Origin of the sequence: Streptomyces sp. 35G-GA-8 (assembly GCF_023534745.1) — a bacterium.
Classification (GTDB): Bacteria; Actinomycetota; Actinomycetes; order Streptomycetales; family Streptomycetaceae; genus Streptomyces.
Genome location: NZ_JAMHJQ010000006.1, coordinates 188,649 through 246,319, shown reverse-complemented (window position 1 = coordinate 246,319; position 57,671 = coordinate 188,649). Strand labels below are relative to the sequence as shown.

Sequence of the window (57,671 nt, the reverse complement as noted above, 5' to 3'; positions counted from 1 at the left end):
AGAAAGGCCCGGCCGCGGTACATCCAGGTCGCACGCTCCGGGCCCATGATCGTGGCGTAGTCGTCGCCGAAGTGGCGCAGGAAGTTGGGCTGGATCACCGCGCCGAGTCCGAGCCGGGCGAAGCGGGGCAGTTGGTCCGGCCGGATGAGCCCGGCGTGCTCGATACGGTGGCGCGCGTCGGCGCGGGGCCGCAGCGTCTGCGCCCGCTCCAGGGCGTCCAGGGCGAGATCCGCGGCGCGGTCGCCGATGGCGTGGACGGCGAGCTGCCAGCCGGCCAGGTGGCCGTCGACGATGAGGGAGGTGAGGTGTTCCGGGTCGTCCTGGAGCTGCCCCGTGTGGGTCATCCCCTCGTACGGGGCCGTGAGAGCGGCCGTACGGGCCATCATGCCGCCGTCGGTGTAGATCTTCAGAGCGCCGATGGACAGCCAGTCGTCGCCGAACCCCGTGCGCAGGCCGAGGTCGAGCGCGCGCGGGATGCCGTCGTTCTCGTGCGCGCCGAGCGGCCGCAGGGTGTCGGCGCCCGGCATGAGCTGGACCCGCAGCGGCAGCCGACCCTGGTCGCGCAGGAGTTGATAGGCGCCGAGCTCGACGGGGCTGTGGCCCAGCAGGCCGCCGCCGATACCGGCCTCGGCGCAGGCCGTGATGCCTTCGGCGAGGCAGGCGCGCGCGGCGTACTCGATGGCGTCGGCGAGTTCCCGTTGGGAGTACGGCAGGCGCAGCCGGCGTACGGCGCTCATCGCACCCTCCACGAGAACGCCGTTGTCATGGGGGACGTCGGCGGACAGCAGGTCGAGCACGGCGCTGTTGACCACACAGGCGTGACCGGAATCGTGCATCACGAACACCCGGCGGCCGTGGCTGACCGGGTCGAGATCCGCCGCGGTCAGGTGCCGCCCGAGGACTCGCTGGTCGTACCCACCGATGTGCACCCACTCACCGGGTGCGCCTGTGCGGGAGGCGGCGTCCGCCACGACGGCGAGAACATCCTCGACGCGTTCGAGGCCGGCGATGCTCGGGGAGCTCGCCTTGAGCCCCGTCCACGCCAGGTGGACATGGCTGTCGATGAACCCCGGCAGGACGGTGGCGCCCTGAAGGTCGATCACCTCGCGGGCGGGCAGTGAGGTCACGGCCTCGTCCAGGCCCACGATCCGCCCCCGCCAGATGCCCAGGTCGTGAGCGAGCGGCCGCTCCGGGTCCATGGTGAGGATGCGCGCGTTGGTCAGCCTCGTGCACAGCGTCATACGGAACCCATCCGTCTCTCGTGCCCCTCCCGGCAATGTTTGCCCCGTCGCGCCGTCCAGCACGCGCGCTCGCGGCGTTGGCCATAAGCCCAAGTAGCTCCGCTACGAGGGCTTCCGGCCGCCTTGCGATCACACGCACTGGACGCCGCTCCTTGACGGGCAAACATTGCCGGTCGCGGCACTAGGAGGTTTCGGCGAGCATGGCGTCCGCTGCCTGGTCCGGGATGCCGGCCGCGGCCGTCTCGGGCGCGTACCGCCTGGGGGCGGCCGGCACCATCAGTGGAGTGCCGGTCTCGGGGTCGCCGATGATCCGGCAGGGCAGGCCGAACACGTCCTCGACGAGCTCGGCGGTCATGACGGTGGCGGGGTCTCCCTGGGCGGCGATGATGCCGCCCGGCCGCATCACGATGAGGTGAGTGGCGTAGCGGCACGCCTGGTTGAGATCGTGCAGGACCGCGACGACGGTGTGGCCCTTGCGGGCGTGGAGTTCGGCGCACAGGTCGAGCACCTCGACCTGGTGCGCGATGTCGAGGAAGGTGGTCGGCTCGTCCAGCAGAAGGATGGAGGTCTGCTGCGCCAGCACCATGGACAGCCAGACGCGCTGGCGCTGTCCGCCGGAGAGGTCGTCCACGGGACGGTCGGCGAGTTCGAGTACGCCGGTCTGCCGCATCGCCTCGGTGACAGCCGCCTCGTCCTCGGCGGACCACTGCTTCAGCAGGCGCTGGTGCGGATACCGGCCGCGGGCCACCAGGTCGCCGGCCGTGATGCCGCCCGGCGCGCTGGAGGACTGCGGGAGCAGGCCGAGGCGGCGGGCGACCTCACGGGAGCGGTACGAGGCGATGGCGGCGCCGTCGAGGTAGACCTGCCCGGCCTTCGGCTTGAGCATCCGGGCCAGCGCCGCGAGCAGCGTCGACTTGCCGCAGGCGTTCGGCCCGATGATCACCGTGAAGGAGTGGTCGGGGATGTCGACGCTCAGGGACGTGGCCACCGTCCGCTGGTCGTAGGACAGCGTGAGGTCCTCGGCACGCAGCCGGGGCCGGGGGTGGTTCTTTCCAGTCATGCGCGGCTCTTTCGCGGTCATGCGCGGCTCTTTCGCGACTCGGTGATCAGCAGCCAGATGAGGTAGAGCCCGCCGATGGCGCCGGTCGCCGTGCCCACCGGAAGGAGCGCGGGTGCGAAGACCCGCTGCACGACGAGGTCGCTCAGGGCGAGGAGAACGGCGCCCATGAGCGCGGACGGCAGCAGCACCGGGCCGGATGACCGGGTGAGTCCCCGGACCACCTGCGGCGCGGCCAGGGCGATGAACCAGATGGGCCCGGTGACGGCGGTGGCGAACGCGGCGAGGGCGACGCTGATGATGAGGAGGATGGTGCGGGTGCGTGTCACATCGACACCGAGCGCGGTGGCGGTGGTGTCGCCCATCTCCACCATGGAGAGGCGGCGGGAGAGAAGAAAGGCCGGCGGCAGCAGCACGGCGAGGGCGAGACCGATGGCGTTGGCGTGTGTCCACAGCCGGTTTCCCAGACTGCCGATCAGCCATGCCTGGGCCTCCAGCGCTTCCTGGAAGGTCGCCCGGGTGATCAGATACGAGTTGACGGCGAGCAGCAGGGCGCTGACGCCGATCCCGATGACGACCAGCCGGAAACCCTGCAAACCGCGGCCGACCATGAGGAGGTTGACCGCGAGGGCCGTGGCGAGACCACCGACCAGCGCGCCGAACGCGATCTGGGTCATGCTGCCGTGCAGCACGATGATGACGACGAGCGCGCCCACGGCGGAGCCGTTGGTGAAGCCGATGATGTCGGGGCTGCCGAGGGAGTTGCGGGTGAGGCTCTGCAGGATCGCCCCGCTCACCGCGAGGGCCGCGCCGACGAACACCGCGGTCAGGATGCGCGGCATACGCAGGGTGTTGACGACGAAGTCGGCGGAGGCGGATCCGCTCCCGGTCAGCGCCTTGAGGACTTCCCCGACGGAGAGCGGGAGGTCACCGGTGGTCAGGGTGACACCCACGACGACGACCAGCGCGAGAAGCAACAGGACGGTCACGGCGAAGACCCGGCCCCGCACCCGCAGCGAGATCCCGCCCGGTCCGATGCGGACGACCCGGCCGCTGATGACGCGCGGGGCGGGGGTGTTGACGGATCCGGGCACGGAGGCTCCCGCCTCCTGGGCGGCGCTCACAGCATGACCAGCTTTCGACGACGGCACAGCGCGATGAACAGGGGCGCCCCGATGAACGCGGTGACGATACCGACCTGCACCTCGCCCGGCGCGCCGAGCACACGGCCCAGCACGTCCGAGCCGATGAGCAGGACCGGTGCGAGCAGCATCGAGTACGCGAACACCCAGCGCTGATCGGTCCCGGAGAGGAACCGGGCGACATGCGGAACGGCGAGCCCCACGAAGCTGATCGGCCCGACGGCCGCGGTGGCGGCGCCGCACAGCAGCATCACGGCGAGCGCCGCCAGCACACGGGTACGGCCGACGCGCACGCCCAGGGCACGCCCCAGTTGGTCACCCATCGCCAGCGCGTTGAGTGACGGGGCCAGCAGGAAGGCGATGATCGTTCCTACGGCGACGAACGGCAGGACGAGGAACACGATGTCGTAGTACCGGCCCGCGAGAGAGCCCACGGTCCAGAACCGGAACTGGTCGAACGCCTCCGGATCGAACAGCAGCACACCCCAGTTGAAGGCGTACAGCACGGCGGTCACCGCCGCTCCGGCGACGACGAGCCGGTCGGGGGTGGCCAGTTTCCGCCCGGAGGAGCCGAGCAGATGGACACCCACCGACGCCACGGCCGCCCCGGCGAGGGCGAACCACACATAGCCGAGGGGCGCGGCCACGCCCATGAACGCGATGGCCACGACGACTCCGGCGGAGGCGCCCAGGTTCACCCCGAGCAGTCCCGGGTCGGCGAGCGGATTGCGGGTCAGGGCCTGCATCAGGGCGCCGGACAGCCCGAGGGCCACTCCGACGAGGATGCCCAGGAGGGTACGGGGGATCCGGTAGTCGTGAATGATGACGGCGGCTTCCGACCCGTCAGGGCGCCACAGGAGGTCCCATGTGGCGGCGAACGGAATCCCTCTGGTGCCCACCCAGACGCTGACCAGCGAGACAAGGACGAGCGCGCCGAGCGTCACGAGCAGCCCGAGACCGCGCAGGGCCGCGGCGGCCGGACGGGCCGCGGGCACGACGGGACCACCGGTCTCGCTTCCGGACGCCGCCCGGGCTTCGACAGACAAGGACCACTCCCCCGGCGGCGTTCGCGCGCCCCGCGCACCGCACGAAGCGTTGAACATGGGTGTGCCGCACGCGATATGACATGCGAACGGTGAAACTTAGGTGAGCCTAACCGTACAGCCGTGACGGGGTCAACGCGGGGGCACGGCCTGCGTCGACGCTCGTGACGCGAGCGCCTGCCGGAGTCCCGGGCACACCCTTGGCACGGACCGTAATTAAGCTAGGCTTACCTAACTATCCCCCCTGTTCTTATGGAGGCGCCGCATGCCCGCTGGAGGACCAACGGGGGGCCATGTTCTCCGCAGAGCGCTCACCGACCAGCGCCGCCGTGTCGTCGTGGCATCGCTCCTCGGCATGGCGCACCAGGCGTGCGAGGCCCTTGTCCCGGTGGTCATCGGCCTGGTCATCGACGAGGCGGTGGCGACCGGATCCTCCGGCGCCCTCCTGCGATGGCTGCTGGTGCTCGCCGGGCTCTTCCTCGTCCTGTCCACGTGTTACCGGAACTCCGCGCGGCTCACCGAAGGCGCGGGCGAGGGCGCCGCGCACCGGATCCGGCAGGACCTCGCCGCCCGGGTGCTCGATCCCCGTGGCGGCGCCGACTCCGGACGGCTGCCCGGCGCGCTGACCGCCGTCGCGATCGGTGACGCCCGACGCGTCGGCTCGGTCGCCTCCGCGCTGACGTACGGTCTGTCCGCGATCGCCGGGCTGGTCATCAGCGCGGTGGCGCTGCTCCGTATCTCCGTGCCGCTCGGTCTGCTCGTCCTCCTCGGCGTGCCGCCCCTGCTGTGGATCGGTCATCTCATCAGCCGCCCGCTCGAACGGCGCAGCGAGACCGAGCAGGAGCAGGCGGCCCACGCGTCCGGGGTCGCCGCCGACCTGGTCGCCGGCCTGCGGGTACTGAAGGGGATCGGCGCCGAGTCGGCGGCGGTCTCCCGGTACCGGGAGACCAGCCGGAGTTCACTGTCCGCCGCCTTGCGGGCGGCCGGCAGCCGGGCCTGGCACGACGGCGCGATCCTCGCGCTGACAGGCATCTTCATCGCGGTCATCGGACTCGTCGGCGCTCATCTGGCGATGCGGGGCACCATCAGCGTGGGTGAACTGGTGGCGGCCGTCGGGCTCGCCCAGTACCTCCTCGGTCCGTTCCAGCTCCTCACCTTCGTCAACGGCGAGTTCGCCCAGGGCCGTGCCTCGGCCGACCGGATCGCCGAGATCCTCGCATCGCCTCCCGCCGTCGTGGCCGGGACGGTCACGCTTCCCGACCCGGTCGTCGGGCGGCTGCGGCTGCGGGGCGTCACCCAGGGCGCGCTGCGCGGCGTCGATCTCGACATCGCGCCCGGCTGCCTCGTCGGTGTGGTCACCCGCGACCCGGCCGCCGCGAATGATCTGCTGCTCTGCCTGGGCCGCGAACTCGACCCCGCCGAAGGCGCCGTCGAGCTCGACGGCGTACCGCTGACCGACCTCGACCCCGGCGAGGTCCGCCGCGCGATCCTGGTCGCCCACCACGACGCCGATCTGTTCGAGGACAGCCTCCTCGCCAACGTACGGGCCGGAGCGGACACCGAGGGGGCGGACATGAGCCCGGCGCTGGCCGCCTCGGCGGCGGACGACGTCGCCCGTGCCCTGCCCGAGGGAGTCGACACCGTCCTCACCGAACGGGGCCGGTCACTGTCCGGCGGCCAGCGCCAGCGGGTCGCGCTCGCCCGCGCCCTGGCCGCCGACCCGCCGGTCCTCGTCGTCCACGACCCGACCACCGCCGTCGACACGGTCACCGAGGCCCGCATCGCGGCCCGGCTGCGGGAGCTGCGCCGGGGCCGCACCACGGTCCTGGTCACCACGAGCCCCGCCCTGCTCGCCGGCACCGACGTCGTGGTCATGCTCGACGACGGCCGGGTGGCCGCGCGGGGCAGCCATCCCGAGCTGGCCGGCGCCCACGAGACGTACCGCGCGGCGGTGCTGGCATGACGAGCGCTCAGCACGGAGACCCCCGCGACCAGGACCCGCGGGACCCGCACCCTCGGCACCGAGACACGAAGGACGACGGACGGACGATGAGCGGACCCGGCACGCCCGAACGCGAACTCCTGCCCACCGCCACCGGCGCCCGGACCCTCGCCGTCGTCCGTGGACTGCTGCGCCGTCACCGGCCACTGGCCGTGGGCGCGGTGACCGTACTGGTCGTCGGCACGGGCATCGGGCTGCTGACCGCGCCGCTGCTCGGCCACGTCGTGGACCTGGTCGTGGACGAGCGCGGCGCGAGCGCGCTGACCGTACCGATGCTGCTCCTGCTGGCGGTGGCCGTCGCCAGGGCCGTCGCGACCGCCATCGGCAAGTCCCTCGTCGCCAGGCTCGGCGAGACGGTCCTCGCGGACCTGCGGGAACGGTTCATCGCACGGGCGCTGCGACTGCCGCTGGAACGGGTCGAGCAGGCCGGTTCCGGCGACCTGACCTCGCGGGTGACCGGTGATGTCACCCTCATCGCGAGGGCGGTACGGCAGGCCCTGCCCGAGTTCATCGGCGCCTTCCTCACCATCGTGCTGACGCTGGGGGGTCTCGCCGTACTCGACTGGCGTCTGCTGCTCGCGGTGCTGGTGTCCGCCCCCGTCCATGTCCTCACGGTGCGTTGGTACATCCCGCGCGCCGCGAGCGTCTACGCCGCGCACCGGGTGGCAACCGGCGCGCTCCACCACCAGCTGCTCGACAGCGTCGGCGGGGTGCGTACGGTCCGGGCGTTCCGTCTGAACGGACGTCACGCGGAGCTGCTTGAGCAGCGGTCGGGGGCGGCCGTGGACCTGGCGGCGCGGGGTATGCGCCTCGTCTCGGGCTTCTTCTCCCGTCTGAACATCGCCGAGTTCATCGGTATGACGTCGATCCTCGTCACCGGATTCCTCCTCGTCGACAACGGCTCGGTGAGCATCGGTACGGCGACCGCGGCGGCCCTCTACTTCCACGGCCTCTTCAACCCGATCAACGCCGCGCTCTTCCTCATCGACGACGCCCAGTCCGCCGGGGCGAGCCTGGCCCGTCTCGTCGGCGTGTCGGAACTCCCGGCCGAACGGGAGCCCGACGAGCGGGCCGCCGCGCCGGTGGACGGCTCGGTCGAGGTGGTGGACCTCGGCCACGCGTATGTGGACGGTCACCCGGTGCTCCACGCGGTGGACCTGGAAGTGCGGGACGGCGAACGGGTGGCCCTGGTCGGTGCCAGCGGCGCGGGCAAGACCACGCTGGCGAAGCTGATCGCGGGCGTCCACACCCCGACGGCAGGCGCGATCTCCCTGGGCGGCGTGGACTCCAAGGAGCTGGGACCGGCCGGGGTCCGGCAGTCCGTCACCCTGATCAGCCAGGAGGTCCATGTCTTCGCCGGCCCGCTCTCCGAGGACCTGCGACTGGCCCGCCCCGAGGCGACGGACGAGGAGCTGCGCGCCGCGCTCGCCCAGGTGGACGCGGTGGACTGGGTCGACGCGCTGCCCGACGGCCTGGCCACGGTCGTCGGTGAGGGCGCCCATCGCCTCACGGTGACCCAGGCCCAGCAACTCGCCCTCGCCCGCCTCGTTCTCGCCGACCCGCCCATCGCCATCCTGGACGAGGCCACCGCCGACGCCGGCAGCGCGGGCGCCCGCGTGCTGGAGACCGCCGCCCTGCGCGCGCTGGAGGGCCGTACGGGCGTGATGGTCGCCCACCGCCTCCCCCAGGCGGCGACCGCGGACCGCGTCGTCGTCCTGAACGAGGGCCGTGTCGTCGAGACGGGCACCCACGACGAACTCGTCGCGGCGGGCGGACGCTACGCCGAACTCTGGTCGGCGTGGTCCGACAGCCGTCAGGAACCGGCGGTCCCGGCGTAAGGGTCCGTCCGGTCCCGGCATAAGGTCCGTCCCCTGCGCACCTCGCGCGAAGCTCCCGCCCAGGACATCCGGGCGGGAGCTTCGCGTTGACGGAGGAGAACCGCGGAGACGGACCGCGCACCGGGACGCCGCCGCCCGTGGAGAGGGTTCTCCACCGGCGGCGGCGTCCCGGTGCGCGGGTCAGCCCTGCTGGGCGATGAGGCTCGCCGGGCGCAGGTCCGTCCAGTGCTCCTCGACGTACGCGAGGCAGGCCTCGCGTGTGTCCTCGCCGAAGGCGGTCCGCCACCCGGCGGGAACCTCCGCGAAGGACGGCCACAGCGAGTGCTGGTTCTCGTCGTTGACCAGGACCAGGAAGCGGCCCCGCGGGTCCTCGAACGGGTTGGTGGTCATGCGTTGTCACTCCTTGTGGACAGGGCGGTGAACAGCTCCGAGAGCGGCTGTTCCGGGTGGGCCACCACGGTGCGCAGCAGCCTCTGGAGTTCGTCGGCGAGCCGCCGTGCCTTGGCGGTGCCGAGCAGGTCGGTGGCGTAAATCAGGCCGCAGTGGACGGGGCCGTCGCCGCGCGGCTCGTAGAAGCTGAGGGTCAGCCGGGCCCGGGTCGAACCGGTGGGTACGGCGTCGAGGGAGCCGACCCCGCCCTCCAGCCCCGCCAGGTCCGCCTGCTCATGGTGGATCACCATCACCCCCGGGCCCTCCGGAGGCAGTCCGGTCGCCCGTACGACCTCCTCGAACGGGACGTCCTGCCGGTCGAGGGCGCTGAGCGTGGTCTCCCGCACCCGGGACAGCAGCTCCGTGAAGGTCGGGTCGCCCGCCACATCGGTGCGCAGCACCACCGTGTTGAAGAAGCAGCCCACCAGGTCCGTCAGTTGGTCGTCCGTACGGCCGGCGACCATCGTGCCGATGGGCAGGTCCGTACCCGCGCCGTGCGCGGTGAGCAGCGTCGCCAGGGCGGCGTGCAGAACCATGAACATGCTGGTGCCGGTCGCCCGGGCCAGCTCGTCCACGGCCGCGTGCGTCCGCTCGTCCAGCACGAAGCCCACCTGGCCCGCGCCGGGCGAGGACGAGCGCGCGCCGTCCGTCGGGAGAGCCGGCTCGGCCGGTACGTCCCTCAACGTCTCACGCCAGTAGGCGAGCTGCCGGCCGCCCCGGCTGTCCGGATCGTCCAGATCGCCCAGGACCTCGCGGGCCCACCGCGCGTAATCCGTGTACGAGACCGGCAGCGGCCGCCATGCGGGCGCCCGGCCTTCCTGACGCGCCGCGTACGCCGCCGTCAGGTCACGGAAGAGCGGGACGACCGACCACTCGTCCACCGCCAGGTAGTGCATGGTCAGCAGCAGCGCCTGCTGCCCGGTGGGCGCCGTGAGCAGATGGGCGCCGAGCGGTGCCCCACGGCCCGGCTCCGGCGCCCCGGCCGCCAGTTCCGCGAGGCGGGCCTCCAGGTCCTCGCACTCCTCCCGGATCAGGGCCGGGGGCTCGGCGACCCGGTGGTGCAGCGCGCCGTCCCGTTCCGTGAACGCCGTACGGAGGGGTTCGTGACGGGCGGCCACATCGGCGAGCGCGGCGGACAGCGCGTCCACGTACAGACCGTCGGACGAGCGCAGCACGAGCGCGTGATCGAAGCCCGGGTTTCGGCGATGGGCGTCCCACTGCCAGCGCTGGACCGGGGCCGCCGCCCGCGACCGCCCGGGGTCCCCCGCCGGGCGCAGTGCCGGGCGGGCCGTCGCCGCGCCCTTCAGCTTGCCTTCCAGACCGGCGATGGTCAGGGCGTCGAAGACGTCCCGGATGCTCAGCTCGACGCCGAACTCGGCGCGGATACGGGCCAAGAGCCGCATCGACGCCATGGAGTGGCCGCCGAGCGCGAAGAAGTTGTCGTGGATTCCGACCTTCTCCAGCTTGAGGATCTCGCGGAACAGCTCGGCGAGCCGGGCCTGTGTCCTGGTGGCCGGCAGCGCGCCGCCGGTCATCGCGGCCCAGTCGGGCGCGGGCAGCGCCTTGCGGTCCAGCTTGCCGTTGGGCGTCAGCGGCAGCGGGCCGTCCAGCGGCACGACGAGCGCCGGGACCATGTACTCGGGGAGCACACCGGCCAGCTGGGCGCGCAGTTCGCGCGGGTCCAGCCCCCCGGCCTCCGGCACGGCGTAGCCGACGAGCCGGACGATGTCGCCGTCGCGGTCGGGCACCACGGCGGCCTGGGCGACCGAGGGATGTCCGGCGAGGGCCGCCTCGATCTCACCGAGTTCGATACGGAAGCCACGGACCTTGACCTGGGTGTCGACCCGGCCGAGGAAGTCGAGGTTGCCGTCCGCGCGCCAGCGGGCACGGTCACCGGTGCGGTACATCCGGGCGCCGGGCGGGCCGTACGGGTCGGCCACGAACCTCTCCGAGGTCAGCCCGGCCCTGCCGAGGTAGCCGCGCGCGAGGCCGCGTCCGGAGACATACAGCTCGCCCGCGACACCCGGCGGTACCGGCCGGAGGCTGTCGTCCAGCACGTAGCAGCGGGTGTTGGGGTCGGGCCGGCCGATGGGCACCCGGCCACGGGGGCGTCCGCCGTGCTCGCGCGCCGGCCAGAGTGTGGAGTTGACCGTCGCCTCGGTGAGCCCGTACGCGCAGATCAGATGGGCCTTCTCACCGAACCGCTCGAACAGGTCCGGCGGCACCGTCTCCGTACCGACCAGGACGGTCGACCCCTCGGGCAGTTCGCAGCCCGGCGGCAGGGCCGACACGAGGGACGGCGGAAGGATCATGTGAGTGATCCGCTGGTCCGCGAGGAAGTCGGTGAGCGCCGGGCCGGCGACCCGCGCCTCGTCCGTGATGAGGACGAGCCCGCCTCCCTGGCACAGCGCCATGGACAGCTCGAAGGCGAAGACGTCGAAGCCGATCGACGCGAACTGGAGCACGCGGCTGTCGCGTTCGAGGCCCATCCGGTCGACCGCGGTGGCGACGAGGCTGGCGATGCCCTCGTGCGGGACGACCACGCCCTTGGGGCGGCCGGTCGAGCCGGACGTGTAGATGACGTACGCGGCCTGGTCGAGGCCGACCCGCCACCCGTCGAGCCCGGTCTCCGGCAGAGCGTCCAGCTCGGCGGCCACCGAAGGTTCGTTGAGCAGCACCAGCGGTACGCCCGCCACCTCCGGGATCTTCCCCGCGACCGGCTCGGTGCCGACCACGAGGGCGGCGCGCGAGTCCTCGATCATGTACGTCAGACGGTCGGCCGGGTGGACCAGATCGAGCGGCAGGAACGCGGCGCCCAGCTTCATCGTGGCGAGCACCGTGGCGACCATGTCGACCGAGCGGGGCACGGCCACACCGACCACGCTCCCGGCGCCCGCACCGCGTGCGGCCAGCAGCCGGGCCACGCGGTTGGCACGGGCGTCGAGCCGCGCGTATGTCACGGAGCGGGAGCGGTCGACGACGGCGACCGCGTCGGGGCGCTCGGCGAGCCGCCGAGCGAACAGCGCCGGGAACGACTCCTCGTCGACCTCGCGGGCCGTGGCGTTGAAGTCTTCCAGGACCGTCCGCCGCTCGTCGGCGGCGAGGATCTCCGCCCGCGATACGGGCTGCTCGGGGGCGGCGACGAGGGCGCCGACGAGCGCCCGGAGGCGATCACCGAGGCGTTCGGCGGTCTCGTGGTCGAACAGCTCCGTGGCGAATTCGAGACGGCAGCCCAGGGAGCCCGCTCCCCCGTCGGCCGAGGTGTGCTCGGTGAAGCTGAACACCAGGTCGAACTTGGCCGAGCGGATACGGAACGGCACATGGTCCGCGCGCAGACCGGGCAGTTCCAGTCCGTCGCCGGTCCTGGCGTGATAGCCGACCATCACCTGGAACAGCGGGTTCCGGGAGAGTGAGCGCGTCGGGTTGAGCTTCTCCACCACCGACTCGAACGGCACGTCCGCGTGCGAGAACGCGGCCAGGTCGGTCTCCCTGACCCTGGCCAGCAGTTCGGTGAAGCTCGGATCACCGCTCAGGTCCGTGCGCAGTACGAGCGTGTTGACGAAGAAGCCGACCAGATCGTCCAGCGCTTCGTCGCCGCGCCCCGCGATGGGTGAGCCGAGGGGGATGTCCGTACCGGCGCCCATGCGATACAGCAGGGCGGCGACGGCGGCGTGCACCACCATGAACATGCTGGCGCCGCTCTCGCGGGCGAGCCGCTTCAGCCCCTCGTGGACATCGGCGTCGAACGCGATGTCCAGTTCGGCGCCGGAGAACGTCGGCCGTGCCGGGCGCGGCCGGTCCGTGGGCAGCTCCAGTTCCTCGGGGGCGCCGTCCAGGGCCGTGCGCCAGTACTCCAGCTGCCGGGCCGCCAGGCTGCCGGCGTCCGCCGGGTCGCCGAGCAGGCGTTGCTGCCACAGCGCGTAGTCGGCGTACTGGACCGGCAGCGGCGCCCATCGCGGCGCCGCACCGCGCACGCGGGCCGCGTAGGCGGTGGCCAGGTCACGGAGGAACGGGCGGTCCGACCACTCGTCGGTGGTGATGTGGTGCAGCAGCAGGACGACGACATGGTCCTCGGGCGTCAGTTCCACGATCGTGGTGCGCAACGGCGGTTCGGCGGCGAGGTCGAACGGCCGGTTGACGGCTTCGTCGACGAGGGCGGGCACCTCGTCCTCGGTGGCGCGCAGCCGCTCCACGACCGGGCGTGCCTCCCCGGCGGGCAGCACGCTCTGGATCGCCTTTCCGTCGGGCTCCACGAACACCGTACGCAGGGCTTCATGACGGTCCGTCACATCGGCGAGTGCCGCGCTCCACGCCTCGGCGTCGAAAGCCCCGCGCAACCGCATGACCAGCGGGAAGTTGTACGCAGCGGAGGCGCACTCGATCTGCTGGATGACCCACAACCGCTGCTGGGCGTGCGAGAGCGGCAGGTGGTCGGGCCGCTCACCGGCGGTCAGCGCCGGACGGGCGGGGCCATCGGAGCGGGCCGCGCGGTCGACCAGTTCGGCGACGGTGGGTGCCTCGAACAGGTCGCGGATCGCGAGTTCGGCGTCAAGGGCGGTGCGGGCACGGCTGACCAGACGGGTGGCGAGCAGTGAGTGGCCGCCCAGCTCGAAGAAGTCGCTGTCGATGCCGACGCTGCCCGCCGGCAGGCCGAGCACTTCCGCGAAGAGGGCGCACAGCGTCTCCTCCCGCGGCGTGCGGGGGGCGCGGCTCGTGCCCGTTCCGGTGAAGTCCGGGGCGGGCAGGGCGCGTACGTCCAGCTTGCCGTTGACGGTGAGCGGCAGTGTGTCCACGGGGACGAGCGCCGAGGGGACCATGTAGTCGGGCAGCCCCTCCTTGAGGTGCTCACGCAGCCGCTGGAGCAGCTTCTCCCCCACCGCCGTGCCGTCCTCAGGGGCGAAGTAGCCGACCAGGCGCGGCGTTCCGGTGCTCTCGTTCACGACGACCGCCGCGTGGGCGACCTCGGAGTGCGCGGACAGGGCCGAGGAGATCTCGCCCAGCTCGACCCGGTAACCGCGGATCTTCACCTGGTCGTCGGTACGGCCCAGGAAGTCGAGGAGGCCGTCGGGCCGCTGCCGTACGAGGTCACCCGTGCGGTACATCCGCTCGCCCGGCTCCCCGAACGGGTCCGCGACGAACCGTTCGGCGCTCAGCGCGGGACGGTCGTGGTAGCCACGCGCCAGACCGGTGCCCGCGATGTACAGCTCGCCGGGGCCGCCCGGCGGAACGGGGCGCAGCATCGCGTCGAGAACGTAGGCGCGGGTGTTGCGGATGGGAAGGCCGACCGTGGGGGTCGCGCTGTCCGTCGTCGAGCCGCCGAGGGTGTTGATGGTGTACTCGGTCGGCCCGTACAGGTTGTAGCCGTAGGTGCCCTCGGTGCGGCGCAGCTTGGACCACACGGTGTCGGAGACGGCCTCGCCGCCGAGGAGGACCAGCGCCGGACGGTGTTTCCCGGCTGTTTCGTCCCGGTCGAGCAGCCCTTCCTCGATGAGGAGCTGGGCGTAGGTGGGGGTCACATTGACCACATCGACCTGGTGCCGGTCGCAGTAGGCGACCAGCGCCTCGGCGTCGCGGCGCAGTTCCTCGTCGCAGACGTGGACCTCATGGCCCTCGACGAGCCAGAGGAGTTCTTCCCAGGACATGTCGAAGGCGAAGGACACGGTGTGGGCGATGCGCAGCCGGCGCCCGCCGGCCGAGGCGATGGCCGGGTCGAAGATCTCCTTCTGGTGGTTGAGCTGCATATTGGTCAGCCCCCGGTAGGGCGTGACGACGCCCTTGGGGCGGCCGGTCGAGCCGGAGGTGTAGATGACGTACGCCGGGTACTCCAGCCGGTCCGGGACGTCGTGGGCGAACGCGGACCGCTCGGAGTCCGCGATCTCCCCACCGGGCAGGGCGGCCAGCTCGGCGACCACGGCCTCGTCGTCCAGGAGGAGTTCGGGCGCCACCGCACCGGCGTCCCCGCGGAGGGCCGGGGCGACGGCCTCGGTGGACACGAGGCACAGGGGTCCGGTGTCCTCGGCCATCAGCCGCAGCCGGTCGGCCGGATGGTCCAGGTCGAGCGGCAGATACGCGGCGCCCGTCCGCAGGACGGCGAACAGCGCGGCCACCATGTCGATGGACCGGGGCAGCGCCAGTGCCACGACCTTCTCCGGTCCCGCGCCCCGGGCGAGGAGCAGGCGGGCGATCCGGTTGACGCGCGCGTCCAGTCCGGCGTACGTGAGGGACCGCTCGCCGAAGACCAGGGCGACCGCGTCCGGGGTGCGGGCGACCTGCGCCGTCAGCATGTCCGCGATGGTCTCGTTCGGCACGGGCTCCCGACTGGCGGCCCACGCGGCAGCCAGCGCGGCGCGCTCCGGCGGCAGCAGCAGATCCACACCGACGGTACGGGCGGAGGCGGCGTCCGGGGCGGCGAGGGCCTCCCCGAGCCTTTCGAGGACGGTGGTGAACCGGCCGAGGATCGTGGTGGCGGCCCCCGCGCCGAACAGGTCGGGCCGGGCCGCCAGGGTCACCCGCAACCGGGTCTCGGGCGTGACGATCAGAGTGAGCGGGAAGTGGGTACCGTCCACGTTCGACACATCGGTGATGCCGTAGCGCTGCCGGAGCGCCGCCGCCCGGTCCTCGCCGTCGGCGGAGCGGAGCACGAAGAGCGTGTCGAACAGCCGGCGGTGGCCGGTCTCCCGCTGGAGCGTGCCGAGTCCGACGTACTCGTACGGCATGACCGCGGCCCGCTCGGCCTGCATGCCCCGGAGCAGGTCGAGCAGCGGCTCGTCCGGGGTGAACCCGACGCGTGCCGGGACGGTGTTGAGGAACATACCGATGATGCCGGCGACGTTCGGCACCTCCGCGGGCCGTCCGGCGACCGCCGTGCCGAAGACGACGTCGTCGCGGCCGGTCATCGCGGAGAGAACCAGGCCCCAGGCGGCGTTGAGCACCGTGTTCAGGGTGAGACCGTGCCGCCTGGCCAGGGCGCGCAGCCGGTCGCTGGTCTCCCGCGTCAGCACCGCGTCGAAGTCGGCCGGGATGACCGGGCCCGCGTCGCGGCCCGCCGGCGCGACGAGGGTCGGCTCGTCGAGACCGGCGAGCGCGCCGCGCCACGCGCCGAGGGCCTGGGCCGTGTCCTGCTCGTCCAGCCACGCCAGGTAGTCGCGGTACGAGCCCGGGGCGGGCAGACCCGCGGGGTCGCCGTCCCGCTCGTACAGCGTGAACAACTCCTCCAGGAACAGCCACGCGGACCAGCCGTCCCACAGGATGAGGTGGTGGGTGACGACGAGCCGGTCGCGGCCGTCCCCGAGCCGGATCAGCCGGAGGCGGCACAGGGGCGGCGCCGACAGGTCGAAGCGCTCGCGGCGGTCGGCGGCCAACAGCTCGTCCACGCGGGCGCGTTGGTCCTCCGTGGCCTGCCCGGACAGATCGGTCTCCACCAGGGGGACCTCGGCACCGTCCACGACGAACTGCACGGGCCTGGGCAGGCCGTCGCTGGTGAATCCGGCGCGCAGGCCGGCGTTGCGCTCCAGGAGCGTCCGGCAGGCGGCGCGCAGCCGGGCCGCGTCCAGCCGGTGGTCGAAGTCCAGGGTCTCCTGCGACAGATAGACGTCGAGCGCGTCCCCCGCGTCGTAGGTGGCGTGGAAGTACATGCCCTCCTGGAGCGGGGAGAGCGGCCAGATGTCGGCGAGCGGCAGCCCGGCGACGGCCTCGACGCGGGCGTTCTCCTCCGGGGACAGCTCCAGTCCGCCCAGCGGGGCGGGGGTCGGCGGATCCGCCGGCCCGGCTGCGGTCAGCTGGTCGAGCAGCGCCTTCAGGGCCGGGTCGACCGCGGCCCCGGACCGCTGCTGCTGGGCGAGCACGGCCTGGAGTGCCGCGGCGGCCTGCCCGGCTTCGGCGGCGGACACGGTCACACCGTCAGTGGGCGCCTCGGGGCCGCTCGGGCCGGTCTCGGCGGGATCGGCAGGATCGGCGGGCGCGCTCGCGGCAGCGGCGGCGAGCGCGGCGGGGGTGCGGCGCTCGAACACATCGCGCGGGCTGATGGTCAGTCCCCTTTCACGGGCGCGGGTGGCGACGGCGATCGAGGTGAGGGAGTCACCGCCGAGCATGAAGAAGTCGTCGTCGGCGCCGATCCCGGCCAGGCCGAGTACCTCGGTGAAGATCTCGCACAGGGCGCGTTCCCGCTCGTCGCGGGGTGCCCGGCCACCGGCGCCGGGGGTGAGGGACGGCGAGGGCAGGGCGTTCTGGTCGAGCTTGCCGCTGGGTGTCAGCGGCAGCTCGTCGACGGCCATGACAGCCGTCGGCACCATCGCCGCGGGCAATGCCCCGGCGAGCGCCCGGTGGAGGGCTTCGGCGTCCGGGTTCGCGCCGGGAGCGGGAACGGCGTAGCCCAGGAGCGTCCCGTCGCGGACGATCACGGCGGAGCGCGCGACACCCGGCAGGGCGACGAGCGCGGCCTCGATCTCGCCCGGCTCGACGCGATTGCCGCGGATCTTGACCTGCCGGTCCGTGCGGCCCAGGTACTCGACGGCGCCGTCGGCGCGGCGCAGGACCAGGTCCCCGGTCCGGTACATGCGCGTGCCGGGTCCGCCGAACGGGTCGGCGACGAACCGCTCGGCGGTCAGGCCGTACCTGTCGTGGTAGCCACGGGCCAACTGGACCCCGGCCAGATACAGTTCGCCGGGCACACCGTCCGGGACGGGGCGCAGGAAGGCGTCGAGCACGTACAACCGGGTGTTCCACACGGGGCGGCCGATGGGAACGGCGAGTTCGGCGCCGCCCTCGTACGGGAAGTACGTCACGTCGACGGCCGCCTCGGTGGGGCCGTACAGGTTGTGCAGCGGTACGGGGCCCCGGCCGTGCCGGGATGTCAGCTCCCCCCAGCGGCGGGCGTCCGGGCCGGTCAGGGCCTCGCCGCTGCAGAACACCCGGCGCAGGCTCGCCGTCCAGTCCGGGGCGTCGGCGGCGGCGTCCATCGCCCGGACGAACGCGGCCAGCATGGACGGCACGAAGTGCGTCGTCGTGATCCGCCGGGTGTGGATCAGCTCGGCCAGATAGGCCGGATCGCGATGGCCGTCGGGCCGGGCGAGGACGACGGTCGCGCCCTCGACCAGGGCCCAGAAGAACTCCCAGACGGACACGTCGAAGCTGGACGGGGTCTTCTGCAGCACCCGGTCGTCGGCGGTGAGGCCGTACTCCCCCTGCATCCAGGCGAGGCGGTTGACGATCGCGCGGTGGGTGACGGCGACGCCCTTGGGGCGCCCGGTGGAGCCGGAGGTGTAGATCAGGTACGCGGGGTGATCGGGTCCCGCGTGCGCGCCGGGCGTCTCGGGGACCTCCTCGTCGTGGTCCACGACGATGTGTTCGAGACCCGGTACGCCGGGCAGTCGCCGGGCCGAGTCGCCGGTGGTCACGACGGTACGGGCCCCCGAGTCGGCGAGCATGAACGCCACCCGGTCGGCGGGGTAGTCGAGGTCCACGGGCAGGTAGGCGGCGCCCGCCTTGTGCACGCCGAGCAGGGCGACCATCAGCTCCGCGGAACGGGGCACCGCGACCGCGACGAACCGCTCCGGGCCGGCGCCGCGTGCCCGTAGCCGCCGGGCCAGCGCCTCCGCGCGCCGGTCCAGTTCGGCGTAGGTCAGGGTGGTGTCCTCGAAGACGACCGCGGGGGCGTGCGGGGTCCGTGCCGCCCGCGCGGCGAAGAGCGAGGCGAGCGTGGCGTCGGCGTCGGGCAGCGCGTGCGCGGTGGCGTTCAGCGCGGTCAGCCGCTCCCGCTCCCGGTCGGACAGCATCCCGGTCCGGGCGACCGGGCGGCCGGGGTCGGCGGGAAGAGTCCGCAGCAGCGTCTCGAACCGGCAGGCGATCACCGCCACGGACAACGGGTCGAGCCGGACCGCGTCGTAGGTGAAGCGCAGCGACAGCTGGGCGCCGCCGGGCTCGACGATCAGCGCGAGCGGGTAGTGCACGGCGTCGAACACCTCGGCGCCGCTGACGCGCAACGCCTCGTGGTCCTCTCCGGTGGACTGGTCACCGGACGGGAAGTTCTCGAACACGACGAGCGTGTCGAAGAGTTCACCGCCGCCCGCGATCCGCTGGATCTCGGCGAGCCCGAGGTGCTGGTGGTCCAGCAGGGCGGCATGCTCGTCCTGGACGCGCCGCAGCAGGTCGGCGAGCGACTCGCCCGCGTGCAGGGTGACCCGGGCGGGCACCGTGTTGATGAACAGGCCCACGGCCCTGTCCAGGCCCTCCACCTCGGTGGTGCGTCCGGAGACGGTGGTGCCGAACACCACGTCCTGACTGCCGGTCAGACCACCGAGAAGCAGGGCCCAGGCACCGTGCACGACGGTGCTGAGGGTGAGACCGTGACCGCGGGCGAAGGCGGTCAGGTCGGTGGTGAGCGACTCGGGCAGCCTGACGTCCACGTGCTCGGGCATGGCGGCCGGTGCGTTCTGGTCGACGCCGGTCGCGAAGGCGGAGGCGGGCAGCCGGGTGGGGCCGTCCAGACCGGCCAGGGCCCGCTGCCACGCGTCGCGAGCGGCGTCGCTGTCCCGGCAGGCCAGCCAGGAGAGATACGGCTCCGGGGCGGGCGGCTCGGGCAGGTCCGCCCCTGCGTGCGCGGCGGTGAGTTCGCGCAGCAGCACGGAGACCGACCAGCCGTCGGCGATGATGTGGTGCAGGGTGAGCAGGAGTCGCCGACGCTGCCCGTCCCGGATCAGGGTGGCGCGCAGCAACGGCGGCCGGGCGAGATCGAACCGCTCGGCGCGGTCCTGCCGCAGCAGTTCCTCCAGCGGGGTGCCCGAGGTGTCGGCCTCGCGCCAGGGAAGGGGCGCGTGGTCGGAAATCCGCTGGACGACCTCGCCGCCCGGGAGCTGGCGGAACGAGGCGCGCAGCAGCGGGTGCCGGTCGAGCAGCAGTTGGAGCGACTGACGCAGCCGGTCCGGGTCGACGGTGCCTTCGAGGTCGAGGAGTTCCTGGACGACGTAGAGGTCACCGGCCTCCGGGTCGAACTCCGCGTGGAAGAAGAATCCTTCCTGGAGCGGGGAGACGGGCAGGGCGTCCTGGTCGAGGCGCGCCGCCCGTGCGGCCGTCCGGTCCGCCGCCGGCGCCTCGCCCGCGCCGGCCCGGCCCGCCGTCCTGGCGAGCGCGGCCACGGTCCGCTGCCGGAACACGTCGCGGGGGGTGATCACGAGCCCGGCGTCGCGGACGCGGTTGACCAGCTGGATCGCGACGATGCTGTCACCGCCCAGCTCGAAGAAGTCGCTGTCGACGCCGACGCCGGCCGACGGCAGGCCGAGCACGTCCGCGAACAGCCCGGCGAGCGCGGTCTCGTCGGGGGTGGTGGGCGCGTCGCCGCCGGCCGTCGCGGTCCACCGGGGCTCGGGCAGGGCCCGGCCGTCGAGCTTGCCGTTGGGCGTCAGCGGCAGGGGTCCGTCCAGGCGTACGACGGCGGAAGGGACCATGTGGTCGGGCAGCGCTTCGGCGATCCGGGCGCGCGCCCGCGCCACGGAGGCGTCCGGGTCCGTACCGGCCTCGGCCACCAGATAGGCGACGAGCCGCTTGGCGCCGCGGTGGTCCTCACGGACCAGGACGGCGGCCTGGGCGATGCCCGGGCAGGCCATGAAGGCGCTCTCGATCTCGCCGGGTTCGATGCGGTGGCCGCGTATCTTGAGCTGGCCGTCCGCGCGTCCCAGGAACTCCAGGTTGCCGTCGGCGGCCCAGCGGACGCGGTCGCCCGTCCGGTACATCCGCGCGCCCGGTTCGGCCGCGTACGGGTCGGCGACAAAGCGTTCGGAGGTGAGCCCGGACCTGCCCAGGTAGCCGCGGGCGAGGCCGCGTCCGGCGACATACAGCTCGCCCACGGCACCGACCGGCACACAGCGCAGCGCGGAGTCGAGCACATAGGCACGGGTGTTGGGGTCGGGCTCGCCGATGGGAGCGGGTCCCGGCCTGTCCGGGGCGGCGATCCACAGGGTGGAGTTGACGGTGGCCTCGGTGAGGCCGTACGCGACGACCACCTGGAGCCGGCCGGACCAGCGGGCGATCAGCTCACCGGGCACGGCCTCGGTGCCGACGATCAGCACGGCGCCGTCGGGCAGGTCGCAGTCCTGCGGCAGGGCCGAGACGAGGGACGGCGGCAGGATCATATGGGTGGCGCGATGGCGCGCGATGTACTCCGTGAGGGCGGGCCCGGCGACGCGCCGCTCGGTGGGGACGACGATGACACGGCCGCCGACGCACAGCGACATGATCAGATCCCAGACCGTCACGTCGAAGCCGGCGGAGGCGAACTGGACGACGCGGCTGTCGGACGTGATGCCGATACGGTCGGTGGCGGTGGCGATGAGGCCCCCGACGCCGTCGTGGGAGACGACGACGCCCTTGGGCCGGCCGGTGGAGCCCGAGGTGTAGATGACATAGGCGGCCTGGCCCAAGGTGACGGGCACACCCGGGTCCGAGGCGTCGAGGGCGGCGTACTCGCAGGCCACGGAGGGGTCGTCGAGGAGCAGCTGACCGACGCCGGTGGCCTTCGGGAGGACGTCGGACAACTCCCGGGTGGTGATGACGGTGCGCGCCCCGGCGTCATCGAGCATGTAGAGGAGCCGGTCCCGCGGGTGGTCGACGTCCAGCGGCAGATAGGCGGCCCCTGCCTTCATGACCGCGAGCAGGGACACCACGAGTTCGGGGGAACGCGGCACGGCCACGGCGACGACGTCCTCGGCGCCCACGCCGCGGGCGGCGAGGAGGCGGGCCAGCCGGTTGGCCGCCGCGTTCAGTTCGGCGTAGGTGAGCTCCCGCTCCTCGCAGACGAGGGCGACGGAGTCCGGGGTACGGCGGACCTGCCGCTCGAACGCGGCGGGCCAGGAGAGTTCGGCGGTCTCGCGCGGTGACACGCCGAACTCGTCGAGGAGTTGGCCCCGCTCCGCTCCGGAGGTCAGCTCGATGCGGCCGACGGGGCGGTTCAGATCGTCGGCCAGGTCGGCCAGCAGGGCCAGGAAGCGGCGCTCGTGGGCGCGCAGGGTCTCCTCGTCGCACATATCCGCGTCGGCGTCGATATGGACGCGGATGCCGAGCCCTCCGTGGGTCTCGACGAAACTGAGCGCCAGGTCGCTGACCGGGCCGAGCCAGACCGGTTCGAGTGTGCTCTCGTGGTCCGAGAACAGCGGGTCGTCGGAGCGGGGCAGGATGTTGACGGTCGGGCCGACGAGTTCGGATACGCCGTCGGCCAGGCCGAGTTCTCTGGCCAGGTCCTCGGCTCGATAGCGCCCGTGGTCGACCGCCTCGGTGACCGCGTCACGAACCTCGGCCAGCAGTTCGGCGCCGGTCGTACCCGGGCGGACGGACAGCCGCAGCGGGACGATATTGGACACCATGCCGGGGATGCCGGCCGACTCGGTGTCCTGGCGGGCGGCGATCGGCAGGCCGAGGACGAGGTCCTGCTCACCGCTGACCCGGTGCAGGTAGCCGGCCACGGCCGAGAGCAGCAGGCGGGAGACCCTGGTGCCGGCCCGCTCCGCTGCGGCGTACAGGGGCTGGGCGTCCACCGGGGACAGCTCCGACGTGCGTCGCAGCCGCCGCGTCATGAGCGCCGGGGCGCGTTCCACCAGGCGTACGGGCTCGGGACGGTCGGCCATCCGGGCCAGCCAGTAGACGCGGTCCTCCTGGTGGCGATCCGAGGCGCGGTAGGCCAGATCGGCCTCGACCAGGCGGGAGATCCGCCAGTCGTGGGGGGCGGGAGGGCGGTCGCCCGCGGTGTAGATCTCCCCGGCCCGGCGCGTGATGAGCGCGACGCCCATGCCGTCGGTGACGAGGTGGTGATAGCGCTGGTACCACGCGACGTGGTCGTCCGCCAGACGCAGCAGGGCCTGGGCGAAGAGGGGGCCCCGGGCCGGATCTGCCGGGCGATCGCGCTCGGCGTCCATCCAGTCGGCGGCGGCCCGTTCGGGATCGGAGGCGTTTCGCAGGTCGACGACGGGGACGTCGAAGGCGACGGGTGCGGGCGTCTGCCGTGGTCCGCCGTCTCCGGGGCCGACTCGCACATGCAGGCTCTCGGCTTCCCCGACGGCCCCCCGCACGGCGGCGGCCAGGCGGTCGAGGTCGAGGTCGCCGCGCAGGTCCAGAGCGAACACGATGTTGTAGGCGGTGCTGTCCGGGTCGATCTGCTGGGCAAGCCAGATACCGGATTGCCCACCCGTGACGGGTATGCCGGAAGCGGACGTCCGGTCAGACTCGACGTCAAACATCGTTCGAAAGGGCCTTTCCCTGGTGGTACGTCGGTGAGGTGTGTGCCGCGGAACCCGCCCGTCCGCCCGCGACACTGCCCGCGGACGGACGGGACGCCGTTGGACCGGCGCTTACTTGATGGCCGCGATCAGCGGCTCGACCTCGTCGATGGCGTACGGAATCGAAAGAACGGTGTTGAAGGAGAAGGCCGCGCCGATGTCCGGGTCCTGGTACGGCACGAACAGGTCACGCTTCTCCTGGTGGACCTTCAGCTTCTTGTAGAGCGGCTCCGCCTTGATGCGGTCGTTGGCCTCGGTGCTGGAGGTGACCCAGACCAGGCGGTCGACGTCGAGCACGTTCAGCTTCTCCGCGCTCAGTTCGGCGACGTTCCAGCCCGGCTTCGCGAGCGTGTCGATCTCGGGCTTCAGCTTGAAACCGAGCTCGGAGAAGAAGATCGCCTTCGGGTCGGTCTTGGTGAAGCCCGAGTACTTGCCCGCCTCGAAGCTGTCGGCGACGGCGAGGGTCTTCTCGGCGAACTCCGGGTGCTTGTCACGCACGGCCTCGAAGCGCGCGTCGATGCCGGAGATCAGCTTCTCCGTCTCCGCCTCCTTGCCGAGGGACTTGCCGATCTGCCGGGTCATCACCTGCCAGGACGCCCCGTAGTCGGGCAGGCCCTTGGGCTGGGCGACGACCTTGGTGAACTTCGAGAGCGTGTCGTACTGCTCCTTCTTCATCCCCGAGTACTGCGCGATGACCAGGTCCGGCTTCAGCGCCACGATCTTCTCGATGTTGTACTCGTCGCGCTCACCGACGATCTCCGGCTTCGTGGATCCCCACTTGTCCTTCGTCCAGGGCCACTTGCCGTACGGCTGCTCCTTGAACCAGTCCACCGCCCCGACCGGCTTGACGCCGAGCGCCAGCACCGCGTCCTGGTCCGACAGGCCCAGGGTGACAACCTTCTTCGGCTCGGCCTCGATCGTCGTACTGCCGTACTTGTGCTCCACCGTCACCGGGAAGGCGGCCGACGTGGTGCTCGCCTCACCCGAGGGCGTGGACTCGGCCTTGTCGGTACCGCCCCCACAGGCGGACAGAGCGAGTGCGGCGGCGGTGGCGACGGCCACACGGGGGATGCATCTGACGAAACGCGTCAGAATGGGGGGCGTACCAGTGGACACGGTTGTTCCTTTCACGGGGATTGCACGGTGCGTGCCACGCCTGTCGCGCACGACGGCGCTCCGGGCGAGCGTGGCGATGGGGAGGCTTTGCCCTCGGGCGCGCTCTCGGGCACGGGGGTCCTCAGCGGACGGAGCCGATGCCGTCGGCAACCGGCCGGGACTCGCCCCGGGCGCGCTCAGGACCGCGGTCGAGAATCGAGTCCAGGATCTCGCCGACCCTGATCGCGGTGTTGGACAGCAGGGACGACGTGATGCCGTGTGTGTGCTCGGTGCCGCCCTGGAGGTAGATGCCGCAGCGCAGTTCGGGGTCCGTCGTGACGCGGTAGTCCCGCTCGACCCGGACCCGGCCCTGGTCGTCGCGGCGGCAGCTGTCCGCGACCTCGCCGAGAAGACCGAGGGGGTCCGCCTGGCTGTAGCCGGTGGCGAGCACCACGACGTCGGCGTCCAGCACCTCCTCCTCACCGGTCACCAGGGAGGTGACGGTCGCGCGGACCTGGTTCCCGATCTCCTCGACGGCGGTCAGCCGGGAGATATTGAGGAAGCGCAGCCGCTCGTTGCCCAGGACTTTCTCCTGGTACGACTGCCGGTACAGGTCGTCGATCAGATCGATGTCCACGACGGAGTAGTTGGTGTTGCCGTGGTAGTCCATCAGCTTGCGCTTGATGTCGTCGGGGGCCGTGAAGTACTCGTCGACCGCCTCGGGGTCGAAGATGCGGTTGGCGAAGCTGCTGTCGTCGGCGGGGCTGTAGCCGTACCGGGAGAAAACGGCACAGACCTCGGCGCCCGGGAAGCGGCGGTGCAGATACGCCACGTTCTCGGCGGCGCTCTGACCGGCGCCGACCACGATGAAACGGGTGGGCTCGGCGCCCTCCAGACCGTCCACCTTCGCCAGGAGGTCGGAGTTGTGCCAGACGCGGTCGGTCCGCTCGACGCCCTCCGGCAGAAGGGGGCGCAGACCTGTGCCGATGACGAGGTTGCGGGCGCGGTGGACCACTGTCTCCGTCCCCGAACGGGCCGTGACGTCGAGATACTCCACCACTCCGTCGCGCACGACGGGGGCGACGGCGATGACCTCGTGGCCGTAGGAGACCATGTCGTCCACCTTCGCCGCGGCCCACTCGAAGTAGTCGTGGAACTCGACGCGGAGCGGGAAGAGGTTCTTGTGGTTGACGAAGTCGATCAGCCGGCCCTTGCTCTGCAGGTACCGCAGGAATGTGTACTCGCTGGACGGGTTGCGCAGCGTCACCAGGTCCTTGAGGAAAGACACTTGCATCGTCGCGTCGTCGATCAGCATGCCGCGGTGCCAGCCGAAGCTGGGCTGTGACTCGAAGAAGTGGGCGGTGACCGCTTCCTGCCTTCCGACACTCGCGTTGTGCTCGCTCAGCGCGATCGCCATGGCCACATTGGACGGGCCGAAGCCGATCCCTATGAGGTCATGGATCAAAGGTGTGTCGCCAGGAAGAACCTGTGACATGTCACTCCCATCGTGCGGGACAGCCGCCTGTCGGACGTGGATGAAAAGAAACGAGACGCCGAGCCCGCCGTGCACTCCGGCCAGTCGAACTTAGGTAAAGCTAACCTGACCTGGGCCGAGCTGTCGACTGGACGAATCGGGCAGGCGGCGGGCCCCGGCACCTAACGGGCCTCAATCCGGGGCCCGTTGCATCCTTAGGTAAGGCTTGCTTTACTTGCTGCGATCATTCGCTCTTCTGAGGAGGAACCCCATGCGGGTCGTCATGTTCGGTTACCAGACCTGGGGGCACCGCACCCTGCGAGCACTCCTGGACTCCGAGCACGACGTGGTGATGGTCGTGACCCACCCCAAGAGCGAGCACGCCTACGAGAAGATCTGGAGCGACTCGGTCGCCGACCTGGCCGAGGAGCACGGCGTCCCCGTCATCATCCGCAACAGGCCGGACGACGAGGAGCTGCTCCAGCGGCTCAAGGAGGCCGACCCGGACATCATCGTGGCCAACAACTGGCGCACATGGATCCCGCCGCGGATCTACGGCCTTCCCCGTTTCGGCACGCTGAACATCCATGACTCGCTCCTGCCGAAGTTCGCCGGCTTCTCACCGCTGATCTGGGCCCTCATCAACGGGGAGCGAGAGGTCGGCGTCACGGCGCACATGATGGACGAGGTGCTCGACGCGGGCGACATCGTGGACCAGCGCGCGGTGACGGTGGGGCCCACGGACACCGCCACCGACCTGTTCCACAAGACCGTCGACCTCATCGCCCCCGTCACGGTCGGCGCCCTGGATCTGATCGCCTCCGGTCGGACCGAGTTCACCAAGCAGGATCGCTCTCAGGCCAGCTTCTTCCACAAGCGGTCGGAGGAGGACATCCGGATCAACTGGGACTGGCCCGCCGATGCCCTGGAGCGTCTGATCCGCGCTCAGTCCGCGCCGTATCCGAGCGCCTTCACCTTCCACAAGGGCAGGCGTCTGGAGGTCCTGACCGCGGTCGTCTCGGAGGGTCGCTACGGAGGCACACCCGGCCGCGTCTTCTACCGCGAAGGCGACGGCGTGGTGATCGTCGCCGGAGCGGACGCGCGGACCGGCCGCAACCATGGCCTGGCCATCACTCGCGTACGGACGGAGGACGGCCAGGAACTGCCCGCGGCCGAGTACTTCACCTCGATGGGCGGCTACCTCACCGGCCGTCCCTGACGAACGGGCACGGCGCAGCGGCCGTCGGCGTCGCTCGGCCCACACGCACGGCGGGGGCCAGGAAGTGGTGCGGCGCGTCGTCGTAACAGGCCGGCCGCCGGCCGGCCGTCGCCGGCGCGGCCCGCGGATTGGTCCCGCCCGGAGCGGTCACCCGGGCCCATGCGGCCAGCGCCGGGGCGGGTTCAGGAAGGTGGTTGACCAGTCCCGCGCGGTGCCGCACCCCAGGTCGAGAACCGTCCGCCCCTCGCCGAGCCCCATCCGCGCGACGGCGTCCGCGTAGCTCGGTCCGTCGGCCGCGAAGCGCTCCTCGCAGGTCTCGGCCATCGGCGTGTGGAACGTACGGGTCGACGCGTGGCCGGTCCGACCGGCCGCCGGCGCGGCGAACCGCCCCAGCACCCGGTCCCGGTACGGCGCGAGCACCGCCGGCACCACCGGCGCCTCGGCCCCGGACAGGTCCTCCGGAAGGGGGTCGCCGGCCCATATCCGGCACACCCGGGGCCCGAGCCCGGCCGCCGCCAACATCACATCGTATTCACGGACAGGAACCGACCATCAGGGTCGCGTGTGCGGAGGAGGGAAACCGTTCAACCGGTAGGTGTCGGTGAGACATCGCGGCGGCGCGGCCCGCCGCCGGGCGGTCATTCCCGCCAGGCTCCCGCCGCCGCGGTCCGCGCGACGTACTCCTCGAAGGTCCGGGGCGCCCGCCCCAGGAGGGTGGCGAGGTCATCCGTCGTCGCGGCGATCAGCCCGCGTTCCATCAGCACGAACATCTCGGCGACATGGTGGGCGTCCTCCTCGCTCAAGCCCTCTTCGACCAGCGCCGCCGCGTACTCGGCGGGCGAGATCCGCCGGTAGGCGAGGGACCGCCCGGACGCCCGGGAGATCAGCTCCACGGCCTCGCCGAAGGTGAGCGCACGCGGTCCGGTCAGCTCGTAGGCCCGTCCCGCGTGGCGGCCGGCCTCGGTCAGCACCGCGGTCGCGGCGTCGGCGACATCGTCCACGTCGATGAACGGCTCGGGAACCGCGTCGGCCGGGAGCGCCAGTTCCCCGGCGACCAGCGGGGCGTGGAAAACGTCCTCGTCGAAGTTCTGGGCGAAATTCGACGGCCGCAGGATGGTCCACTCCAGCGCCGAGCCGCGTACGGCTTCCTCGGCCGAGCGCATGTCCAGCCCGAAGGTGGAATCCCCCCAGGTGTCGGCGCCGCGCCCGGAGAGCAGGACCAGCCGGCGCACTCCGGCGGCCTCGGCCCGGGCGACGAACTCGTGCACCGGGCCCGGCACGCGCGGGGCCACCACATAGGCGACGGAGATACCCCGCAGGGCCGCGTCCCAGCCGTCGGGGTCGGACCAGTCGAACCGGGTCCGGCTCGATCGGGAGGCCACACGGACCGGAATGCCGTGCAGCCGCAGTCGGGGGATGATCCGCCGACCGGTCTTGCCGGTCGCGCCGAGGACGAGAGTGGTGTCGTTGCTCATGACACCGATTGAACAGGGCCGACTTGGACGAACCCATGGGCAAGAAGCCGGATCGCCTGCGTATTCGTCCAGCTTCGCCGTCGTCTAACCTGGCTGAGGTGGACGTGTTCAGTGATCTGATCCGTGGTGTGCGAGCCCACGGCTCGTTGTTCGCCAGCTCGACCCTGTCCCCGCCCTGGGCACTGCGCTTCGTGGACGGCGCGCCGCTGACCCTGTGCACCGTCCTCACCGGGGCGGGCTGGATCGTGCCGGAGCATGGTCCGCCCGAGCCGCTGCGCGCCCGCGAGACGATCGTCGTGCGCGGCCCCGCGACGTTCACCTTCGTCGACGAGGTCGGTACCCGGGCCGAACCGATCGCCTGCGGCGAGTTCTGCGCGACACCCGAGCAGGGCGGGACCCGGCACCGGCTCGGTTGGCGCGACTGCGGCGCGGACGCCGGTGACGTCCGTGGTGCGACGACCCTGATCGTCGGTGCCTATCCGGTGCGCGGGGAGATCAGCCGCCGACTGCTCGACGCGCTGCCCGCCGTGCTGCGTGTGGACGGCGGAGGCACGTCCGACCCGGTGCTCGATCATCTCGCCGCCGAGGTCGCCGTCGACACCCCGGGCCAACAGGTGGTGCTCGACCGGCTGTTGGACTGGATGCTGGTCTGCACGCTGCGCGAGTGGTTCGACCGGCCCGGCGGCGAGCCGCCTGCCTGGTGGGCCGCCCAGCGGGACCCGGTGGTCGGCGACGCGCTGCGGCTGCTGCACGCCGAACCGGCGGCGCCGTGGACGGTCACCGCGCTGGCCGAGCGCACCGGGGTGTCGCGTTCGACGCTGGCCAAGCGGTTCGCCGACCTGGTCGGCGAACCGCCGCTGACCTATCTCACCCGCTGGCGCATGACGCTCGCGGCGGACCTCCTGGTCGAGCAGGAGGCCGCGACCGTCGCGGAGATCGCCCGCGCCGTGGGTTACTCCGACCCGTTTGGGTTCAGCGCGGCGTTCAAGCGGGTCCGGGGCGCCAACCCGAGCGAGTTCCGGCGCACCGCGATCACTCCCTTCCCGGCGGCCACCACCACCACGGCAGCCCGCACCGCCCCGGCCGGCTCGCACGCCTGAACTCGGCTCCCGGCACACCGCGGCGTGAGCCGGCGGGTCGGATACGCCGCGGTCACGGTGTCCGTGCGCATGCCGCGGCCAGGCTCAGGCTCCGCTCGACCGCCTGAGGGATGTCGAGGACCGGGAACAGCACATGGCGTACGGTCCGCTCCGCGTCGATGACGAGGATCAGCCGTTTGTGCCGCAGCCGCCCCACACCGCGGAACGTCGGCAGCCGCAGGGCCGCCGCCAATTGATGCCGCGCGTCGGAGAGCAAGGGGTACGGGACCGACTCGGCACGGGCGAACTCGGCCTGTTCCCGGGGCAGTTGCGTACTCGTCCCGCGCAGCTCCACGCCTGCCTCCTGGAACCGGGGCCAGGCGTCGCCGAACAGGCGGTTCTCCAGCACGCAGCCGACGGCGCCCGGGACCGGCTCGTCCCACTCGACGCCCGTGCCGGGGTAGGCGAACAGCACGGTCGCCCCCTCCGGGCTCACCACGTCCCGGTCGGTGCCGTCGGTGGCGGGCAGGACGAGCCCGTCGGGCACGCGGGTGCCCGCCAGCGCGTGCGCGCGAGCGTGCTCCGCGCCGCCCTCGGCCGCCGTGGCGGCAGGGGAGCCGTCGCCGAGGACCCAGCGGTCGCCCCAGTCCTGCATGGCCACCAGCACCGGCAGCAGCGCCTGCCCGGAGTGCGTCAGCAGATACTCGTAGCGGACCGGACGTCGCTGGTAGAGGACACGGCGCAGCACTCCCAGGGCGACGAGCCTCCCGAGCCGTTCGGTGAGGACCTTGCGGGAGAGGCCGATCTCGGTGGCCAGCGCGTCGAACCGGACATGGCCGCGCGCGATCTCCCGTAGGACCAGGACGTTCCACCAGTCCCCCAGGACGACGGCCGCCTGGGCGATCCCGCAGGTCTCGTCAGCGTTGTGCATTCTCATCCGCCCATAGTAAGTTCCCTTTCGGGACTCACTTTGTTTCCCGACGGAACTTACTTCCGTCGTCATACGGCCGCACGTGAGGAGCAGCAGGGTGACCGTTATCAGCCGGGTCGCAGGACGAGAGATCCTCGACAGCCGGGGAAACCCCACCATCGAGGTCGACGTAGAACTGTCGGACGGGTCGCTCGGCCGTGCGGCCGTACCGTCCGGAGCCTCCACCGGCGCGCGCGAGGCGGTGGAGCTGCGCGACGGCGATCCCGCCCGCTTCCACGGCAAGGGAGTGCGGCGCGCCGTCGACGCCGTCAACGACCGCATCACGGATGCCGTCGTCGGGCTCCATGCCGAGGATCAGGCAACGGTCGACGCGACGCTCATCGAACTGGACGGCACGGCCGACAAGTCGGTGCTCGGCGCGAACGCGGTCCTCGGTGTCTCCCTGGCCACCGCGAAGGCCGCCGCGGCCGCCCACCGCCTGCCGCTGTACCGCTACGTGGGAGGGGTCGACGCCCGCCTGCTCCCGGTGCCGATGATGAACATCGTCAACGGCGGCGCCCACGCCGACAATCCGCTCGACTTCCAGGAGTTCATGATCGCCCCGGTCGGCGCGGCCACCTTCGCCGAGGCCGTCCGGATGGGCTCGGAGGTCTTCCACACCCTGCGCGGTGACCTCCTCGCCTCCGGCCACAGCGTGAACGTGGGCGACGAGGGCGGTTTCGCCCCCGATCTGCGCACCGCCGACGAGGCGCTGGACTTCGTCGTACGAGCTGTCGAGCGCACCGGCTACAAAGCCGGCACCGACATCACCATCGTCATGGACCCGGCCTCCTCGGAGTTCTACCGCGACGGCGTCTACGACTACTCGGGGGAAGGTGTCCGCCGGAGCGCCGACGAGCACGCCGACTATCTCGCCGCACTGGTCGACCGCTACCCCATCGTCTCCATCGAGGACCCGATGGCCGAGGACGATCACGACGGCTGGCGCCTGCTCACGACGCGGCTCGGCGACCGCTGCCAGCTCACCGGCGACGATGTCTTCTGCACCAACGAGGCACTGCTGCGGGCCGGGATCCGCGACGGCATCGCCAACTCGGTTCTGGTGAAGGTCAACCAGATCGGCACCCTCACGGAGACCCTGGCCACCGTCGCCACCGCCCACCGCGCCGGCTACACCGTCGTGATGTCCCACCGCTCGGGCGAGACCGAGGACACCACCATCGCCGACCTCGCCGTGGCCACCGGCTGCGGCCAGATCAAGACGGGTTCGCTCTCCCGCGCCGACCGCACCGCCAAGTACAACCAACTCGTGCGCATCGAGGAGGAACTGGGTCCCCGGGCCCGGTACGCGGGGCGGGAGGCCCTGGGACGGGACCGTCGGGACAACTGAGGCGACCGAACGCGCGCCCTCGCCCGCCGAGGCTAGTGCCCCTCCCGGCACTAGGGCGTGTCCGTGTCCTCGAAGTAGCGCCGTCCGCCCGGCTCGCGGGCGAGGTCCCCGAGCAGTTGGTAGGCGGCCTGGACGAATCGGCTGTGCGGGCCGGGTGCGGTGTTCGTGAGGGCCACGACGGCGACCGCCGGTTCCTGGCTGAAGCCGATGAAGGCGGTGAAGCCGCGGGTGGCACCGGAGTGGAAGTAAAGAGCGGGCGCGTGGCCCGGCCGCACGCGTCTGGTCCAGCCGAGGCACAGTTCCGGGCCGTCGGGGGCGCGGCGGCGGGCGCGGGCCACCTCGTGCAGGGCGAGATTCAGCGGGTCCCCGGGCGGTGTGGTGGTGTGCGGAGCGATGAGGCCACGCAGATAGCGCAGCAGGTCCCGGGCGCTGGAGCGCAGGGCGCCGGCGGCGGGCATCGCGGGGATGAGGAAGGGCGGTCGCGGGCGGCCGTGCCAGTGGCCGGTGGCCTGGGGTTCCGCGGCGTCGGCGGTGGTGTCGGTCAGGGCCAGCGGCTCCAGCACATGTGCGCGAAGCAGCGCGCCGTAGCCGGTGGCGGCCTGTTCGGTGAGCAGGCGGCCGAGCAGCCCGACGCCGAAGTTGGAGTACCGCACCCGGGTGCCGGGGGTATGCCGCGGTCGGCTGCGGGCGAGGGAGTCCAGCAGCGCGTCCGGCGGATATGCCTGGTACGGGTTCGTGGTCCATGAGGGCAGTGCGGTCCGCAGCAGCCCCGGAGGGAGCCGCGGCAGGCCGGAGGTGTGGGTCGCCAGATGTTCCAGGGTGATGTCCGCGGCTACGGGGCTCCGCGGCAGCGACCGGACCGGGATCCGGGCGCTGAGCGGGTCGTCGAGCCGTACGGTGCCCCGTACCGCCAGGTCGGCGAGGAGCAGCGAGGTGAACGTCTTGGTGACCGACCCGAGTTCGAAGCGGGTCCGGTCGGTGACGGGGACCGTTCCGGTGCGGTCGGTGAATCCCCGGCAGAGCGTGGCCGTTTCGCCCGCCGTGTACGCCGCGACCACCAGGCCCGCCCGGTCGCCCAGCACGTTGGCGACCGGTTCCAGACGCCCGGTCAGCAGCCGGGCGGGGTCAGGCGCGGGCGGCATCGTCGTAGCGGGACGACGCCAGGGTCCCGGCGACGGTCACCACAACAGCCGTGTGGCGATGATCCCGGAACGCCTTGTCCGGGTCCTCGTCCACCGGCTGTCCGTCACGGGGCAGCAGACCGTCCGGACGCTGGGCCGCGGCGAGCCGCTCCCAGACCCCTGGCACCTGTCCCGGCCGAGGGAGGCAGCCGTCGACGATGAGCAGTTCGGCGACGAGGTCCCACTCCTGGATCTCCAGCCAGATATCCATCCAGACCGGCAGCCACGCGGCCAGATAGTCGCCGATCCGGGGCGGCAGACCCTCCGGTCGCGCTCCCCAGTCGGTGACATGGAAGACGGTGTGCGTCATGCAGTAGGCCGTCATCCAGTCGATCATCCACGGCTCGGGGGTGTGCCCCAGCCACGTGGCGTCGAGCAGCGCGGACCAGTCGGCACGGCGGCCCACCCCGGAGATCCTGGCCGCGTTCGCCACCGCCAGCCGACGGTTGGGCAGCAGCTCCGCGCCTCGCTGCGACACGAGGCCGCCGAGGTGCGCGATCAGCCTCTCCAGCCGCTCGTGCCGGTGCCCACCGCGCGCGAAGTGGGTGTACAGCTCCATCGGATCCGTCAGCATCGGATACCGCAGTTGCCGCTCATAGAGGAGATCGCCGGAGCGCAACTGCCGCCACGAGAAGTCCAGCAGGTCCCTGGCCGCCTGCCGGCCGCCCGACGAGGCCATGCCTTCGCGCAGCACCAGAGAGGCGGCCAGCGCCGATTCGCCGAGGGGTTTGTAGACGCTGTCGGGATCGGCGAGTTCGGCCGTGGTGTCCGGCGGCACCGCGGCGCGGCCGAGGTTGTCGTGCAGCCATCCCAGTGCGCGAGCGGCCATCAGGTGCGCGACCTGCCGGGCCGGCGGCGGCGCTCCGGTCGACGTCGTACTCATGTGCCGTGCTCCTTACGCTCCTGGTGCCCGGCGATGAGCAGCCGTGCGATCGCCGTGTTCATCACGGTCCTGACACCGGTCGCTCCGCACAGCTCCAGGTGTGTCACCACGGCGGCGATGTCCATGCCCGGCGCGGTGACCGCGCTCGGGACCAGCGCGACCCAACGGGCGAGCCGCGCGGCCGTGGGGTAGTCGCGGCGCAGCATCGAGCGGGTGAGCCCCCGGCTCAGGTCGAGCGTACGGCGGGCCGCCTGCTCGGACACCCCATCCGCCGGACCGGGCAGCGCGAGCGGTGACAGCCGCGCCATCCACAGCGCCCAGGCACGCCAGTCGCCTTCGGTCTCCACCGGGCCGGACCCTCCCGCCGGATCCGGCAGGGCCACGATCCCGCCCCGCGCGGCGGCGCCCGTGCCGTCGTACCGGGCGAGCAGGGTGGCCGTCGCCCGGCCGAGACCGATGACCTCCGGCGGATCGCCGGAGGACGGCGGAAAGACGCGCAGCGCCTCGGCCACCACCTCCCGGTCCGCCGGCCCGAAGGGTATTCCGGTGAGCAGTGCGGGTGCGAAGACATCGGGTCCCAGCACCCGCACCGCGGCCAACGCCGCTTGCGTGTCCGCCGCTCGCGCGACATGAACAGCCAGGCCCGGCGGGTTCTTCACGTTCCGCAAAGCGTCCAGAACGTGTCCGGCCAGACTGTCCACGGCCGCCGCATAGTCAGCCGGCGGGGCGAAGCCCGCGTGCGACATCGGCAACCCACCTTTCTCTGCGAACCGTCGGAGATGCTTCCGTCACCCAGGGCCTACTTCTCGCGAGGCTCCTTCGGCTCCTTGGGCGACAGCAGAACCAGGGCGAGGAGGATCCCACCGGCCTCCGGCGCGAACACCGGCGCGCCACTGACCGATGCCTCCGCTTCGGCGATCAGCGAGTTCACCGCGGCACGCTCCGCCGATCCGGCGAGCGCCCCTCGGGTGCGAGTGACGGTCTGTACGGACATGTTTCCTCCAACCTGACGGCCGCCCAATCCCGGTCGGCCTCAGCGACGTTGCGCGGCGACTACCGCCAACGAACGGACTGCCACGCACAACGCGCGCCCGTTACAGCTCAGTTGCCCAGATACATTCGCCTTCACGACAGACCTCACCCTTTTCACTCCTTTCAGCGAGCGCGCGGAGGCGGTGGGGTTCGCACGGAGGGACGTCAGGACGGCGCCGCGTCCCACGCGCGCCCGCACCCGGCGCGCGATCCTCGACGACGGCCCGGCCCCGGAGGCCCTGGACCGGCTGTGCCCGGAGTACTTCGAACTCGCCGACCGGCTGATGCCGCTGGACGACGTACCCAGTTCTGGGCCTGGTCCGGCTTGGACGAGGAAGAAGAAGCCCTGTCCGACCGCGCCCTGCTCGCCCTCATCCAGCGCGGCCTGAGCCCCGACCGCCCGGGATCCGGAGCGGGCCCGTTCCCTCCGACGGGCGGGTGCGGCGACCGGTCGGCGGATGGTGGCGGCGGTCAGAGGACGATGGCGCCGCGGATGTAGCTGATGGCGGCGCCGCCGACCCAGACCGTGCCGTCCTCATCGGCGGTGATCTCGATCGTCCCCGCCCGGCCCAGGCGCGTGCCCTGAGAGACCCGGTAGGTGGAGGGAGCGCCGCCGGTGGAGGTGAGCCACTGCCCGACGGAGGCGTTCATACTGCCGCACACGGGGTCCTCGGCCACTCCGGCGCCGGGGGCGAAGGTACGCATCTCGAAGGCGTGCTCGGCTCCTTCGGGACAGGCACCGATCACGCCGACCATCGCGGTCGGGACGAGGGAGAGGTCGGGTTCGAGGGCAATGACCTCCTCGGCCGTGGGCAGTTGGACAACGGCCCAGCCGGGGCCGTTGTCGACCCACTGGTGGGCAAGGACACGATCACGCTTGATGCCGAACGCGGCGACGATCCGGTCGAGATACTCCTCGTCGAGGGCGCCGTCGCGGACGAGCGGCGGCGCGGCGAAGGACAGGTTGCCATCGCCGCAGCGCACGCCGACCAGGCCCGCGGCGCATTCCTGCACGATGTGGTCACTGTTGCGTGGTGTGCCGCCGTTGTCCAGCCACGCGCGGGCGGACCCGAGAGTGGGGTGCCCGGCGAAGGGCAGTTCGCCTCCAGGGGTGAAGATCCGCAGCCGGTAGTCCGCCTCCGTGGCGGTGGGGGGCAGGACGAACGTGGTCTCGGACAGATTCGTCCAGCGGGCCAGACGTCGCATCTCCTCGTCGCTCAGGTCCGTCCCGTCGAGGACGACGGCAACCGGATTGCCGAGAAGGGGACGTGGGGAGAAGACGTCGACCTGCGCGAACGTGCGTGGGCGCGGCACGGTCATCAAGGACCTTTCGGTAGCGGTCGGAGGCAGTTCCCGTCCCGCCGTATGGCGGCGGAGACATGTCCATCCCAGCGGATCCCCACCCTGCGGAACATGGCCAATCACGACAAAGTGGATCGATCCTTCACGAGGAGCAGCCGCCCCCACGCGCCGCTTGGCTCGGCAGCGGCGGATCTTCGCGCGGACCCTTGACAGAAACGGTGGCGGATTGAAACCTATGGCAACGTTGTCAGGCGGGCCGGAGCAGGCCGCCTGTTCTTGAGGGCTCGCCTGGAATGGATCACGTCACTCATGTCTGACCAGTCATCTCACCCTTCCCGCCGGTCCGTTGTCGCGACCGGTTCGACCCTGCTCGCGAGCCTGGGGCTCGGGGGCGTGTTCTCCGGAACGAGTCACGCCGCGGGGTCCCCGGTCACCGCGGTCGAGGCCGGGTCCCGGGGCGAGCTCGCGGCGTACCGGCCCGTGGAGGTGTCGTCCGTCGACTACGCCCCCACACCGGGCGAGTTCGTGGTGGACAGGCTCAAGTCCACCGGCGTGCGGGGCAGTGGGTGGCGGGCCGCGGGCGGTGATCCGCAGTGGATCTCCATCGATCTCCAGGCGGAGTGCGAGGTCGATTCCGTACGGCTCACCTTCGAGGCGACCGAGGACGACCCGGTCTTCACGCCGTCGACCAGCGGTAATCCGCGGGACAACACCACCGGCCAGGAAATCCTGTCCAGCTGCGCGGTGGCCTTCACCATCGAGACGTCCCGGGACCGGCGCGCGTGGACCACCGTGTACCGCACCGTCTCCGGTGTCGGTGGGGTGGCGGAGATCGAGCTGACCGAACCGGTCAAGGCGCGCTGGGTGCGGATGACCGTGACGAAGCGGTCGAACGCCAACCCGCTGGGCCTCAACGGCTTCGAGGTCTTCGGCACGGCCGGGGGCCGCAGGCCCGCGGTCAGTGGGTGGACGGACTGGGGCAGCCACGACCACCGCCCGCCCGCGTTGGAGGTCTCCGACGACGGAACGGTCCCGCTGGAGTCGGGCTGGACGCTGACGATGGATGACTGGGCCGGTGCCGAGGGGGCCGAGCTGTCCCGGCCCTCGGTCGACACCAGCCGCTGGCTGCCCGCGACCGTGCCGGGCACGATCCTCGGTTCGCTGGTGGACCAGGGCCATCTGCCCGACCCGGTCGCCGGGATGAACAACCTCCACATCCCCGAGGCCCTTTCGCGCCACGCGTGGTGGTACCGGCGCGGCTTCCGTCTGCCGCGCGAGCTGCGCACCGGCCCCGGCCGCCATGTCTGGCTGGAGTTCGACGGCGTCAACCACCAGGCCGACATCTGGCTCAACGGCACGCGGGTGGGCGGGCTGACGTATCCGTTCGCGCGCTCCGCCCACGATGTGACACAACTGCTGGCCTCCGGCGGCGAGCAGGCGCTCGCCGTACGGATCACGCCCATGCCCTTCCCCGGGAGCCCCGGGGACAAGAGTGAGGCGGGCCTGGCCTTCGTGGACGCCGGGGCCACCATGATGAACCGCAACTCCCCCACGTATCTGGCCGCTTCCGGCTGGGACTGGATGCCGGCCGTACGCGACCGGGTCTCGGGGATCTGGAACCATGTGCGACTACGCTCGACGGGGCACGCGGTCATCGGTGACCCGCGCGTGGACACCACACTGCCGGGGCTGCCCGACACCGGCACGGCCGAGGTGACGATCGTGGTGCCGGTACGCAACGCGGACTCCGCCGAACGCCGTGTGACCGTGACCGCGTCGTTCGACGACGTACGGGTCTCCAGGACCGTCACCGTGCCGGGCGGCGCGAGCACGGACGTGGTCTTCACGCCCGCCGAGCACGCGCCGCTACGCGTGCGCGACCCGAAGCTGTGGTGGCCCAACGGCTACGGCGAGCCCGCCCTGCACGATCTGACGCTCGTCGTGACCGTCGACGGCGCGGAGAGCGACCGGCGCACCACTCGCTTCGGCATCCGCCAGTTCGGCTACGAGTACGCGGTGCCTCTCCCGTTCGGTGGCGGCACCGACACGTATACGCAGTCGGTCGACGTGGGCGCCAGGACGGCCCGATACGTACGCGTCAGGTGCCTGACGCGCGCGACCGACTGGGGCTCGTCGCTGTGGGGCCTCTCGGTCATCGACAGCGCCGCGCCCGGCACCGACCTGGCCCTGCACAGGACCGCCACCGCGTCGTCCGTCGACGAAGCGGGCCATGAGGCCGAGCACGTCACGGACGGGGACGGGAGAACACGCTGGGCGTCGGCGTTCGAGGACGACCAGTGGATCCAGGTGGACCTGGGCGAGCCCGTGTCCTTCGACCGGGTGGAGCTGCGGTGGGAGCGGGCGTACGCCAAGACGTACGTGGTGCAGGTCTCGGACAACGGCGACACCTGGACCGACGCGGAATCGGTCGACAACTCGGCGGTTCCGCTGCCGTTCGGGAACGCCAACGCGAGTCTCCAGAGTGTCGACATCGGCGCCCGCCAGGCCCGGTATGTGCGGCTGAACGGCGGTGAGCGGGCCACCAGCTGGGGCTCCTCGCTGTGGAGCCTGTCGGTGGTCGACAGCGCCGCGCCCGGCACCGACCTCGCCCTGCACAAGACCGCCACCGCCTCCACGGAGGACGGCGGCAACAAGGCGGCCAACGCCACCGACGGCAAGGCCGACACCCGCTGGTCCTCCGCGTACGAGGACAACCAGTGGATCCGGGTGGACCTCGGCGAAAGCGTGTCCTTCGACCGCGTCGTCGTCGTGTGGGAGCCGGCCTACCCCAAGACGTATGTCATCCAGGTGTCCGACGACGGTGACACCTGGACGGATGTGAAGGCCGTCGACAACACCCCCGAGCCGCTGAAGATCAGTGTCAACGGCGTGCGGGTCTTCTGCCGGGGCGGCAACTGGGGGTGGGACGAACTGCTGCGCAGGATGCCCGCCGAGCGGATGGACACGGCGGTGCGGATGCACCGGGACATGAACTTCACGATGATCCGCAACTGGCTCGGCAGCAGCAACCGGGAGGAGTTCTTCGCCAGTTGCGACGAGTACGGGCTGCTCGTGTGGAACGACTTCCCGAACGCGTGGGCCATGGACCCGCCGGATCACGACGCGTTCAACAGCCTGGCGCGGGACACCGTGCTCCGCTACCGCGTCCACCCCAGTGTCGTCGTCTGGTGCGGTGCCAACGAGGGCAACCCGCCCGCCGCGATCGACACCGGCATGCGCGAGGCCGTCCAGTCGCAGGCACCGGGCATCCTGTACCAGAACAACTCGGCGGGCGGCATCATCTCCGGCGGCGGCCCGTACGGCTGGATCGATCCGGAACGTTATTTCTCCCGGTCCACCTACGGCGGCGGCCACTTCGGCTTCCACACCGAGATCGGCATGCCCGTGGTGTCGACGGCCGAGAGCATGCGCAGTCTCGTCGGCGACGAGCCGGAATGGCCGATCGGCGATGCCTGGTACTACCACGACTGGAGCACCCGGGGAAACCAGGCTCCGCAGAACTACCGTGCCGCCATCGAGGCCCGTCTCGACACGGCGAAGGACCTGGACGACTTCGCCCGCAAGGCGCAGTTCGTCAACTACGAGAACGCCAGGGCCATGTTCGAGGCATGGAACGCCAACCTGTGGCAGGACGCCAGCGGGCTGATGCTCTGGATGTCCCACCCGGCCTGGCACAGCACCGTATGGCAGACATACGACTACGACTTCGATGTCAACGGCACCTACTACGGGGCGCGCAAGGCCTGCGAGCCCGTCCATGTACAGGCCGACCCGGAGAAATGGGAGGTCACGGCCGTGAACCACACCGCCCGTGACCTGACGGGTGTGACCGTCCGAGCCCGCCTCCACGATCTGTCCGGGCGCCCGCTCGGGACGGAGCGCCGTGCGAAGCTCGATGTCGCCGCGTCGACCACGGCGACCGCGTTCGCCGCGGCTTTCGGACCGGACCTGCCCGACCTGCATCTGCTGCGGGTGAGCCTGGAGGACAGCAAGGGCAGGCCGCTGTCCCGGAACACGTACTGGCGCTACCGCGAGCCGGCCGACATGCGGGCGCTGAACACGTCCAGGACGGTCAGGATCACGGCCGACCTGGGTCATGTCTCCCGCTCCGGGACGCGACGCGGCATGACCGTGACCGTGCGCAACCGGGGCGCCGTCGTCGCGTCGATGGTGCGGCTGTCGCTGCTCGACGCCCACGACGGCCGACGGGTGCTGCCGACGCTGTACAGCGACAACTACCTGTGGCTCCTGCCCGGTGAGTCCCAGACGGTGACGCTGTCCTGGCCCGCGGACGCCCTTCGCTCCGGACGGCCCGCCCTTCGGACGGAGGGATACAACAGCGCGCGGACGCTGACGCGCGCGTAGCTTCCGGCGCGGACCGGCCGCCGGGGGCCGTGCCACGGACGTCGCCCGGAACAGACCACGACGTCATTTGTCCCACGTGCCCGCCTGTGGAAGGCTGACCGCCCGTGACAACGCGAGCGGAAACAACCCAGGGGCCGGGCGACGAGCGGCTGTTGTACGGATGCATGGGGCTCGGCGGAAGCTGGGACACCACACCGTACGGCGCGGCGGACATCGCCGAGGCCGAGGCCGCGGTCGAGGCGGCACTCGACAGTGGGATCACCGTGTTCGACCTGGCCGACATCTATCGGCACGGAAAGTCGGAGGCGGTGTTCGGTGAGGTTCTCACCCGGGCACCCGGGCTGCGCGAGCGCATCGTGGTGCAGACCAAGTGTGGAATCCGGTTGGCCGACGGCGACCGGCCGGGCATGTACGACCTGCGGGGTGAGTCCATCGTCGGCCGGGTGGAGGAGAGCCTCGGCCGGCTGCGGACGGACGTCATCGACGTGCTGCTGCTGCACCGGCCGGACCCGCTGGCCGATCCCGAGGACATCGCCCGCGCGCTGACCTCGCTGCGCCGGCAGAAGCTGGTGCGCGCGTTCGGAGTGTCCAATATGAGCGCCGCGCAGATCTCGCTGCTCCAGGCGCATCTGGACTTTCCGCTGGTGGCCAACCAGTTGGAGATGAGCCTGCACCGCAGGGACTGGCTGGAGGGCGGTGTGCTGGTGAACACGCCGGAGGAGGTGTCCGTCGGCTTCCCCCAGGGGACGTTGGAGCACTGCCGGGCCAACGGGATCCGTCTCCAGGCCTGGGGCGCTCTCGCGCGGGGCCGCTTCACCGGTCTCCAGGAGACCCCCACGGAGCAGGCTACGGCGCGGCACGTCGCCGCACTCGCCGAGTCGAAGGGCACCACACCGGAAACGATTCTGCTGTGGTGGCTGCGGAGGCACCCGGCCCGTATCGCTCCCGTCGTCGGCAGCGCCAGGCCCGAGCGCATCCGCGCGTGCGGCGACGCGGCGCGGCGGGAGCCCGAACTCACTCACGAGGAGTGGTACGAGCTCTGGATCACCGCGCGCGGCGCCGCACTGCCGTAATCGGCCGGACAGACGCACGACGCATCGTCCGCCCATCGCCGGGGACGATCCCGCTCGTTCGAGCGTCACCCGGACGACCCCGACCGCTGCCGTTGATCAAGTCGGTCATGCCGACGGGCCGGTGCGTCGCACCGGCCCGTCGGGGTTTCGGATGTCAGCGGTGCCTGGCGCGCCGCTTTCGGCTGATGAGGACGGCCGCCGCTCCCGCACCGAGGAGCAGGGTCACCAGGGCGAGCATCTCTCCCAGGTCGGACGTGCCGGTGTTGGCGAGGGATCCCGGTGGCCGGCCGGCCGGTGCCGGGGTGTTGGGCGCCGGGCCTGTCGGCGGCGCCTGTGTCGGAGTCGGTGTCGGAGTCGGAGTCGGTGTCGGGGATGGGGACGGAGATTCGGGCGGCGTGGGCGACGGCGATTCCGGCTGCGGGATGTACACGCCGGCGTCGATCGTGTGATCAACCCCTCCCGGCTTGGCCGGTGCGGTGACCGGGGCGTACCCATTGCACAATCGGCCGGTGGTCGGCGGGGTCACATTGGAGTCATGTACCCGGTCCTCACCGACCCGCGGCAAGGTGAACCGCAGTTCGGTGGCGGCCGGTTGGCCCGGCACCTCGGTGGTGTCCGCGGTGCACACATCGAACTGGACGGTGTACTTGGCGCCCGGTGTCAGCTCGTACTCCGCGCCGACGCCACCGAAGTAGTACTCGCCGGCGGCATCGGTCGTGGTCGTGGCGACCTGCTTGCCATCGGCGTCCAGCAGGTTGATCGTCGCATCCGGCAGCAGCACCTGCCCGGGGTCCTGGACGCCGTTGTGGTCGCCGTCGTACCACACCACGTTGCCGATCTGGATCGGCGCGTTCGCCGCGGCGTACGCGATGTCACCGAGACCACCGGCCTTGCCGAACCCGTTCTGACCGACGAACTCGTAGGCGTTGGCGGCCGGGGCGTTGCCGGGGCCGAGGCCGGTGGCGATGTCGTAGTAGCCGGTTCCGCTGGTGCCGACCCGGCCGGTCGGGTCCATCTGCGTGCTGACGACCCACTGCTGCTGCGGGATGTAGGCGACCGATCCCAGCGCGGACTCCTGGTGCGGTCCGGGCTGGGTCGCGGAGCCGCCGTTCGGGAAGAAGTCACCCGGGAAGTACTCGACGACGCCAGGGGGCTGGACCCCGTCAACAGTCGGGTCCGTGGCGTGGTCGGGGCAGCTTCCGGTGCCTTCCCACTCGTACTCACCGGTGGGCGTGGCGCATGCCATATTGATGTCGCCGCCGGCCATGCCGTTCTGCGGGGTGTTGTTGCCGGGCCTCGGGTCCAGCCCGCCCCAGCTCACCACGTCCATGAACCGGTCGCGGAAGCCGAGGATCATCGAGCCGTCGCGGGCGAAGGCCGTGGTGGCCAACTCCGGCTGCGGATTGATCATCGCGCCGGTCACGAGAAAGCTGTCCCAGTCGTCCAGGTCGGTGTTCCACGGGTTCCAGTGGTTGACCTGGTCGCGGCCGGAGTTGGTGGTGAAGACGCTCCCTCGCTCGAAGTCCAGGGGCTGGGACAGGACGGTGGTGAACTCCTCGCCGTCGTAGGTGGCGACGACGGCCTTCAGGTCCGAGCGTTGCTGGGTGCTCTCCGCGCTGCACACGCCCCCGACATACAGGGTGTTGTTGTGGGCGGCCAGGCTGAACGGACGCCAGTCCTCGTCCGACGCGCAGCCCGGGTCGGGGATCGGTACGGTCGCCTCGGGCGCCGAGGCCGTGGGCTCGGTCGCGTCGAAGCTGACCAGGCTGCGGGTGAGCAGGTTCACGGCGTACAGGGTCGAGCCGTCTTCCGACAGGGCCAGGCCGCCGATGCTCTCCTTGCCCGGTGCGTCGGTGAACCCGGCGTCCTTGATCAGGTTGTCGGTGTCATGCGGTGTCTCCGTGGCGCCCGGCACCTTCGCGAACAGCTTCGGCGCGCCCCCGCCGTCGGTCGGCACGGTGTAGATCGCGCCACCGCCGTCCGGCCCGTACTCGGTGTAGCGCCGCGCGAACGCCGACTGGAACAGCTGGTCGCGGTACTTGTCGTAGGCCAGCCCGAAGGTCGTGCCCACCTGGTCCTGGGTGTTGAGCACCTCGGGGCATGCCTGCGGGTCGGGACAGTTGCCCCGGGTGTCCGTCCCGAACGCCACCAGCGCCCGGGTGTCCGTCCCGCCTGCACCGTTCTGGACCGGCACGAAGTAGCGGGAGTCGGGCAGTGTGTAGTCGGCCGGGTTCCAGACCCCGGTGATCACCGAGTCGTCCTTGCCGTCCGAGACGTCCACGAACGTGGTGAAGCTGTCGAAGTGGTTCGGCGCGGTCGAGGCGGGCGCCGCCCGCAGATAGTCGCTGTACGGTGCCGGGACGGTGACATCGACCCGGTACCGGCCGCCGGTGAGCTCGTTCGACGGCGGCACGATGACCTTTCCGGTGGCATCCGTGACACCGGTGACGTGATGGCCGGCGGAGTCGGCGACTTCGACCTTCATTCCCCGCTGCGGCACGTCCATGGTCGAGTTGACCACTCCGGTGCCGAAGAAGTCCCGCAGCACCTGCACGGTCAGGGTGCCGTCAGAAGCCGCCGCGCCTGCCTGTCCGGCGCCGGTCAGGATCGCGCCTGTGCCGCCCCCCACCAGTAAGAGGCCTGACAGCCCTAACCGCACCACTCCACGTAATGGCATGGCATTCCTTTACCTCGTCCTACGCTGATGTTAACTCGGCAGAATCCAGCGCGAGTTTACAAGTGACGATACGTCATGTCCGGTAAACGCAGAGTTTGCTGGTCTCCCGGCGAAGACCTGTTACAGTCGCGCCGCGTGCGGAGCATAAGAGCGCGGAGCAGCGACAGCAAGCAGGGTCTCCAGGGACACGAGCCGGACCGACGCCGACGGTGGCCGAGGCGACGACGGCGGGCGGCCGCCGTCATCGGCATCACGGCTGCCGCCATGGCCGCCGTCGCCGCCTTCGTCCTCCTCGGCGACAGCGGTGGCCCCGCCTCCCCGCGGGCGCTGACCTCGGACGAGGTGAACCGGCTGGCGGTCACGCGGTTCCTCAACTACCAGGCGGGGGGCCGTGCGGTGACGATCACCGTGCCGAACGCCACCGGCGGGCTGGTGATCACCGGATCCATCGATTACCGCACCCACACCGGTTACGGGGTGGTGCGCGGGACCGGGCGCGACACGTCCAGCGACGGGCTGATCCAGTGGACGGCCACTACCGTCCTTGTCCACCCCATGAAGGACCCCCCGGCAACCGCACCGGAGTCGCCGCCCACGTCCGGTTGGTACAGCCGTCAGCTGCGGACATCCGGTATGTCCCTGGACAGCTCGCTGGCCATCGCGCTCCGCCTCGGCAACGACCGGCCGGACAACGCCGCACTGCTGCCGCAGAACGGCGCCGCATGGGTCGGGCGGGACACGGTGCACGGCCATCGGACGGACATCATGAACGGGCCGGACGCCGATACCAAGGCGGGTTCGGCGGAGACCGTGCGCTACTGGATCGGCTCGGACGGCACCATGTACCGGGTGCAGGTCGATATCGCCTCCGAGTCGCAGCCGGCGGTCTTCGACTTCGACCCCCGGACGTACGTTCCCGTCAAGCCGGTCCCCGGAATCACACCGGCGCCGGGGCAGTCGTAGCCGCCCCTCACGAGTTCCCCACCCGCGCTCGGGCGGCGAGCAGCGACGCCGACGGCAGCGCGATGTCCGCGATGTCCGGCAGCGCCGGAACGTCCGGCACGGCGGTGGCGCCTGTGGTGGTGGCCCCCGGGAACTCCGGCTGCGGGCCCGGCGCGGCCACGTCGGTGAACGGGATGCCCGCGGGCGCCGTCGGACTCGCCCAACTGCCCGAGGGCGTGCGTGAGGTGGCGGGAACCGGGCAGGGCGCGGTGTCTTCGAGCCCGGCCGGTACGGTCCTGCGAAGCACGTTCCCCCGCAGGCAGTTGCCCTGTCCGCCGGTGGCGGTGGGAAACGTCCAGCCGATGTCGACGCCGTTGGCGGTGAAGGTGTTGCCCACGATCTGGTTGCGGTCCGCCGTCAGATCGGCGGTCGCGGTGATCATGAGCCCGGCGTTGGTGTTGCCGGTGATCCGGTTGCGGATGAACTGGTTGTCGCTGCCGCCGTCGACGCCGATACCGAGGCCCCAGCCGCCGTCGGCCTGTTCGGGGGTCCGCGACTGCTGGTTGTCCGCGATCAGGTTCCCGGCGATGACGGCGTCGCGCTGCGGCAGCAGTTTCTCCTGGTGGTCGGAGTTGGTGGTCAGTCCGACGCGATTGCCGACCAGACGGTTGCCGACCACATACATGTCGCCGCCGGCGTTGGTGCCTTCGTAACCGACCGCGTTGAGTTCGGCGACATTGTCCCGCACCACGATCCGACACGGCTTGCACTGGCCGACATAGATCCCCGAGTCCGCGCCGCCCGACGCGTAGGAGTGCTCGATGACACCGTTCTGCGCGGAGAACGCGTAGATGCCGTAGAGACCGTTGCGGGTCGCGGTCACATGCGAGACCTGGAACGACTTCAGGAGGCGGACGGGTTCGTCGCCGGTGTCGTAACCGCCGCTCCCCGGCAGGCCGTTGACCGCCGCCGCCGAACCGGTGACCAGCACCCCGTTCTGCGTGTTCTTCTGCACGGTCAAGTTCTGCACGGCCACCCCGGGCGCGGTGACGACCACCCCGTTCGGCCGCCGCAGCTGCCCGTCGATGACCACCTTGTGCCGGGACTCGCCCCGCAGCGTGATACGAGCCGTGTCGATCCTCACCGACTCGCGGTACACGCCCGGGGCCACCAGCACCAGATCACCGGGGTGGGCCAGGGACACCGCGTCCGAGATCGTCGGGGCGTCGCCGGGCACACGGATCGTCACCCGCGCACCCTCCGGCCGTTGGCCCTTGCCCGATCCGTCGTCGCCGCCACCGCCCCCGCCACCGCTGCAACCGGCCACCAGTGTCAGTGCGCCCAGTAAGGCCGCCATCACGCGAAGAGCTGATCGAGACATGATCCCAGTCTGGCACGGCGGCGAATTCCCCGCCGGAATAGAGAAGTTGAACGGCGGACGCGAGGTGGGTATGGCAATCTGCACCTCATGAACCGCGCCGATCGCCACCCGTCACGCCGCGCGTTCCTCGATGTCACCGGCGCCACGGTGGCCGCCGGTCTCATCGCGGGATGCTCATCGGACTCCGCCCGGCCGGGCCCGCCCGCCCCTTCCGCGGCGGCCACGCCCACGACGGTTCCGGCGACGGGCCGGCATCAGGCGGGCGTCACGCTTCCCCGCTCCGCCCAGCGCAACCTGCTGGCCGTGGTGGCCGACCTCGACACCTCGGGGGCGCCCGGCCCGTTGCTGGCGGAACTCGGCGAGGCCGTCCTCGCCCTCACCGCCGGGTCCGACCCACGGCTGCTGGGCCTGTCCCCGGGCGACCTGACCGTGACCGTCGGCGTGGGTCCGCGGCTGGTACGGTCGGCCGGTGCCGCACTGCCCGGCGCGGTCGACCTCCCGCGGTTCTCCCGCGAGCGCATCGCCTCGCGGGCACGCGGCGGTGACTTGCTGATACAGATCTGCGCCGACGACGCGCTGCTCCTGCCGGTCGTCGCCGCCGCGCTCCTGGACCAGGCCGGCGACCGCGTCCGCGAACGCTGGCGGCAGAGCGGGCGCCGCGGTGCGAACGTGCCCGTCGCCGAGGGCGTCACCGCGCCGCGCAATCTGCTCGGTTTCATCGACGGCATCGTGGGCCCGCACACGGCGGCCGAGCAGGAGCGTGACCTGTGGCTGGCCGGGCCCCCCGCCGTCGCCGGGGGCACCCTGGCCGTACTGCGGCGCATGGAACTCGACCTGACACGGTTCGCCGCCCTGTCCGTCGCCGAGCAGGAGGCGGTCTTCGGGCGGCGCCGGGCCAGCGGCGTACCCCTCTCCGGCGGCACCGTCGCCTCGGGCCCGGAACTCGGCGCCAAGACGCCCGACGGGCGCTATCTCGTCCCCGTGGACGCCCACGTCCGCAGGGCGAACCCCACCGTGGTCGGGGTGGGGCACATGCTCCGCCGTTCCTACAGCACCGACGAGCCCGCCCCCGGCCTGCTCTTCATCAGCTTCCAGAACGATCTGCGGACCTTCACGGCCACGCTCAGCCGCATGGACGCCTCCGACGCGCTGCTGCCCTTCACGACCACGACCGCCGGCGCGACCTTCCTGATCCTCCCCGGCTTCGACCAGCGGGATCCGCTCGGTTCCGGCCTGTTCGGCTGACCCCGCCGTTCCGGGCTCGACACGTCACAGCGGACGACGACCGCTCGGCCGCGCGTCAGCGCACCCGTCCACGGGGTTTCAGCGCCACCGGCGGGAGTTCGGGGGCGGGCAGCCGGTCGCCGTCGTAGCCGTACACCTCGCCGAAGCGGGAGCCCTCCATCCAGTTCCTGCGCGCCTCCTCGATCTCCTCGTGCGAACGCCCGATGAAGTTCCACCACATGACGATCTCCTCCTCGAAGGGCTCGCCGCCGAGGAGCATCAGTCCGGCGTCGGACTCGGCGCGCAGGGGGAGTTCCGTGCGGCCGCAGCCGAGGTAGAGCATCGATCCGGGCAGTACGGGTACGCCGTCGACCTCGGCCTCGCCGGACATGGCCAGTACGGCGTATTCGAAGTCGGGGTCGAGCGGCAGCCGGGTTTCGGCGCCGTGGGCGAGGGCCAGGTCGGCGCCGACCAGGGGGCTGTAGGTGGTGCCCGGCGAGACGGCGCCGTCGAGGGCGCCGAGGATGACGGTGGCGATCAGGCCCGGGGCGGTGACGACGGGCAGGTCCGCGTGGTGCTGGAAGTGCGGGGTGACCTGGCGGTGGGCGTCCGGGAGGGCGACCCAGAGCTGGGCGCCGTGCAGGAAGCGGGCGTGTGAGCGCGGGCTCTCCTCCGAGTGGGAGATGGCCCGGCCGGAGGTCATCAGGCCCAGTTCGCGCGGGCGTACGGTCTGGAGGCTGCCCAGGCTGTCGCGGTGCAGCACCTCGCCGTCGTGCAGCCAGCTGACGGTCTGGAGCCCCATGTGCGGGTGGGGCGGCACCTGCATACCGGACGCGTCGGCGATGTCATCGGGCCCGTAGTGATCGACAAAGGCCCAGGCACCCACCATGCGGCGGCCCAGATTGGGCAGCAGCCTGCGGACCTCCGTGGACTCCCCCAGCTGGACCCGGCGCGGGCTCAGCAACTCACGTACCGGTTCGGCGACGACAAAACCGCGACCGCCGCAGACGCTGACGGATGCCTGACGATCAAGATTACTCATGGCGGACAACCTATTCCCGTGGTGCCCGGTCGGGCAGTACCCACACGAAATCGATAGTGGAATGTTCAACCATCTTAGGGTGTTCAGGGTGTACGAAGACGATGAAGGAGGGCACGTGGAAACCACGTACTACGAGTACGGAACGGCCGCCGAGCGCTGGGACCGCGCGCGGCTGTTCTTCGACGCCAAGGAGTACGTCACGGCCGCCCGTATCCTCACCGGGCTGGTGGACGAGGTCCCGGAGCAGGTCGCGCCGCGGCTGCTGCTCGCCCGCGCCTACTACCACTCGGCGCGGCTGGCGAAGGCCGAGACCGAGCTGCGGGCCGTGCTGGAGCGCGACCCGGTGGAGCACTACGCCCGGCTGATGCTGGGCCGGACGCTGGAGCGGCAGGGCAGGGCGGCGGAGGCCGCGCCGCATCTGCGCATGGCCGCCGCGCTGACCGGTGAGTTCACGCCGTAAGGCCGTAAGGCCGTAAGCCGTAGGTCGTGTATCGAAAGTGGCGCGCACACGGCGGCTCGGGTCCGGCTCCGCCGTCCGGTGGAGCCGGGCTCAGCCCGTCCAGGTCCAGTCGGCGACCTCGGGCAGGTCCGTGCCGTGCCGGCGGATCCAGGCGTGGTGGCGGGTACGGGCGTCCGCCATGGTCTGGCGTACGGTGACCGCCCGTACCCCCAGCCCCGGCACTCTGTCGATCACATCCATGACCAGCCGGTACCGGTCGAGGTCATTGCGGACGACCATGTCGAACGGGGTCGTGGTCGTCCCCCGCTCCTTGTAGCCGCGGACATGGAGATTGTCATGGCCCCTGCGGCGGTAGGCGAGCCGGTGGATCAGCCAGGGATAGCCGTGGTACGCGAAGATCACCGGCTTGTCGGCGGTGAACAGGGCGTCGTACTCGGAGTCCGGCATCCCGTGCGGATGTTCGTCGTGGGGCAGCAGTCGCGCCATGTCGACGATGTTGATCACGCGTACGGCCAGTTGGGGCAGATACCGCCGCAACAGGTCGGCGGCGGCCAGTGTCTCCAGGGTGGGCACGTCCCCGGCACAGGCCAGGACGGCGTCCGGCTCCCGGTAGCTGGTCTTCGAGGCGCTTTCCGTACCGGCCCACGACCAGACCCCCGCACCCCGGGCGGCGTGGGCGCGGGCCTCGTCGAGCGTGAGCCAGTCGAAGCTCGGCTGCTTGCCCGCGACGATCACATTGACGTAGTCGCGGCTGCGCAGCACATGGTCGGCCACGGAGAGCAGCGTGTTGGCGTCCGGCGGCAGATAGACCCGTACGACCTCGGGGCTCTTGTTCAGGATGTGGTCGACGAAGCCGGGGTCCTGGTGGGAGAAGCCGTTGTGGTCCTGGCGCCAGACGTGGGACGTCAGCAGATAGTTGAGGGAGGCGATGGGGCGGCGCCAGTGCAGCCGCCGCGAGGTCCGCAGCCACTTGATGTGCTGGTTGACCATGGAGTCGACGATATGGGCGAACGCCTCGTAGCTGGAGAAGAGACCATGCCGGCCGGTGAGGAGATAGCCCTCCAGCCATCCCTGGCACAGATGCTCGGAGAGCACTTCCATCACCCGGCCGTCGGGCGCGAGATGCTCGTCCGTACCGAGCGTCGCGGCCTCCCATGCCTTCGCCGTGGCCTCGTAGAGCGCGTCCAGCCGGTTGGACGCCGTCTCATCGGCGCCGAAGACCCGGAAGTCGCGCCGTCCCGAGGACGCTTCCATGACGGATTCCAGCAGGGAGCCGAGCACCCGGGTGGGTTCGTGCAGGGCCGTGCCCGGCCGGTCCACGCGGACCGCGTGCCGCTCCAGTGGCGGGACCGGCAGATCTCGCAGCAGCAGACCCCCGTTGGCGTGCGGATTGGCGCCCAGCCTGCGCGTTCCCGCCGGTACGCAGTCGAGTACGGAGGGATGGGGCGTGCCCGTCGCGTCGAACAGTTCCTCGGGACGGTAGGAGCGCAGCCATGCCTGGAGCATCCGCAGATGGTCGGGGTCCTCCCGGACACGGCTCAGCGGGACCTGATGCGCGCGCCAGGTCCCCTCGACGGGCAGCCCGTCGACCTCACGGGGGCCGGTCCAGCCCTTGGGCGTACGCAGCACGATCATGGGCCAGTTCGGCCGGTCGGTGGTCCGGCCCTCGCGGGCGTCCCGCTGGATCTGGGCGATACGGTCCAGGGCGCGGTCCATGGTCGCGGCCATGGCGCGGTGGACGGCCATGGGCTCGTCGCCGCTGACATGAAGGGGCTCATGGCCGTAGCCGCGCAGCAGGGAGTCGAGTTCGTCCTCGGGCAGCCGGGCGAGCACGGTCGGGTTGGCGATCTTGTAGCCATTGAGATGCAGGATCGGCAGGACCGCGCCGCCGTGGATCGGGTCGTGGAACTTGTTCGAGTGCCAGGACGCGGCGAGCGGCCCCGTCTCCGCCTCACCGTCACCGATCACACAGGCGACCAGCAGCCCGGGGTTGTCCAGCGCGGCTCCGTAGGCGTGCGCGAGGGAGTAGCCGAGTTCGCCGCCCTCGTGGATCGAGCCCGGTGTCTCGGGAGCGACATGGCTGGGGACCCCGCCGGGGAAGGAGAACTGCCGGAAAAGCCGCTCCATGCCCGCCCGGTCCCGGCTGACATCCGGATAGGTCTCCGAGTACGTGCCGTCCAGCCAGGAGTTGGCGAGTACGGCCGGGCCCCCGTGTCCCGGCCCCCAGACGCAGAGCGCGTCGAGATCCCGGGCCTTGATCACCCGGTTGAGATGGGTGTGCACGAGATTCAGACCGGGTGAGGTCCCCCAGTGGCCGAGGAGACGGGGTTTGATGTGTTCCGGCGCCAGGGGCTCCTGGAGCAGCGGGTTGGCCATCAGATAGATCTGGCCGACGGCGAGATAGTTGGCGGCACGCCAGTGGGCGTCGAGGGCGGCGAGCTCTGCCTCGGTGAGCCCGGCCGACGCGCCCGCGGTGGTCGTGGTCGCCTTGCGCATACCCGTCTCCCTAGTGGGTGTCGTCCGGTTCCGCGCCGTGCCATACCGTGGTGATGTCGCAGAACTCCCGGATGCCGTGCGCCGACAGCTCACGCCCGTAACCGGAGCGCTTCGCACCGCCGAAGGGAAGGGCGGGATGCGAGGCCGTCATCCCGTTGAAGAAGATCCCGCCCGCCTCCAGATCCCGTACGAAGCGGCGCACGTCCCCCTCGTCCCGCGTCCAGACGTTCGAACTCAGCCCGAAGGGCGTGTCGTTGGCGAGCGCCACCGCCTCGTCCAGGCCGGAGACCCGGTAGAGCGTGGCGACCGGCCCGAACGTCTCCTCGCGGTGGATCCGCATGGCGGAGGTGATCCCGGCGAGCACCGTCGGGGCGTAGTACCAGCCCCGCTCGTGCCCCTTGGGCCGCCGGCCGCCGCACAGCGCGGTCGCGCCCCGGCTCAGCGCGTCGTCGACCAGTCTCTCCAGATCGGCCCGGCCCCGCTCGGTGGAGAGCGGCCCCACATCGGTGGACTCGTCCATCGGGTCGCCGACCGTCAGATCACGCATCCCCGCGGTGAACCGCTCGGCGAAGGCGTCGTAGACGTCCTCGTGCACGATGAAGCGTTTGGCGGCGATACAGGACTGGCCGTTGTTCTGCACGCGGGCCGTGACCGCCGTACGCGCCGCCCGTTCGATCTCGGCCGAGGGCATGACGACATACGGATCGCTGCCGCCCAGCTCCAGAACGGTCTTCTTGACTTCGTCGGACGCGATCGCCGCCACCGACCGGCCGGCCGGCTCGCTGCCGGTGAGTGTCGCGGCGGCCACCCGGGGGTCGCGCAGGATGTTCTCGACCGCGCTGGAACCCACCAGCAGCGTCTGGAAGCAGCCGGCCGGGAATCCGGCCCTGGCGAACAGGTCTTCCAGGTAGAGGGCGGTCTGCGGAACGTTCGAGGCGTGCTTGAGGAGCCCCACATTGCCGGCCATCAGCGCGGGCGCGGCGAACCGTACGACCTGCCAGAGGGGGAAGTTCCACGGCATCACCGCGAGGACCACGCCCAGCGGCCGGTAGTGGACGCTCGCCCTGGACGCGCCCGCGTCCCGTACGTCGGCGTCCGAGGGGTGCTCGTCCGCGAGCAGTTCCTCGGCGCGCTCCGCGAACCAGCGCATCGCCTTCACGCACTTCAGCGCCTCGGCGCGGGCCGCCGCGAGCGGCTTGCCCATCTCGGTGGTCATGGTCCGGGCGATCTCCGGCGCGTCCTTCTCCAGCAGGTCGGCCGCGCGGTTCAGCAGCCGCGCGCGTTCGTCGAATCCGGTGAGCCGGTAGTGCCGGAACGCCTGGGCGGCGGAAGCGATCCGGCTCTCGATCTCCTCGGCTCCCAGCGCGTCGAAGGTCTTGAGCGTCTCTCCGCTGGCTGGATTCACCGTCGCGATGGGCATGGGGGCGATTCCTCCTCGATTCGCCTCGATTCGGCAGTCCGACCCTCCCGTGCCGCGACCGGCCCCGCAACACGGGACGCGGGCGCGTGGGCCCCGATCGCGCGGAGCGTGGGAGACGAGACGGGGAGACGAGCGTGGGAGGCGGCGGAACGGTCAGGGGCGCCGTTGCCGACCCGGCGCGGCGGACCGGCGGGGTCGCGCCGGGGGTCCGTCCGGGGCGCCGCGCCGCCCGGCGCGGCGCCGTAGCCGTCGGCGCTCCTCCTCGTCCGTACCGCCCCAGACTCCGGAGGTACGGCCGGTGGCCAGCGCCCATTCGAGGCACTGGCTCTCCACCGGGCAGCCGTGGCACACCTTCTTCGCGCGCTCCGCCTGCTCGACGGCCGGTCCCGAGTCCCCCACGGGGAAGAACAGCTCCGGGTCGACACCGGTGCAGGCCGCGTGCCGCAGCCACTCCCAGGCGTTCGCGTCCCGGCCCCCTTCCACGTCCAGGCCGGCAGTCAGTCGGGCCGTGGTCATCCGCACAGTCATTCAGTCCTCTCCACGCACTACGTTCCACTCCTGATCGGCCGTCCCCTGTCGCTCATGGCCGGCTCTGGCCCGGCGTTCGCGCGGGGTGACCCGCGCCGGAACGCAGGTGCGTATCCGCCCCTCGCGCTCGGTCGGCCGGTGTGTCGCGGCCGGTGCGGGCCACGGGCCTGGATGGGTGCTCATACCGTCTTCCCTCTCTCCGTCCTCTTCGCCGTGTGTCCGGGTCCTGCTGTCCAGGGCTCCCGGTGCTGGGCCCCCGCTGGGCTCCCGCCGTCAGCGGAGGGTCTGTTCCACCAGCAGCCGCAGCCCCGCCGCGATCGAGTCCGCGTCGATGCCCGCCGCCCTGAGCTGCTCAGCCGGAGTCGCCGAGCCCGGCATGTTCCCCACCGCGAGCCGTATGAGCCGCTTCGGCGCGGGACGGCCGTCCGAGAACACCGAGGCCACCGCGTCCCCGATGCCGCCCTCCGGGTGATGGTCCTCGACCGTGACCAGGCAGCCAGTCTCGTCGGCCGCCGCCTGGAGCGTGTGTTCGTCGACGGGCTTGACCGAGTACAGGTCGACGACCCGTACGGGGAAGCCCTCCCCGGCCAGCAGATCCGCCGCCTTCAGGCACTCATGGACCGTGACTCCGATGCCGATCAGCGTCACCCGGTCCGCGTCCGAACGGCGCAGCACCTTGCTGCCGCCGATCGGGAATCGCTCGCCCGGGCCGTAGATGACCGGTGTCGCGCCCCGGAGCGTACGCAGGTAGCAGACGCCGGGCAGTTCATGCATCGCCGCCACGAGCCGCGCCGTCTGGTTGGCGTCGCAGGGGTGGAGCACCGTACTGCCGTGTATGGAGCGGAACATCGCCAGGTCCTCCAGGCCCATCTGGGACGGACCGTCCTGGCCGATCGAGACGCCCGCGTGCGAGCCGACGACATTGATCGAGGCACGGCTGACGGCCGCCATCCGCAGGAAGTCGAACGCACGGGTCAGGAAGGCCGCGAAGGTCGACGCGTACGGGACATGGCCCAGCGCCTGCATGCCGACCGCGGCGGCGATCATCTGCTGCTCGGCGATGTAGCACTCGAAGAACCGCTCGGGGTGTTCCTTGGCGAAGAACTCCGAGCGGGTGGAGTCGCTGACCTCGCCGTCCAGTACGACGACGTCCTCGCGGGCCGTGCCGAGTGCCGCGAGGGCTCGGCCGTAGGCGTCACGGGTGGCGACGGAGTCGCCGAGGTCGTAGCGCGGCAGCTTGATGGTGGCGCGCCGGCCGGCGGCGCGGGCGTGGGTCTCGGGCTCGGTGGGCTTCGCGACGGACACCCGGATGGAGCGCCGCCCGCCCAGTTCCTCGATGGCGCTCTCCGCGTCGGGCAGCGGCTTGCCGTGCATGCCCTCACGATCCTCGACGGAGGCCACGCCACGTCCCTTGCGGGTGCCCGCGATGATCGCGGTGGGCTTGCGGAAGGTCGACCGGGCCTCGGTGAACGCGGCGTCGACGACATCGAGGTCATGGCCGTCGATCTCGATGGTGTGCCAGTCGAAGGCGCGCAGCCTGCGGCCGTACGCGTCCAGATCCCGCTGATGACGGGTGGGTCCGCGCTGGCCGAGGCGGTTGACGTCGATGACGAGGGTCAGCGAGTCGAGATGCTGGTCCCCGGCCTCCTCGATCGCCTCCCATACGGAGCCCTCGGCCATCTCGCTGTCTCCGGACAACACCCAGACGTGGTACGGAGTGTGGCTGAGCCGCTGGCCCGCGAGCGCCATGCCGACGCCGACGGGCAGGCCCTGGCCCAGCGAGCCGGTGGCGACATCGACCCAGGGCAGCCGCGGGGTGGGATGGCCTTCGAGCCGGCTGCCGAGGGTGCGGTAGGTGAGGAACTCCTTCTCGTCCACCGCGCCGGCCGCCAGATACATGGAGTACAGCAGTGGCGAGGCATGTCCCTTGGAGAAGATCAGCCGGTCGTTGCCCGGATCGTCCGGCCGGTCGAAGTCGTAGCGCAGATGGTTGGCGAGCAGAGACGCCATGAGGTCGGCGGCGGACATCGAGGAGGTGGGATGGCCCGATCCGGCCGCGTCGGCGACCCGTACCGAGTCGACCCTCAACTGCTGGCCCAGTTCGGTGAGTTGTTCGCTGTTCAGCTGGTGGTGCCGGCTCTTCGAGCGCTTGCTGTCCGTACGTTGGCTGTTCATGTCACTCCTTACGGGGCGCGCCGGGAACCCTCGCCAGTTCGGGCGAGGACGATTCGAGCGGCACCGTCCACGAGCGGACCAGTCCGAGCTGGACGGACTGCCTCGGCAGGACCGCGTCGAGCATCCAGTCGGCGGCGACCCGCACCCGGTTTCCCGGCATGGCCGCCAGGTGGTAGCCGCGTGTGACGGCCCCCGCGAGCGGTCCCGACAGCGGCACACCGAGCGGGTTGGCCGCCGCCTTGACTCCGCCGAGGTCCACGACGAACCCCAAGTCGTTGTGTTTGTAGGTCTGGCGCTCCCCGTATCCCAGGGAGGCGGCCACATTGCGGCCCGCCACCCTGCCCTGCCGAGTGGCGTGCTGAGCCGTCATCGGGGTGAAGCGTCCCGGCCTGGTGAGATCCGGTACGGCCGCGGCGTCACCGCAGGCGAACACCTCGGGGTGGCCCGGGACATTGAGCTGCGGGTCCACCACCACCCGGCCGCGCTCGACGGACACCCCGAGATCGGAGACCAGCGGGTCGGGCCGTACGCCCACACACCAGACCAGGGTGTGGGTCTCGATGAACTCGCCGTCGTCCAGCGTGATCCCGGTCTGTCGCGCCTCCTTGACGGAGGTGCCCGTACGGACGTCCACACCGCGTTCGCGCAGCACCCGCTGTGCGGTGTCCGACAGCCGGTGGTCCAGCTCCGGCAGGACACGCGGGGCGATGTCGAGGAGCAGCCAGCGGGGTTTGTCCGTGCGGCGCCACGCGGGCTGCTTACGGACCAGCGCGTCGGTGAAGAGCTTGCCCTGGGCGGCCACTTCGGTGCCGGTGTAACCGGCGCCGACCACGACGAAGGTGCCGCGCGCGGCGGCCTCCGCCCGGTCGTCCGTGACGGCCGCCAGCTCTATCTGACGGGTGATGTGATCACGCAGATAGAGCGCTTCCGGCAGTCCCCGGAAGCCGTGCGCGTACTCCGCCACCCCCGGGACGGGGAGCAGTTTGTTGACACTGCCCACGGCGAGGACGAGCCGGTCGTACCGCAGCTCGCCGCGTTCGCCCTCCGGTCCGGTGTAGCCGATGCTCCGCGACTCCAGGTCGATGTTGTTGGCCTCGCCGAGCACGAGCCGTACGCGTGGCAGTGTGCTCGGGATGGAGACGGTCACCCGGCGCGGCTCCAGAATGCCCGCCGCGACCTGGGGCAGGAGCGGAAGGTAGAGGAAGTAATCGGTGGGGTTCAGCAGCACGATCTCGGCCGCGCCCCTGACCCGGTGGCAGAGGGTGCGGGCGGCCTGATAGCCGGCGAACCCGGCTCCGACGATGACTATGCGTTCTCGGCTCACGTTCGACTCCGGAGGGTTACATTTCGGGTCGTACGGGTCGTTTGGTCACGTGCCCGACGACAGCGCCGACAAACACGGAGGATCGCGTCGAGGAGGTCCGCGCACCCCGTCGCAGGGGCGCTCACCTGCCGTTTGACACGGCCGTGATTGGTGGGAAGGTGGACGTGGTGGATCAGCCGCTCCCGGGCAGGACGTCCGAACGGAACCGCCCCGGCCACACGCGTGCTCCTGACGGCCTCACCGGCTGTGGACGGTCCCACCGGCCGTGCTGGGCCGGCCGGGCGCATGGAGGCGAGGAGAGGAACGTGAGCGGCGACAACGGCGAGTCGATGGGCGACGAGGTGTACCAGCCCGACGGCGCCGAGATCGGCGAGGACGAGGGCATCCTCGATCCCGAGGACACCCTCATCGACCGCGGCTCGGACCCGTTCGACGAGGGCTGGTCACCTCCCGAACGCCCGCTCGGTGT

At 71.4% G+C, this 57,671-nt stretch carries 36 protein-coding genes (2 of these 36 cut by a window edge); 12 read left to right on the top strand and 24 right to left on the bottom strand.

From position 1 onward, the window contains the following. The 4 genes from M1203_RS15295 to M1203_RS15280 all read right to left on the bottom strand — a co-directional run. Positions 1-1,241, bottom strand: partial view of an amidohydrolase gene (locus M1203_RS15295; RefSeq protein ID WP_249950230.1) — the 5' portion only. It extends 343 nt beyond the left edge of the window; the window shows 1,241 of its 1,584 coding nt (coding positions 1-1,241); it begins with the start codon at positions 1,239-1,241; the stop codon falls past the left edge of the window. Positions 1,242-1,422: 181 nt separating this feature from the next. Beyond that, positions 1,423-2,301, bottom strand: a complete 879-nt coding sequence (locus M1203_RS15290; protein WP_249950229.1) for an ABC transporter ATP-binding protein — start codon at positions 2,299-2,301, stop codon at positions 1,423-1,425. A gap of 17 nt (positions 2,302-2,318) precedes the next feature. After that, positions 2,319-3,422 carry an iron chelate uptake ABC transporter family permease subunit gene (locus M1203_RS15285; protein ID WP_249950228.1) on the bottom strand — a complete coding sequence of 368 codons (1,104 nt, stop codon included), beginning with the start codon at positions 3,420-3,422 and terminating at the stop codon, positions 2,319-2,321. Beyond that, positions 3,419-4,486: an iron ABC transporter permease gene (locus M1203_RS15280; protein WP_249950227.1), complete on the bottom strand. Its 1,068-nt coding sequence runs from the start codon at positions 4,484-4,486 to the stop codon at positions 3,419-3,421. The genes M1203_RS15285 and M1203_RS15280 overlap by 4 nt, the downstream gene beginning before the upstream one ends. Positions 4,487-4,748: 262 nt before the next feature. Here M1203_RS15280 and M1203_RS15275 point away from each other — a divergent pair, with 262 nt between their 5' ends. Together M1203_RS15275 and M1203_RS15270 are read left to right on the top strand one after the other, a co-directional pair. Then, positions 4,749-6,446: an ABC transporter ATP-binding protein gene (locus M1203_RS15275; protein WP_249950226.1), complete on the top strand. Its 1,698-nt coding sequence runs from the start codon at positions 4,749-4,751 to the stop codon at positions 6,444-6,446. 86 nt (positions 6,447-6,532) lie between these two features. Continuing rightward, positions 6,533-8,323, top strand: coding sequence for an ABC transporter ATP-binding protein (locus M1203_RS15270; RefSeq protein WP_249950225.1), 1,791 nt, complete (start codon positions 6,533-6,535; stop codon positions 8,321-8,323). Between the two features lie 180 nt (positions 8,324-8,503). Here M1203_RS15270 and M1203_RS15265 read toward each other — a convergent pair whose 3' ends face one another. The 4 genes from M1203_RS15265 to M1203_RS15250 all read right to left on the bottom strand — a co-directional run bounded on the left by M1203_RS15265 (position 8,504) and on the right by M1203_RS15250 (position 25,603). Further along, entirely contained in the window at positions 8,504-8,713 is a 210-nt protein-coding gene (locus M1203_RS15265) for an MbtH family protein (RefSeq protein ID WP_249950224.1), read from the bottom strand. After that, complete coding sequence (locus M1203_RS15260; protein WP_249950223.1) at positions 8,710-22,974, bottom strand: non-ribosomal peptide synthetase; 14,265 nt, start codon at positions 22,972-22,974, stop codon at positions 8,710-8,712. Before M1203_RS15260 ends, M1203_RS15265 begins: the two co-directional genes overlap by 4 nt. A gap of 111 nt (positions 22,975-23,085) precedes the next feature. Continuing rightward, complete coding sequence (locus tag M1203_RS15255) at positions 23,086-24,129, bottom strand: iron-siderophore ABC transporter substrate-binding protein (protein WP_249950222.1); 1,044 nt, start codon at positions 24,127-24,129, stop codon at positions 23,086-23,088. A 121-nt stretch (positions 24,130-24,250) separates the two neighbouring features. After that, a complete protein-coding gene (locus M1203_RS15250; RefSeq protein WP_249950221.1) occupies positions 24,251-25,603 on the bottom strand; it encodes a lysine N(6)-hydroxylase/L-ornithine N(5)-oxygenase family protein in 1,353 nt (450 codons plus the stop codon). A 250-nt stretch (positions 25,604-25,853) separates the two neighbouring features. Between M1203_RS15250 and M1203_RS15245 the strand changes: the two genes are divergently transcribed. After that, positions 25,854-26,801 carry a methionyl-tRNA formyltransferase gene (locus M1203_RS15245; RefSeq protein ID WP_249950220.1) on the top strand — a complete coding sequence of 316 codons (948 nt, stop codon included), beginning with the start codon at positions 25,854-25,856 and terminating at the stop codon, positions 26,799-26,801. 147 nt (positions 26,802-26,948) lie between these two features. Here the strand turns inward: M1203_RS15245 and M1203_RS15240 are convergent, their stop codons facing one another. Together M1203_RS15240 and M1203_RS15235 are read right to left on the bottom strand one after the other, a co-directional pair. Continuing rightward, the gene (locus M1203_RS15240) at positions 26,949-27,320 is read right to left on the bottom strand and encodes a hypothetical protein (RefSeq protein WP_249950219.1); all 372 of its coding nucleotides are present in this window, start codon (positions 27,318-27,320) and stop codon (positions 26,949-26,951) included. A gap of 119 nt (positions 27,321-27,439) precedes the next feature. Beyond that, positions 27,440-28,276 (bottom strand): NAD(P)H-binding protein, encoded by an 837-nt coding sequence (locus tag M1203_RS15235; RefSeq protein WP_249950218.1) that lies wholly within the window; start codon positions 28,274-28,276, stop codon positions 27,440-27,442. A 98-nt stretch (positions 28,277-28,374) separates the two neighbouring features. Between M1203_RS15235 and M1203_RS15230 the strand changes: the two genes are divergently transcribed. Further along, complete coding sequence (locus tag M1203_RS15230; RefSeq protein WP_249950217.1) at positions 28,375-29,376, top strand: AraC family transcriptional regulator; 1,002 nt, start codon at positions 28,375-28,377, stop codon at positions 29,374-29,376. 52 nt (positions 29,377-29,428) lie between these two features. Here the strand turns inward: M1203_RS15230 and M1203_RS15225 are convergent, their stop codons facing one another. Continuing rightward, positions 29,429-30,292 (bottom strand): winged helix-turn-helix transcriptional regulator, encoded by an 864-nt coding sequence (locus M1203_RS15225; RefSeq protein ID WP_249950216.1) that lies wholly within the window; start codon positions 30,290-30,292, stop codon positions 29,429-29,431. Positions 30,293-30,383: 91 nt separating this feature from the next. Here M1203_RS15225 and eno point away from each other — a divergent pair, with 91 nt between their 5' ends. Further along, positions 30,384-31,676, top strand: coding sequence for a phosphopyruvate hydratase (eno, locus tag M1203_RS15220; RefSeq protein WP_249950215.1), 1,293 nt, complete (start codon positions 30,384-30,386; stop codon positions 31,674-31,676). 50 nt (positions 31,677-31,726) lie between these two features. Here the strand turns inward: eno and M1203_RS15215 are convergent, their stop codons facing one another. Genes M1203_RS15215 through M1203_RS15200 form a run of 4 tightly spaced genes read right to left on the bottom strand, consistent with a single transcriptional unit; the run spans position 31,727 to position 34,734 of the window. Further along, positions 31,727-32,818 (bottom strand): serine hydrolase, encoded by a 1,092-nt coding sequence (locus M1203_RS15215; protein ID WP_249950214.1) that lies wholly within the window; start codon positions 32,816-32,818, stop codon positions 31,727-31,729. Further along, on the bottom strand, positions 32,802-33,740 hold the full coding sequence (locus M1203_RS15210; protein ID WP_249950213.1) for a hypothetical protein: 939 nt from the start codon (positions 33,738-33,740) through the stop codon (positions 32,802-32,804). Before M1203_RS15210 ends, M1203_RS15215 begins: the two co-directional genes overlap by 17 nt. Beyond that, entirely contained in the window at positions 33,737-34,486 is a 750-nt protein-coding gene (locus M1203_RS15205) for a hypothetical protein (RefSeq protein WP_249950212.1), read from the bottom strand. Before M1203_RS15205 ends, M1203_RS15210 begins: the two co-directional genes overlap by 4 nt. A 53-nt stretch (positions 34,487-34,539) precedes the next feature. Further along, the gene (locus M1203_RS15200) at positions 34,540-34,734 is read right to left on the bottom strand and encodes a hypothetical protein (protein WP_249950211.1); all 195 of its coding nucleotides are present in this window, start codon (positions 34,732-34,734) and stop codon (positions 34,540-34,542) included. Between the two features lie 181 nt (positions 34,735-34,915). Between M1203_RS15200 and M1203_RS15195 the strand changes: the two genes are divergently transcribed. Continuing rightward, positions 34,916-35,161 carry a hypothetical protein gene (locus M1203_RS15195; RefSeq protein WP_249950210.1) on the top strand — a complete coding sequence of 82 codons (246 nt, stop codon included), beginning with the start codon at positions 34,916-34,918 and terminating at the stop codon, positions 35,159-35,161. 82 nt (positions 35,162-35,243) lie between these two features. Here M1203_RS15195 and M1203_RS15190 read toward each other — a convergent pair whose 3' ends face one another. Further along, positions 35,244-36,092, bottom strand: coding sequence for a PhzF family phenazine biosynthesis protein (locus tag M1203_RS15190; RefSeq protein ID WP_249950209.1), 849 nt, complete (start codon positions 36,090-36,092; stop codon positions 35,244-35,246). 291 nt (positions 36,093-36,383) lie between these two features. On the opposite strand from M1203_RS15190, the gene M1203_RS15185 reads away from it, so the two are divergent. Together M1203_RS15185 and M1203_RS15180 are read left to right on the top strand one after the other, a co-directional pair. Then, entirely contained in the window at positions 36,384-40,460 is a 4,077-nt protein-coding gene (locus M1203_RS15185; RefSeq protein ID WP_249950208.1) for a discoidin domain-containing protein, read from the top strand. A 104-nt stretch (positions 40,461-40,564) separates the two neighbouring features. Beyond that, positions 40,565-41,533, top strand: coding sequence for an aldo/keto reductase family oxidoreductase (locus M1203_RS15180; RefSeq protein ID WP_249950207.1), 969 nt, complete (start codon positions 40,565-40,567; stop codon positions 41,531-41,533). A gap of 154 nt (positions 41,534-41,687) precedes the next feature. Here the strand turns inward: M1203_RS15180 and M1203_RS15175 are convergent, their stop codons facing one another. Further along, positions 41,688-44,210: an SdrD B-like domain-containing protein gene (locus M1203_RS15175; protein ID WP_249950206.1), complete on the bottom strand. Its 2,523-nt coding sequence runs from the start codon at positions 44,208-44,210 to the stop codon at positions 41,688-41,690. Positions 44,211-44,474: 264 nt separating this feature from the next. Here M1203_RS15175 and M1203_RS15170 point away from each other — a divergent pair, with 264 nt between their 5' ends. After that, the gene (locus M1203_RS15170; RefSeq protein WP_249950517.1) at positions 44,475-45,173 is read left to right on the top strand and encodes a hypothetical protein; all 699 of its coding nucleotides are present in this window, start codon (positions 44,475-44,477) and stop codon (positions 45,171-45,173) included. Positions 45,174-45,180: 7 nt separating this feature from the next. On the opposite strand, the gene M1203_RS15165 is transcribed toward M1203_RS15170, so the two are convergent. Further along, complete coding sequence (locus tag M1203_RS15165) at positions 45,181-46,533, bottom strand: nitrous oxide reductase family maturation protein NosD (RefSeq protein ID WP_249950205.1); 1,353 nt, start codon at positions 46,531-46,533, stop codon at positions 45,181-45,183. An 87-nt stretch (positions 46,534-46,620) separates the two neighbouring features. Between M1203_RS15165 and M1203_RS15160 the strand changes: the two genes are divergently transcribed. Then, positions 46,621-47,778, top strand: coding sequence for a Dyp-type peroxidase (locus tag M1203_RS15160; RefSeq protein WP_249950204.1), 1,158 nt, complete (start codon positions 46,621-46,623; stop codon positions 47,776-47,778). Between the two features lie 55 nt (positions 47,779-47,833). Here M1203_RS15160 and M1203_RS15155 read toward each other — a convergent pair whose 3' ends face one another. After that, positions 47,834-48,799, bottom strand: a complete 966-nt coding sequence (locus tag M1203_RS15155) for a pirin family protein (RefSeq protein ID WP_249950203.1) — start codon at positions 48,797-48,799, stop codon at positions 47,834-47,836. A 115-nt stretch (positions 48,800-48,914) separates the two neighbouring features. On the opposite strand from M1203_RS15155, the gene M1203_RS15150 reads away from it, so the two are divergent. Beyond that, positions 48,915-49,259 (top strand): tetratricopeptide repeat protein, encoded by a 345-nt coding sequence (locus tag M1203_RS15150; protein WP_249950202.1) that lies wholly within the window; start codon positions 48,915-48,917, stop codon positions 49,257-49,259. A 90-nt stretch (positions 49,260-49,349) separates the two neighbouring features. Here M1203_RS15150 and M1203_RS15145 read toward each other — a convergent pair whose 3' ends face one another. From M1203_RS15145 to M1203_RS15125, 5 genes are all read right to left on the bottom strand, one after another. Then, on the bottom strand, positions 49,350-51,755 hold the full coding sequence (locus tag M1203_RS15145; protein WP_249950201.1) for a phosphoketolase: 2,406 nt from the start codon (positions 51,753-51,755) through the stop codon (positions 49,350-49,352). Positions 51,756-51,765: 10 nt separating this feature from the next. Then, entirely contained in the window at positions 51,766-53,175 is a 1,410-nt protein-coding gene (locus M1203_RS15140; protein WP_249950200.1) for an NADP-dependent succinic semialdehyde dehydrogenase, read from the bottom strand. Positions 53,176-53,328: 153 nt separating this feature from the next. Continuing rightward, positions 53,329-53,658, bottom strand: coding sequence for a WhiB family transcriptional regulator (locus tag M1203_RS15135; RefSeq protein WP_374403158.1), 330 nt, complete (start codon positions 53,656-53,658; stop codon positions 53,329-53,331). Positions 53,659-53,976: 318 nt separating this feature from the next. Next, on the bottom strand, positions 53,977-55,827 hold the full coding sequence (locus M1203_RS15130) for a transketolase (protein WP_249950515.1): 1,851 nt from the start codon (positions 55,825-55,827) through the stop codon (positions 53,977-53,979). 52 nt (positions 55,828-55,879) lie between these two features. Next, complete coding sequence (locus M1203_RS15125) at positions 55,880-57,202, bottom strand: NAD(P)/FAD-dependent oxidoreductase (protein WP_249950199.1); 1,323 nt, start codon at positions 57,200-57,202, stop codon at positions 55,880-55,882. A 329-nt stretch (positions 57,203-57,531) separates the two neighbouring features. Between M1203_RS15125 and M1203_RS15120 the strand changes: the two genes are divergently transcribed. Continuing rightward, a protein-coding gene (locus M1203_RS15120) for a DUF5709 domain-containing protein (RefSeq protein WP_249950514.1) crosses the window boundary here: on the top strand, positions 57,532-57,671 show its 5' portion. 319 nt of this gene lie beyond the right edge of the window; the window shows 140 of its 459 coding nt (coding positions 1-140); the start codon lies at positions 57,532-57,534; its stop codon lies off the right edge, out of view.

Coding starts and splice junctions, on each gene's coding strand:
- M1203_RS15155 (WP_249950203.1), bottom strand. CDS start 48,799: ATGAGTAATCTTGATCGTCAGGCATCCGTCAGCGTCTGCGGCGGTCGC.
- M1203_RS15250 (WP_249950221.1), bottom strand. CDS start 25,603: ATGTCACAGGTTCTTCCTGGCGACACACCTTTGATCCATGACCTCATA.
- M1203_RS15225 (WP_249950216.1), bottom strand. CDS start 30,292: ATGAGAATGCACAACGCTGACGAGACCTGCGGGATCGCCCAGGCGGCC.
- M1203_RS15190 (WP_249950209.1), bottom strand. CDS start 36,092: ATGACCGTGCCGCGCCCACGCACGTTCGCGCAGGTCGACGTCTTCTCC.
- M1203_RS15270 (WP_249950225.1), top strand. CDS start 6,533: ATGAGCGGACCCGGCACGCCCGAACGCGAACTCCTGCCCACCGCCACC.
- M1203_RS15185 (WP_249950208.1), top strand. CDS start 36,384: ATGTCTGACCAGTCATCTCACCCTTCCCGCCGGTCCGTTGTCGCGACC.
- M1203_RS15265 (WP_249950224.1), bottom strand. CDS start 8,713: ATGACCACCAACCCGTTCGAGGACCCGCGGGGCCGCTTCCTGGTCCTG.
- M1203_RS15200 (WP_249950211.1), bottom strand. CDS start 34,734: ATGTCCGTACAGACCGTCACTCGCACCCGAGGGGCGCTCGCCGGATCG.
- M1203_RS15210 (WP_249950213.1), bottom strand. CDS start 33,740: ATGAGTACGACGTCGACCGGAGCGCCGCCGCCGGCCCGGCAGGTCGCG.
- M1203_RS15235 (WP_249950218.1), bottom strand. CDS start 28,276: ATGAGCAACGACACCACTCTCGTCCTCGGCGCGACCGGCAAGACCGGT.
- M1203_RS15175 (WP_249950206.1), bottom strand. CDS start 44,210: ATGCCATTACGTGGAGTGGTGCGGTTAGGGCTGTCAGGCCTCTTACTG.
- M1203_RS15275 (WP_249950226.1), top strand. CDS start 4,749: ATGCCCGCTGGAGGACCAACGGGGGGCCATGTTCTCCGCAGAGCGCTC.
- M1203_RS15245 (WP_249950220.1), top strand. CDS start 25,854: ATGCGGGTCGTCATGTTCGGTTACCAGACCTGGGGGCACCGCACCCTG.
- M1203_RS15260 (WP_249950223.1), bottom strand. CDS start 22,974: ATGTTTGACGTCGAGTCTGACCGGACGTCCGCTTCCGGCATACCCGTC.
- M1203_RS15140 (WP_249950200.1), bottom strand. CDS start 53,175: ATGCCCATCGCGACGGTGAATCCAGCCAGCGGAGAGACGCTCAAGACC.
- M1203_RS15205 (WP_249950212.1), bottom strand. CDS start 34,486: ATGTCGCACGCGGGCTTCGCCCCGCCGGCTGACTATGCGGCGGCCGTG.
- M1203_RS15145 (WP_249950201.1), bottom strand. CDS start 51,755: ATGCGCAAGGCGACCACGACCACCGCGGGCGCGTCGGCCGGGCTCACC.
- M1203_RS15165 (WP_249950205.1), bottom strand. CDS start 46,533: ATGTCTCGATCAGCTCTTCGCGTGATGGCGGCCTTACTGGGCGCACTG.
- M1203_RS15290 (WP_249950229.1), bottom strand. CDS start 2,301: ATGACTGGAAAGAACCACCCCCGGCCCCGGCTGCGTGCCGAGGACCTC.
- M1203_RS15160 (WP_249950204.1), top strand. CDS start 46,621: ATGAACCGCGCCGATCGCCACCCGTCACGCCGCGCGTTCCTCGATGTC.
- M1203_RS15170 (WP_249950517.1), top strand. CDS start 44,475: ATGGCCGCCGTCGCCGCCTTCGTCCTCCTCGGCGACAGCGGTGGCCCC.
- M1203_RS15215 (WP_249950214.1), bottom strand. CDS start 32,818: ATGCCGCCCGCGCCTGACCCCGCCCGGCTGCTGACCGGGCGTCTGGAA.